Genomic DNA, 49,211 nt, shown 5'->3' on the forward strand with positions numbered 1-49,211 from the left:
GGGCAGACAATAAAGTTTGAAGAAGCATATAGAGCCAGAGTCGTAAACTTTGACTTTGACTGGGGAGAAACAAGCTGGCTTAAAACACCAATGAGTGATTCCATTATTTATGAAATGCATGTAAGAGGCTTCACCATGGATGAATCTTCAGGCATAAAGTGCAGAGGCTCTTTTGCCGGAATCATGGAAAAGGTGGATTATTTGAAGCGCCTTGGAGTTACTGCGTTAGAGCTTATGCCTATTTTCGAATTTGATGAGACAAGAGATAAGCGTATCATCAATGGCAGGACACTACTCGATTATTGGGGATACAATACGGTAAGCTTTTTTGCTCCAAATACAAGCTATGCATCCTCAGAGGAATACAACAGAGAAGGCTTTGAGCTTAAGTCTATGATAAAGCTCCTTAAGGAGAATGGAATAGAGGTCATTCTTGATGTTGTATTTAATCATACAGCTGAAGGCAATAAGGATGGCCCGTTCATATCTTTCAAGGGCTTTGATAATAATATTTATTACATGCTGACTCCCGACGGAGATTATTATAATTTCAGCGGCTGCGGCAATACCCTGAATTGCAATCATCCCATGGTTCAGCAGATGATAGTAGAATGTCTGCACTACTGGGTAGAGGAATATAAGGTAGACGGATTCAGATTTGATCTTGCCAGCATACTTGGAAGAGATCAGAACGGTGCTCCTATGGAAGCGCCGCCACTACTTCAGAGACTGGCATTTGACCCTATTCTCGGCGATGTAAAGCTCATTGCTGAGGCCTGGGATGCAGGCGGAATGTATCAGGTTGGATCATTCCCTTCATGGGGAAGATGGGCTGAGTGGAATGGCAGATACAGAGATAGTATAAGGTCCTTCCTTAAGGGCGAATACTGGGCTGCAGCTGAAGCTGTCAGTCGTATTTGTGGTTCCATGGATATGTATGGCAGAGGCTATGCCGGATACGATTCATCAGTCAATTTTATTACCTGCCATGATGGATTTACTCTTTATGATATGTTTGCCTATAACGAGAAGCACAACGAAGCCAACGGTTGGAATAACTCTGACGGAGCTAATGACAACAGGAGCTGGAACTGTGGCTATGAGGGTGAAACCGATAATCAGGAGATCAACGATCTTCGATTTAAAATGATGCGCAATGCTATCACTGTGCTAATGTGCAGTAGGGGAACACCCATGATTCTTGCCGGTGACGAATTCGGCAATACACAGTTTGGTAACAACAATGCTTATTGTCAGGATAACGAAGTGTCCTGGCTTAATTGGGATCTTCTTAAAAAGAACAGGCAATATTTTGATTTCTACAGGGATATGATTCAGTTTAGAAGAAAACACCCCTGTATACGTAAGGACTTAAAGCCTGCTATGTCAGGACTTCCGCATATAACGGTGTTTACAGATCATCCCTATAATACGGATATTAACGATAGTACTAAGGTTATAAGTATAATGTTCGCCGGATTTATCCTTAGGAAGGGGCATGATGATATCGTTATTATGTCAGTTAACGTTTATTGGGAAGATATTCAGATAACACTTCCTGAACCACCTGAGGGTGCGTACTGGACACTGGTGGTTGATACCGCAGCCGAGGACAAGAGGTATTTCAATAACAGACCAAAACCTCTCCCGGTGCCTAATTGGCGTCTTAAGTCCAGAAGTGTTAGCGTATTTATAGCAGCATATGGAGAAGGTTATGGCAGATGAAAATATTGATGATTTAAAAATAGCCGATCTGGACGCAGCTGATCTGATCCCTTCTGAAGGAAGCGATAGTGCAGAAGAATTACAGGTAGATAATAGCGAGATAAGTGAAAGCTCTGGTGCTGCTGAAATGGAAGCGATAGATCCCGGAGTTTTTGATGAGAGTCTTGGAAGTGAGGAAATTCCTCCGGAACAAAATGAAAATCCTGAACAAGGATTATCAGAACCCGAACTTCAGATCATGGAACCTGAAGCTTCAGGAGAGTCGATTACTGAACCTGTAATGAAAACGCCGGTAAATCCTGAACCTGTGCCCGAACCACAGGTAAAAAAGACTGCGCCTAAACAACAGGGTAACGCGGGGAAACAGAAGCCCCCATCTGATGAAGCAAAATCAGGTAGTGAGGAAGAAAAGAAGGAGCCCGAGAATCTCGTTGTTGAGGGATATGAATTTCTTTCTCCTGAAGATGCAAAGAAAGCGGCTCTTGATAAACAGAAGATAGATATACTTGGAAGGAAGGTTCACTCGACAAAAGTGGCTGACCTTGAAGCTGTCTATGAAAAAGCTATATCAAATAAGATCTTTTCAACACCTGTCGGTTGGTATTATCTTGCAAGATTAAGGGACAGATTGTATGAAGCAGGTGTGAAGGAAGAGGATTTAATCCCCATTCCAATAAACTTAAAAATCACAAAGGTTGATCTTAAGGACGAGTATCATCCAAAACAATACATAATGCCGCCTCCACCTAAGAAGAAAAAGGATGTGAAGGCTGTTTTTGTTGTCCTTGTAGCGATGAATATTATACTGGTTGCATTGGTTGTCGCGTTGTTTGTAATCGCAATCAATTCGGAAACGGATAATATAATCAATTACAAGCAGAATGTTACTAACCGTTTTGCTGAATGGGAAGATTCATTAAAAACTCGTGAGAAAGCCGTAAGAATAAAGGAAAGAGATTTAAGGATACAGGATGACACTCCATATCTTGAAGATATGGGCCTTAGTGAAGATGATCTTTTGAATTTACCGCAAGAATCAGAAGAAAACATTGAATCTGAGTAGAAAAAACACAAAATAAACACAAAAAAGATTCAATATGTTTATGATATCCTGAATTTTCGGTTCAAGATCTCATATGTTGTACCCGGGAGTATAAATATGGAAAAACTTAAAATACTTGTAGTAGATGATGAAGCAAGAATGAGAAAACTCGTAAGAGACTTTCTCGTAAAAAATAATTTTGAAGTTATTGAGGCCGAGGATGGACAGAGAGCACTTGATATTTTCTTTGAAGAAAAAGATATTGCGCTCATAATCCTCGATGTCATGATGCCTAAGATGGATGGCTGGGAGGTATGCCGTGAGGTAAGAGCTTATTCGAAGGTTCCAATCATTATGCTAACAGCAAAGACCGAGGAGAGAGATGAGCTTCAGGGCTTCGAGCTTGGTGTTGACGAATATATTGGTAAACCCTTTAGCCCTAAAATACTTGTGGCAAGAGTTGAAGCAATCCTTAGAAGAACCTCACAGACCACCAGTGACGAAATAATTGAGGCTGGCGGAATAACAATAAACAAGGCGGCTCACAACGTTATTATCGATGGAAAAGAGGTTGAGCTTTCCTTTAAGGAATTTGAGCTACTTACATACTTTATTGAGAATAAGGGTATTGCTCTTTCAAGAGAAAAGATTCTTAACAATGTATGGAACTATGATTATTTTGGCGATGCCAGAACTATCGATACCCATGTTAAAAAGCTCCGTGGAAAGATGGGAGAAAAGGGAGACCTTATAAAAACCATCTGGGGCATGGGATACAAATTTGAAGTCTGATTGTTCAGGATACTCAGATACCTGAAGCCGATCAAACGGTATTAGTAGACAGTCTTGACGAATATAATTTTGATTAAAGTGAGTAACAAAATTGGCAAAAGATAAAGATGGAAAAATAAACCTTTCCCTTAGAACCGAGCTAAATATACTGTTTCTGTTTGTGATGGTCGGGATGATAATTTTCCTCATCATAATAAACAGACTGTTTTTGGAGAGAGTATATCTTTCTCATCAGCTTGATGTGGTAAAAAAGGCATACAGCAGCATTGATGATGCATCAACGGATGGTAGCTTTGCCACTGACGAATATGATATAGAGCTTCAGTCCATTTGCGATATGTATGGAATTGAGCTGATCGTTCTTGATGCAGATTCACAGATGCTTAAGTCATCCTCCGGAGATGCCGATTATATGGCACGTATTCTCTGGGACAATCTTATCGGTGATACGCTTATGAATTCCGAAGCCATGGATAATAAGCGTATACTTGAAAAGAACGAGATGTACACTATTCAGATTGAGACTGATAAAAGGCTCAATACTGAATATCTTGAAATATGGGGAGTAATCGATACAGGATATATTGTAATGGTTAGATGCGCCATTGCAGGCATCCATGAGAGTGTGAGCATATCTAACGGATTCCTGCTTTACATTGGACTTATAGCCATTGTCATTGGTTCAGTCAGCATCCTGTATCTTAGTAACAGAATAACAAAACCTGTTCTTCAGCTTACAAGAATCTCCAATGAGATGAAAAATCTTAATTTTGAGGCGAAGTATCAGTCTGCGGACCAGAGAAAAACCACAAATGAGATTGATATTCTTGGGGATAATATTAACGACCTTTCAGAGGCTCTTGAGAAGACAATCAAGGAGCTGAAGACTGCCAACAACGAGCTGAAGCAGGACATCGAGAAAAAAGAGCAGATAGATGAGATGCGAAGGGAGTTTTTATCGAATGTGTCTCATGAACTTAAGACGCCTATAGCCCTTATCCAGGGGTACGCTGAGGGTCTGGAAGAAGGAATCACGGATGACCCTGAAAGCATGGCGTTTTATTGTGATGTAATAAGAGACGAAGCTTCCAAAATGGACACTCTTGTTAAAAAGCTCCTCACACTGAATCAGCTGGAGTTCGGTAATGATGTCGCACAAATGGAGCGATTTGATATCACCGAAACTATAAAGAATTACGTAAAATCTGCCGATATATTAACGAAGCAGAAAAATGCCAAGGTTCAGATGCAAGATTACCCGCCTATTTATGTATGGGCAGATGAGTTCAAGACAGAAGAAGTCCTGATGAATTATTACAGCAATGCCCTCAATCATATCGGCGGTGAGAACATCATTGAGATCAAGCTGACTCAGCATGAGGATAAGGTCAGAATCTCCGTATTCAACACGGGTGAGCCAATACCTGCTGATAGCATCGACCATATCTGGGAAAAGTTCTACAAGGTCGATAAAGCCAGAACACGTGAATATGGGGGAAGCGGTGTAGGACTATCTATTGTAAAGGCGATAATGGAGTCCATGCATCAGGAATATGGTGTAAACAATTACGACAATGGTGTTGAATTCTGGTTTGAACTCGAAACAAGATAATACCTTATGGAGGCGTTTATGAAAAAACGTGTTTTAAAGGTTTTACTGGTGAGTTTCATATGTGGGCTTATTCTTACAGGCTGTGGAAGTAGCTTTCCTGAAATGACAGAGGAGGAATACGATCAGGTTGTTCAATACTCTGTCGCCCTTTTGATGAAATACTCAAATAACGGAGTTGAGAAGCTATCTTCTCTGAGTGCATTAGAACTTGAAAAACAGATGCGAAGAGATGAAAGAGAAGCAAGAAAAGCAGCCCGTGATGCAGAGACAGCACAGGCAGTGGCGGATTATGCGGAAAGTGTGGAACAAGGTACAGTTGAGGAAGCAGAGGCTGAGCCTATAGATGATAAGAAGGATGAGAGCGAACTTGAAATTGCTGAAAGTGAATCTGTAGACGTTGCTGAAAATCCGCAGACTCCTCCTGAGGAAGAAATTCCGGATAGCAGCGATGAAGGCAAAACAGGTGATGACATAGACGAGCTTTTGGAGAAATATGGAGACGAGCTTGACCAGGGCATCGAGAGTACCGGAGTAGAGACAGAAACAGAGGAACCACAGCAGCCGGATGAGACGCAGACTACTCCTGAAACAACCGATGTAGCACAGGCAGATACTACTGACAGTGCGCCTGTTGCAACCGAAGCTGATGTGGCCGTTGATGGAATGAGGCAGGAGCTTTCAAAAGGAATATTCCTTACATATTCCGGATATAGCGTGGCGGGGTCATATCCAGATAACGATGATATCTTTGTTATAAATGCAGCAGCAGGTAAAAAGCTGCTTATCCTTAATTTCAGACTTGCAAATGTAAGTGGCATGGATGTTTCAGTAGATATGGAAAAGGCAAATCCGCATTTCCAGGTTTTGCTTAATGGTGTAAATGTCGGCTATACGAACGTTACTATGCTCGAAAACGACCTTAGCTCCTATAAGGGCACGATACCTGCCGGAGCTAAGCTAAGCATGGTGCTCATAAAGCAGATGGATGCTGAAAAGGTCAAGAATGTGAGTACTCTGGGTCTTATCGGAGATATGGGAACAGAGACTATACAGTTCAATCTTGAATGATAGAGCAAAAAGAGCCGATCAGGCTCTTTTTGCGTTTTAGAAAGAATGTTTCCAAAAGAAACAAATTGCGAATAATTTATTTCGTAATTATTCACAAATCGTGATATACTTATTTAGTTATAATAATTTATAATAATTGTTATTAATGAGGTGAAAAATGAAACAATTAAATGATTATGTAAGAACAATACCTGATTTTCCTGAACCGGGAATTATGTTTCGTGATATTACAACTGTGGTACAGGATCCTGACGGACTGCAGCTTGCTATAGATGAGATGCAGGAACTTGTTAAGGATGTTGATTTTGATGTTGTTGTAGGCGCAGAGTCCAGAGGCTTTATTTTTGGAACAGCCCTTGCTTACAATCTCAAGAAGGGATTTGTAATGATCCGCAAAAAGGGTAAGCTTCCCTGCGAGACAATATCAGAGGATTATGAGCTTGAGTACGGCACAGCTACACTTGAGATTCATAAGGATGCTATTAAGCCCGGACAGAAGGTTATTATTGTTGATGACCTTATTGCAACAGGTGGTACAGTCAAGGCTATGATCAAGATGATCGAGAGACTTGGAGGAGAGGTTGCAGGTGTTCTTGTTCTTATGGAGCTTAAGGGACTTAAGGGCAGAGAAGCACTTGGTAATTATCAGCTTTATTCAGCACTTTCTTATGAAGGAAAATAATATCTAAACAGACGGAGCAAATGGTATGGGTCAGACAGAATTTGATGACGGAAAAATTGAAGCGATAGACGAATTTCAGTCGCCCGAAGCCCTCTATAAAGGGCTTATTTCCCGTGTGCGCAGATATCACCCTTCAGATGATATTACTTTGATTGAGAAGGCTTACCAGTCTGCGGCAGAAGCTCATAAGGAGCAGCGCCGCAAATCCGGTGAGCCTTATATTATTCATCCTTTGTGTGTGGCAATTATTCTTGCTGATCTCGAAATGGATAAGGAGACAATTGCCGCAGGACTTCTTCATGATGTCGTTGAGGATACAATTTATACCAAGGAACAGGTTGAGGAGCAGTTCGGAGCTGACGTAGCACTTCTTGTTGATGGTGTTACCAAATTGCAGGGACTGGAGCTTTCAGGTGATTATGCGTCCAAGACTCCGGATCAGATGGAGATGCAGGCGCAGAACCTTAGAAAGATGTTCCTTGCCATGGCAAAGGATATACGAGTTATCCTTATAAAGCTTGCGGACAGACTTCACAATATGCGTACACTTAAGCATATGCCTGAGCACAAGCAGCAGAGAATAGCACAGGAGACTCTTGATATTTATAGTCCTATTGCCGGTAGACTCGGTATCAGTAAGATCAAGATCGAGCTCGATGATCTTTCTCTTAAGTATCTTGAGCCTGACATTTACTACGACCTTGTTAAGAGAGTTGCGCAGAGGAAAATTGAGAGAGAAAAATACGTTGATGAGATATGTGCTGAGGTTAGAGAGCACATTGATCAGGCCGGTATTCCCGGTGAAGTAAACGGAAGAGTAAAGCACTTTTTCAGTATCTACAAGAAGATGCACAATCAGGGCAAAACTCTAGAACAGCTCTACGATCTTTTCGCAGTAAGAATTATAGTTAATTCCGTAAAGGATTGTTATGCTGCTCTCGGAGTAATACATGAGATGTATAAGCCGATTCCCGGCAGATTCAAGGACTACATCGCCATGCCCAAGCCCAACATGTATCAGTCTCTTCATACAACTCTTATCGGTGCTTCTGGACAGCCCTTTGAAATCCAGATCAGAACCTATGATATGCATCGTGCCGCTGAATACGGTATCGCTGCTCACTGGAAGTATAAAGAGGCCTCTGATGGTAAGCATGTAGAGGGTCAGGAAGAGGAGAAGCTTACATGGCTTCGCCAGATTCTTGAATGGCAACAGGACATGTCAGACAATCAGGAATTCATGAATCTTCTTAAGAGTGACCTTAATCTATTCTCAGAGGACGTTTACTGCTTTACTCCTAATGGTGAAGTTAAGAACCTGCCTGCAGGTTCAACACCTATAGATTTTGCTTACAGCATTCATAGTGCTGTGGGTAATAAGATGATCGGCGCTAAGGTCAATGGCAAGCTTGTTCCCATTGATTATAGAATTCAGAATGGTGACCGAATTGAGATTCTCACCAGCCAGAATTCAAAGGGACCCAGCAGAGACTGGCTTAGCATTGTTGGAAGTACTTCAACAAAGAACAAGATCAATCAGTGGTTCAGACACGAATTTAAGGAAGAGAACATCAGCAAAGGAAAAGAACTTCTGGTTGAATACTGTAAGTCCAAGGGTATGGATATTTACAGTATCATGAAGCCCGAGTATCAGAACCTTATTGTCAGAAAGTACGGATTCCACAGTTGGGATGCGGTACTTGCTGCAATAGGCCACGGCGGACTTAAGGAAGGTCAGGTTATCAACAAGCTCCTTGAGCTTTATGATAAGGACCATAAGCAGAATATAACTGATGAGGAAGTGCTTGCAGCAGTTGCAGAATCAAGCATTACACCTAGAATCAGCAGCTCAGGCAGCGCAATTATCGTTAAGGGTATTCACGATGTTGCTGTGAGATTTTCAAAATGCTGTAACCCTGTGCCGGGAGATCCGATTGTTGGCTTTGTGACAAGAGGACGTGGCGTTTCTATCCATAGAAAGGACTGTATAAATGTCCGTGCAATGCAGAGCGAGGATAGAACGAGACTTATCGAGGCAAAATGGGAAAGCCATGCACTTGGTGAAAAATACGTTGCGACAATCAATATTTTTGCTAATAACAGATCCGGACTACTTGCCGATGTATCAAGAGCCCTTACTGAGAAGAATGTAGATATTCTTTCCATGAATACCAGAACCAGTAAGCAGGGACTTGCTACTATGGAAACCTCATTCCAGGTATCAAGTAGAGAAGAGCTTGGTGAGATAGTTGATAAGATCAGGAATATTGACAGTGTAATAGATATCGAGAGAACCACAGGCTGATTAAGTGATCACTTGGCGCTACACAGATAGCGCTTAGTGAAATCCTTAATCGAGGTGGTTGCGTCTCGCTTTACAACTCAGATTATAATCGAAAGGTTTTGAAAAATGGGAAATAGGGAAGTAGGAGCTGCGGCAGTTGGATCAATGTGCCTTGGAATGGTACAGACTAACTGCTATTTTGTTTTTAAAGAAGATGGAAAAAATCACAAGGTAAATGAAGCTACGACAAATGAAGATGAATTCACAGAGGTGATTTTCTTTGATCCAGCAGACAGAGGAGATATTATATATGACGAGCTTCATAAGCGTGGATTTAAGGTGGCAGCTATTTATCTTACCCATGCTCATTTTGATCATATAGCAGGCGCAGATAAGCTAAAGGAGCTTTCAGGAGCGAAAATCTATGCTTATGAGAAGGAAAGAAGAGTCTGCGAGGACCCGATATACAATCTTTCAAATGATTTTATTGGAAGAAGTCTTACAATAAAGCCGGATGAATATTTGCATGACGGTGATATGTGCGAAGCTGCAGGCTTGAAGTTTAAGCTCATTGCTACTCCGGGACATACTGAAGGAAGCTGCTGTTATTACTTTGAAGAGGACGGGATTCTTATAAGCGGCGATACTTTGTTTGAGGGTTCAGTGGGACGTACTGATTTCCCCGGAGGGTCCATGAAAACTCTTTATGATTCATGCCATGAGAAGCTTTTTACGCTCCCTGATAAAACCCTTGTATACCCCGGTCATGGTGGAGAAACCACAATAGGCTATGAGAAAATGTATAACAGTTTTCTTTGAGCAATGACTTAAAATCAAGCAATTTCTTGAAGAATTAAGCAGAAAGATAAAGTAAATGATACAGGTTAAGATAAATAAGGATAAATTCAAATACGACATACACTCATTGGTGAAGGCTTTCTATCCCAAAGAAGATGTGAGCGTACTTACTAACGATGAGTATGATGAAAAGGCAAAGCTTAAGAGCACTGATAAAAATGTAGCAGCTGATGATGGAAACGAGCTTTTTACTATAGTGATAAAGCTTGAGGATGAAGTCGGCGAAATTTCTATGCAGATAATCCATAAGGATGGCGATGTGACTAAGGCTCAGACTAAATGCGATAGCACTGATATCGGTAATCCGGAAGCGAAGGAATCAGCAAATCAGAGCGCAAATGGTAATGTATCAACTGGTCAGAACTCCACAAACGGAACTGCTGCATCTCTTTCAACACCTAAGAATGCTCTTAAACAGATGCTTTATCGCGAGCTTGTAAAGGAGATAGGTCATTATCTGCCCTGGGGTTCTCTTACAGGAATAAGACCCACAAGAATTCCGATGCAGATGCTTGAAGCAGGAAAAGAAGAAGCTGAAATCAAGAGCTACATGCAGGATACCTTTTTTGTTTCTGATGAAAAGACAGAGCTTGCCTACAATATAGCCCTTAGAGAGAAGAAAATTCTTGATGATATAGACTATGAAAACGGTTACAGTATTTATCTTGGAATACCGTTTTGCCCTACAACATGCTTGTATTGCTCCTTCACTTCATTTCCTATCGTAACCTGGAAAAAGAAGGTAGATGCTTATATAGATTGTCTTGAAAAGGAAATAGACTATGTTGCAGAGGCTTTTAAGGGAAAGGTTGTAAACTCTGTATATATCGGTGGTGGTACTCCGACAACACTTGAGCCGGATCAGATGAGAAGACTCATAAATTACCTTAGAGATAAAATTGATTTATCAGAGTGCAGAGAGTTCACTGTTGAATCGGGAAGACCTGATTCCATTACGAGAGATAAGCTTCGCGCCATGAAGGAATGCGGCGTTGACAGAATATCGGTAAATCCCCAGACCATGAGCGATGAGACTCTTAAGAGAATCGGAAGACAGCATACTGTTGCTCAGTTCATCGATGCCTTTAACATGGCAAGGGAAGAAGGCTTTGATAACATAAACATGGATATTATCTTAGGACTTCCGGGAGAAACAGAGGAAGACGTAGCTAATACCATGAAGGAAATCGAAAAGCTCGGTCCCGATGACCTGACAGTACACAGCTTATCTGTAAAAAGAGGATCAAGGCTTGCTGAACATATTAGAAACAACGGCTTCTTTGTCGCAGGTGATACCGGACGAATGATGGAGATTGCTAAGGAAGGCGCCGCAAGAATGGGGCTTACACCCTATTATATGTACAGACAGAAGAATATTTCAGGTAATCTTGAGAATACAGGCTATGCACGCGAAGGAAAAGCCGGAATTTATAACATTCTCATGATGGAAGAGGTTCAGTCCATTGTCGCTCTCGGAGCAGGCACTGTATCAAAGCGTGTTTACGGTGACGGCAGAATAGAGAGATGCGACAACGTAAAGGATGTTACTCTTTATATGAATTCCATTGATGAGATGATCGAGAGAAAGAAGAAACTGTTCGAGAATTGATTTTTAGAAATAGTTTGAGGTGCATATGGGAATAGCCTCATGTAAATATGAATATCTTACAGAGAAAGCCAGAGCCATACTTGATAATAAGCGTGGCTATAGAGACAATACGCTCTTTCCGAAGATAGAAGAGCTTGATACGGATATTAGAAATCCTTTGGATGTGGTTTCTACCGAGATTCTCTACTGCGGAAAATATGAGATCTGTGATTTCTTTATAAATCATTACTCTGACTTTTTATCGAGAAGTGATTACAGACTGCTGACAAATCTGGTTAATCAGATTAAGACAACAGGCTTCCCGATTCTTGATGAGGATAAGAGAGAGCAGCTCAGCCGCGTTACATATAAGCTTGTGGGTAATCTCAATCATTGCGTCTGGCTTTGTGCAACGCCGGAAGATATTTACGATTTTTATATAAAGGAATATATTCCCAGGGCTGACAGGCTTCAGCCAGGATACGCAGATAAATGTCCTGATTTTAAGGCAAAGTCAGAGATGTCCTTTGAAGATTATAAAGAAAAATATGTTGAGGAGATTACAATTCCCGAAGAAACAGTCATATTAAGTGACCTTGGGAAAAGCGGGAGTCTTATAGCTTTTTCAAAATAAAGAATACTTCCTGAATTGTCGGGAGGAGCTTTAAATCATAAACAAAAAACATCTGTCATTTAAAGTATCTATGTCGAAGAGATGCTTTTAAATGGCAGATGTTTTTGCTTTAAAGGAAATTATATTGTGGAATATCCAAAACCGTTACAGATAGCGTCTACCTTAACTCCTTCTTTGCAAAGAGGGCAGTTATCATGAGGGTAGCTTGCGTAATCCGGAAGTTCTCTTGTTGAGAAGAGAGATCTTATAGGATAACCCTCAATCTGTGTAGCAACTGAGAAAATAGCTGCTATACCAACAACCTCGCCCTGATAGAATCTGACTGATTCAAGGGCATTTCTAAGCATTCCACCGGTTGTTACGGAGTCGGAGAGGATAAGAACCTTCTTGTCCGTAATCATATGCTTATTATTATCTCTGAACATGATCTGACCGTTTACGTTGTATTCCGGTCCGGTGATGTACATGGTCTTATGAGCATTCTTTGAAATAACCCCGGCCTGTGTAAGTGAATCTGCAAGATATGAGCCTACAACCTCCATACCATTTAAGCAGAGGATTGTATCAATGACATCGGATGCAATATAAAACTCAGAAAGAGATTCGGCAGCTGCTCTGGCTTCCTTCATTCTGGCTTTGGCATCGCAGAAATCAATAAAATAGTTTACGTGGGAATTTGGGGTTACGAAATGCCCCTTTGTGTTTCGAAGAATAACATCTTTATTTCTGGAGTATTCAATCTTGGTATAGCCTTGCATAATTTCTCCTCCTGAATCTGAAAGTGAATCAACAAGCTTCAAATTATGACAATAACTTCTTGAATAATAATATCACAATATAGATAAGTATAAAATGTATTTAAGAATATTTTAATGATTACAGGATTAGGCCAAAACTGTCTTAATAGCATCCTGTCTTTCTGATAAAAAATATCAATATTTTTGTATTGACTTATTAGGAAGACGGGTATATATTAAAATCAACATATGAATAAATGTTCATATGAATGAAAATTAAATATTTAATTCTAACCCAAATAGAGTTAGTAAAGGATATGATTAACAAAAAACACAGATAAATAAAGGAGACGGAACCATGGAAAAGCTTAGCTGCAAGCTGGATGAGCTTCCTGATGAGGAAGAGATGTATGATCTTGCTGAACTGTTTAAGGTGTTCGGCGATTCATCCAGAATTAGAATTCTATTTGCACTGTTTGCATCCGAGTTTTGTGTGAATGATCTTGCTGAGAATCTTGGAATGACGCAATCGGCTGTATCCCATCAGCTTAAGATCTTAAAACTCAATAAACTTGTTAACAGCAGAAGAGATGGTAAGCAGATGTACTACAGTCTCGCAGATGACCATGTGAGAACAATAATCGCAATGGGACGAGAGCATATCGAAGAGAAGTAAGCTACAAAGAATTAAGATGCAAAACTGATAAAAACAAGTTACTAAATAATACAAAATAAAAAAGTAAAAAAGAAAAGAGGATATTACTATGAAAAAGACCTACAAATGTGAAGTTGATTGTGCTAACTGTGCTGCAAAGATGGAGGATGCTATTAAGAAGATTGGTGGTGTTACAAATGCCAGAGTTAATTTCATGACTCAGAAGCTTACTCTTGAAGCTGCAGATGATAAGTATGATGAAATCCTCCAGGCTGCTGTTAAGGCATGCAAGAAGGTAGAGCCCGATTGCGAGATCGAAATCTGATAAATAAAATATAGAGAAATAAGGCAACTATTATGACTAAGAAAATGAAGAAAACCCGAAACAGAATACTTGTTGTACTTGCGGTTTTTGCAGTACTTCTTATCGCTGATCATCTCGGCGCATTTGAGAGTCTGCCGTGGCCTGCAGTTTTCGTGATATACCTGATACCTTATCTGATAATAGGATACGATGTGCTTAGGAAAGCTTTTATCAACATTTCTCATGGACAGGTATTTGATGAAAACTTCCTGATGATGATTGCAACCTTTGGAGCCTTCGGCATCGGAGAATATTCTGAGGCACTGGCAGTAATGCTGTTTTACCAGATTGGAGAGCTTTTCCAGAGCTACGCTGTAGGCAAATCAAGAGCTTCAATCACAGAGCTTATGAGCATAGCACCTGAGTATGCAAACGTTATCTCTGAAAACGGAGATATCGAGGAGAGTGATCCTGAGGATGTTCAGGTTGGAACAATGCTCCTCATTAAGCCCGGTGAGAAAATCCCGATTGACGGAATTGTAAAGGAAGGTGAATCCTTCGTTGATACCTCCGCAATTACCGGAGAGTCAGTTCCTCGCAGAGTAAAAGAGGGTGATGAGATTATAAGCGGCTGTGTGAATAAGGACAACGTTCTTAAAATACAGACAACCAAAGCTTATGAGGATTCAACTGTATCAAGGATTCTCGAGCTTGTTGAAAATGCCAGCAACAAGAAGTCCAGAATGGAGAACTTCATCACAAGATTTGCCAGATACTATACACCTATAGTAACAATCGGTGCGGTATTACTTGCTGTTATTCCTCCGCTTGTTGGACTTATGCCTTTTATGGATTCCATTAAGAGAGCATGTATCTTTCTTATAGTATCCTGTCCCTGCGCACTTGTTATATCAGTACCTCTTGGATTTTTCGGTGGTATCGGTGCAAGCTCCAAGCTTGGAATACTGGTTAAGGGAAGTAACTTCCTTGAAGCAATAGCAGAGGCCAATACTCTTGTACTTGATAAGACAGGAACAATTACTAAGGGTGAATTCAAGGTTTCTGAGATCGTTCCTGCAGATGCTAATATTTCACAGGAAGAAATTATCTGTCTTGCTGCAGGAGCTGAGAAGTTTTCAAATCATCCTATAGCCAGATCCATTAGTGAATACGCGGATGAAAAATATAAAGACCTTCTTGATAAATACACTCTTAGTGATGTAAAAGAAACTCCCGGACACGGCGTGTCTGCTATATATGACGGTGATCAGATTCTCGTTGGAAACGCGGTTCTTCTTAAGGACAACGGTATTGATCTTAAGGAATCAGATAAAACCGGTACAGTTATTTACGTTTCCAAAGCAAAAGTTTTTCTTGGAACAATCATAATATCTGATACAATAAAAGAAGGTGCGGCAGAATCTATTTCTCTTGCAAAGAATGCCGGAGTTTCCAAAGTGGTAATGCTTACCGGAGACAACGAGGAGACAGCTATGGCTGTTGCTTCCAAGGTTGGAATAGATAAGGTATATGCAGAGCTTCTGCCCGCCGATAAGGTTGAAAGAGTTGAGATGCTCCTTAATGACAACGAAAGTGGCAAGGTGGCATTCGTCGGGGATGGTATAAATGATGCGCCTGTTCTCATGAGAGCAGATGTTGGTATAGCGATGGGCAGTATGGGTTCAGATGCTGCTATCGAGGCCGCCGACATAGTTCTTATGGATGATGATATCAGCAAGATCTCCGCAGTAATTCAGATTGCCCGCAAGACACTTAAGATTGTTAAGGAAAACATCGTATTTGCTCTTTTCGTAAAAATACTGATTCTGTTTCTTGGTGCTATGGGATTTGCAACCATGTGGATGGCAGTTTTTGGTGATGTAGGTGTGGCTGTTCTTGCTATTCTGAATTCCATGAGGACCTTGAAATGGTCGAAAGAGGACATGAATGGCAAAGGCAGAGCTTGAAGTAATCCAACTTTTAATGAAACTGATCGGTCATAAGACCGGCGAGCTTAGTAAGGTTACATATACTCCTCAGAAGGTAGCTTTTCCATTAAGCTGTGAAGGGGAGACAAAGCTTTTAAGATCCACCCCTGAGGAACAGGGTGTTGACAGCGGCTTTATTGAGAAGCTCTTTAAGGCTCTCTATGAGAATAACAGCTGTCATATGCACAAGATCATGGCTGTGCGCAATGGCTATGTGATCGGAGAATGTGCTTTTAAACCATTTGAAATGGATTATTGGCATGTTACTCATTCTATGTGCAAAAGCGTGACAGGTATGGCGATTGGCCTTCTTGTTTACGAGGGAAAAATTAAATTAGACGACAAAATTGAAGATATTTTTGGCAAAACTGGACCCCTTCAGTATTTCTTCTCAAAGGGACTGACAGTGAGACACCTTCTCACAATGAGCAGTGGTGTCGAGTTTAATGAGTCAGGTTCAGTATGCTCAAATGACTGGAGGAATCAGTTCCTTGAGTCTCAGACGAAGTTTACTCCCGGGTCTAAGTTTGACTATAATTCAATGAATTCATACATGCTCTCAGCGATTGTAACAGAGATTACAGGCGAGAGCATGTTTGATTATCTAAAACCCAGACTGTTTGAGCCACTTGGTATAAAGCGAGCTTTCTGGGAGAGCTGTCCGCAGAATATAAATAAGGGCGGATGGGGGCTGTATCTCAGATTAGAGGATATGGCTAAGCTTGGACAGCTCTATCTTAATAATGGCGAGTATGACGGAAAACAGATTCTACCTCCTGAATGGGTAAAAGAAGCTACGACAATGCAGCTGCCAACAGGCCTTGTGGAATCTCCCGGATACGGCTTCCAGCTTTGGACCAGTAGTTCAAGACTTGGAGCCTACACTTTCAATGGAATGCTTGGCCAGAATGTCTATATATTTCCGGATATAAATATGATGATAGTTACCAATGCAGGTAATGAGGATCTTTTCCAAAAAGGTAAGATGTCTTCCACAGTGCATAAGCTGATGTCTGAACTTGTAGTTTCCGATGCACCGATTGAGGTAACTGATGAGGTTATTGCAAAGCAGAACAGCTTAAAGGAATTCATTAGAAAATCGGAGGACAGACCGGAGTGCAGAACCTGTATTGCAGGTGGTGGATGGAATAAGAAGAAAAAGAGAAGCATATACGGAATGAGCCCCAAATTCAGATACCTCCTTATGAAGTGTCTTGATGGCGTCACCTATGACATGGATGATAAGGGTGTTGGCTTCATGCCTCTTCTTGTTCAGGTAATGCACAATAATTACACAGGTGGAATAAAATCTATCGGATTTAAGCTTGATGAGAGAACAGGTGCATTTTTCGTTCTGATAAAAGAGGGAGATGTTACCCACGAAATAAAATGCGGTTTTGACGGCTTTAGAGCAATCACCGAGATTGATGAACATGGTGAGATTTATTCTATATCCGCAGTATCCGAGTTTGCCTTGGATGAATATAACAGACCTGTTCTGAGGAATGAATTCTATCTACTTGAGGATTCGACAGCCAGAGTTATGAATATCTATTTCGGAAAAAGAGAACCTCTTGAGCATGATACCAGTTTTGCTTTCGGAAAAGTGAATCCGCCAAAGAACATCGGTATAAGATTTGACGAGATCCCCGGAAGCGGAATGCTCATAGGTATTCTGAATGAGTTTGGACATCTCGATATCTCAAAAGGAATGAGCGGTTTTGTTATAAACAGACTTACCGGTTCCGGAGCAATTGATGCACTTATGCTTGCGATAAAGGATACAGTAAGACCAAAACTCCATGGCACGATACATGACAAAGAATCTGACGTGGAGTATGATGATAATAACAGTTTGCCCGAAGAGGAAAGCGAGGCAAACTCTGAACAATTAGACGCTATTATGGAGGACGATTAATATGGCAAATGAAATTTACGAGAAAGTAAATAGATGTGTGGAAGCGATCAGGAAGGTAACGGATTTTCAGCCAAAGGTAGCTATCACACTCGGCTCCGGACTCGGAAATTATGCAGAGCAGATAGATATAAAATGTGAGATTCCTTATTCAGATTTACCGGGATTCCCTGTATCTACAGTCCCCGGACATGCAGGAAAATTTATTTTCGGATATGTTGGAGATGTGCCCGTTGTATGCATGAAGGGCAGAGTTCATTACTATGAAGGATATCCTATCAGTGATGTTGTTCTTCCTGCAAGAGTTATGAAGTCACTCGGCGCAGAGATTCTTTTCCTTACAAATGCGGCAGGCGGTATCAATTCTACTTTTGACGCAGGAGATCTTATGCTCATCAATGATCATATATCTCTGTTTGTTCCCAATCCGCTGATTGGACCCAATATCGATGAATTCGGAACAAGATTCCCGGATATGAGTGCCGTATATGATAAGGAACTTAGAAAAATCATAAAGGACACCGCTCTTGATAATAAGATTCTCCTTAAGGAGGGCATATATGCACAGTGCACAGGACCTTCCTTCGAGAGTCCCGCTGAGGTTCGTATGCTCGGCATACTTGGAGCAGATGCCGTAGGTATGAGTACAGTAGTTGAGGCAATTGCTGCTCATCATATGGGAATGAGGGTATGCGGTATTTCTTGTGTAAGTAACATGGCTGCAGGTATTACAAATGAGCCGCTGTCACATGAGGATGTGCAGAAGGCTGCAGATAAGACAGGACCTATGTTTGAGAAGCTTGTAACTGCTTGTGTGAAGAAATTCTAAACCCCTCATCCGTCAGCGAAGCTGACGGATGAAGGCAAAAAGTGAAAGCAATAAAGCCTTCCCCCTCTGGGGGAAGGTGGCACGAAGTGCCGGATGAGGGCAAGAAGTGAAAGCAATAAAGCCTTCCCCCTTTAGGGGAAGGTGGCACGAAGTGCCGGATGAGGGCAAAAAGGGGAGAACTATGAGAATAAGATTTTACAACGCACGAATTCTCACTATGAAGGAAAATGCAGAAATCTTCGAGGGAGAGCTATGGACCAGTGATGACAAGATCATCTACTGCGACACGACAGACCAGATAACCGATTACTACAAAGAAAATCCCGAAGTTATGCTTGTATTCGACAGAGAGATAGATTGCAAGGGCAATCTTCTTATGCCGGGCTTTAAAAATGCGCATACACATTCGGGAATGACCCTAATGAGGTCAAGAGCAGATGATCTTCCTCTTGCGGAATGGTTAAATGAGCAGGTTTTCCCTGTTGAAGCAAAGCTTACTGCTGAGGACATTTATTATCTTACTCAGCTCGCCATCTTAGAGTATCTTGATGGCGGTATAACCTCGATTTTCGACATGTATCTCACGCCTGAATCAATTGCGGATGCTTGCAGGGATGCCGGAATGAGATGTGTTCAGGTAGGTGCTGCCAACAATTTCAGTCAGTCAGCTGAGTTTGTTGAGGAGATGTACAACAAGATCAACGGAAAAGATGAGTACAACTCATATATTATTGGCTTCCATGCAGAATACACCTGCTCTAAGGAGCTTCTTCAGAAGTTCTCCGATCTTGCACATAAGTATAAGGCTCCGGTTTTCACACATATAGCAGAGACAGCGCCGGAGGTTGCAGGCTGCAGAGAAAGATATGGTATGAGTCCTCTGCAGTTACTTGATAGCCTTGGAATGTTCGATTACGGCGGTGGCGGATATCACCTTGTTCACACCGATGAGGCTGATATGGACATTCTTAAAAAGCGTGGAATGTATGCTGTTACAAACCCAGGCTCAAATACCAAGCTTGCAAGCGGAATTGCTCCTATAAATGATTATCTGAAGAGAGGAATTCCGGTAGCAATCGGTACAGATGGACCAGGAAGTAACAACTGCCTCAATATGTTCAGAGAGATGTTCCTTGTAACGGGACTTGGTAAGCTTCGTGAAAATGATGCGGCTTGCATTGATGCCATAGAAGTTCTTAAAATGGCTACTGTTAACGGTGCACATGCAATGGGCCTTAAGGATTCCGATTGTCTTGAAGCAGGTAAGCTTGCTGACCTTATCATGATAGATATGAGTCAGCCCAATATGCATCCTGTAAACAATATAGCTAAGAATATCGTCTACAGTGGTAGCAATTCCAATGTAATTCTCACTATGATAGGCGGCGTGATCCGCTATGAAAAGGGTGAGTACAATATCGGAAGAAGCTCGCAGGAAATCTATTCGAAGGTAGAAGAGATAAAAGACAGAATTTATAAAGAATTATAAATGGGGAATTTATGACCGGAATGTATATTCTAGGGATAATAGCATTATTTATTATTGCTATGATTCTTTTGAGAATCAGTAACAGGAAAAATGAAGAAAAACTTTTCAGGAAGAAGTGCGCAGACGAATTTGGTGCTGCGCCTTCATCTCGTATAAAGAAACATAAGGGTGATGTCAGAAGGTTTTTTCAGGCAAAAAAGAAGGACTTCTACATCGACGATATCACCTGGAATGATCTCTCAATGGATGAGGTTTTCGACAGGATTAACTACTGTGAAACTTCCTCCGGTGAGGAATATCTTTATTACATGTTAAGATGTCCCAAAACTAAAGATGATGGTGAGTTTAACTTACTTGATGACAGAATTGATAAACTTACTCAGATTGAGGATGAGAGAATACGATTAAAAGAGGCTCTTCATGGAATCGGGAAAAGCGGTAAGTACTCGATTTACAAGTACCTTCCGCTTATTGACGGTGACAATGCAGGCTCAAATCTTATGCATATCATCATGCTGATTCTTATGGTGGTATCAATTGTTCTTATGACCTTTGGTAACTTTGCGGTTGGCTTTATTCTGCTAATGCTTGTTTTTGCCGTAAATATGGTTACGTATTTCAGGATTAAGGCTAAACTGATGCCATATCTTGTTACCTTTTCTTATGTACTAAGGCTCATGAATGGCGGAAAAATCATCACAGAAACAAACAGTATGGTTTTTTCGGATAAGCTTGAAAAAATAAAGGAATGCAACAGAAAACTGCAGGGCTTTTCAAGAGGCTCCTGGCTCCTTGCGGGAGGCTACAATGCCACGGGAAGCGGCAATCCATTCGACATAATAATGGATTATGTAAGAATGCTAACCCACATTGACATTATCAAATTTAACCTCATGTATAAAAAGCTAAAGGCTGAGCTGGGGAGTGTCTATGAACTCACAAAGCTTATTGGCTTTATAGATTCTGTTCTGTCTATTTGCTATTTCAGAGCATCACTACAGGAGTACTGTGTACCGCAGCTGGCGGAGTATATAAGAGTATATAAGATTGAAAACGGAAGACATCCTCTTATGAAGGATCCCGTTCCTAACTCCTTTGAAGCAAAAAAAGGATACCTTATTACAGGCTCTAATGCCTCCGGTAAATCTACATTCCTTAAGATGTGTGCCATAAACAGCATATTGGCACAGTCAATTCACACCTGCACCTGTAAAGCTTATACAGCTTCATACTTTAGAATATTTACTTCTATGGCACTTAGGGATGACCTGGGGCTTGGTGACAGCTATTACATGGTTGAAATCAAGTCCTTGAAAAGAATTCTCGATGCAGCATCCGTTAAGGAAGTGCCGGTTCTGTGCTTTATAGATGAGGTTCTTAGAGGAACAAATACAGTAGAACGTATAGCAGCTTCATCAAAGATTCTTTCTCATTTTGCGGATGAAAAGAGTACGGTTTTATGCTTTGCCGCAACACATGACGGTGAGCTCTCCGAGATACTCGGAAAAATGTATGATGTACATCATTTTGAAGGTGATATGAATAACGGAGATGTGAGCTTTGACTATAAACTTAAGTCAGGGCCAGCTACAAAGAGAAATGCCATCAGTCTTCTTGAGTCCATAGGATACGATTCAAATATTGTATCAGAGGCGGAAGCAATGGCGAAAAGATTTGAAGAAACAGGTGTATGGCACCTGTGATAAAGAGGTATAAATGAAGGTTAAGATATTTTCAGACGGTTCCGCGAGAGGTAACCCGGACGGACCCGGCGGATACGGCACGATAATTCAATATGTAGATAAAAATGGTAACCTCCATGAAAAGGAGATTAGTGCCGGCTATGATAAGACCACTAACAACAGAATGGAGCTTATGGGCGCTATTATGGGGCTTGAGGCTTTAAACAGACCCTGCGAGGTAGAGCTTTTCTCGGATTCCAAATATGTGATCAGTGCCTTTAATGAAAACTGGGTAGCGGGCTGGCTTAAAAAGAACTGGAAAAAGTCCGATGGAAAGCCTGTTAAAAATGTTGAACTTTGGAAGAGACTTCTTGAAGCAAAGGAGAGACATCAGGTTACCTGGAACTGGGTGAAGGGACATGACGGACACCCTGAGAATGAAAGGTGTGACAACCTAGCGACTACTGCTGCCGACCAGTCAGCTGAACTTCTTTTACATGATGATGGCGGCGATTTAAGGTGATAATTAAGGCTGCAGGTTTTAAAAAGCAATAATTGTTAGTAATAAAGCACATTCTGATTTGAAAAATAATACAGATGTGATATCATTTTTAAGGTTGAAAATTATTAAGTTTTATCAAATGTTCGGGGAGAACCCTGAGCGGAATGGAGTGTATTATGAAATTCTTCTTAGATACTGCTAACGTTGAGGACATTAAAAAAGCAAATGACATGGGTGTTATCTGCGGTGTTACAACCAACCCTTCTCTTATCGCAAAAGAGGGCAGAGATTTCAATCAGGTTGTTGCAGAGATCGCTTCAATCGTAGACGGCCCCATCAGTGGTGAGGTTAAGGCTACAACAGTAGATGCTGAGGGTATGATCAAGGAAGGTCGCGAGATCGCTAAGATCCACAAGAACATGGTAGTTAAGATCCCTATGACAGAAGAGGGACTTAAGGCTTGCCATACACTTGCTGCTGAGGGCATCAAGATCAACATGACTCTTATCTTCACAGCTAACCAGGCACTTCTTGCTGCAAGAGCAGGTGCTGCATTTGTAAGTCCTTTCCTTGGAAGACTTGATGATATAAGCACAAGAGGTACAGACCTCATTTCAGAAGTTGCACAGATCTTTGATGTTCACGGTATTGATACAGAGATCATCGCTGCATCTGTTCGTCATCCTATGCACGTTACAGATTGCGCACTTGCAGGTGCACACATCGCTACAGTACCTTACAGCGTAATCGCACAGATGGTTAACCATCCTCTTACAACAGCCGGAATTGAGAAGTTCCAGAAGGATTACAAGGCTGTTTTCGGAGAGTAATAACAAGCACTTTTTTTAAGAACACCTCATTATGAGGTGTTCTTTTTTTACATTTTTTTAATTGAGAATTAATGGTTTTGTTTCTACCACTTTGTTAACATAAAGTAGAAGAATACTGAAAAGGACTGGTATTAGTATGGCAAAAAGTGCAGAGGGGCTTCCAAGAGACCTATACCAGAGAGAGGACTTTATAAATATTGTCAATCTCAAAGCCGGAAAGGGTGAACTTGCGGCTTCTTTTTGCTGTGTATACTTTGTTGTTAAAGGCTTCAGGTCATATTATATGAATAACGGCTTTGACGAAGGCTACCAGGTTCTTATATTTCTTAAAAACAAAATTCTTAATTCTTTCCCAGTAGATATAGCCTGCAAAATGGATGACGGAGAATTTGCTGTCATTACGGATATAGATGAAGTAGAGACCTTTATCACAAGAATTCAAAAGGATTTTAACGAAGTATATATCCATACCGAAATGGATCTTCATGCAGGTATTTTTACTATATCAGAAGCTGAAAGAACAGCTGATCAGATTCTGGAAAAGGCAATTATTGCCTGCGAAACCGGTGAAGCTGTAGCTGAGGGTATTTTCAAGTACAACAAGGAAAATGTCGATAGCAAGGTGCTCATGAAGCATTATGTTGTTCATCATATAGATGAAGCCATTGCTAATAATGAAATTGATATATACTATCAGCCTACTTTCCATACGCTTTCGGGAACAGTGTGCGGCAATGAAGCTCTGGCAAGATGGCATTCAAGTGAATACGGAATGATTTTGCCTTCTGATTTTGTACCGGTTTTAAAGCATTCCAAAAAGATCGCTATTTTAGACAAATTCGTCATGAAGAAGGTCTGTGCTGATCAAAATACAATTGTTGGTCTGGGCATGGAGCCTTTACCTGCATCTATAAATCTTACAGCACTTGATTTTGCACTTATTGATGTTGTAGAGATTCTTGAGACCGAGCTTGCTAAATATAATCTTCCGAAGAAACTTATACGTATCGAAATAAGTGAGCCTGAAATAACAAACGATAGAAAAGGCATAAAATTTGAGCTTACCAGATTACGTGAGCATGGTTTTGATGTTATATTTGATGATTTTGGCAGCGAATACTCATCACTGCATATCTTAAATGATATGCCTTTTAGTGCTGTGAAGATAAACAGTAGCTTCCTCTCAGGATTTAAGGATGATATAAAGCCAAGAGTTATGATGAAGAATATCATAAATATGGCAAAAGAGCTGGGTATCCACACAGTAATGGGAAGTGTTGAGGATGAGGACATTCTTGAATTTTTGAAGGAAGCCGGATGCGAGCAGACTCAGGGACATCTTTATAGTGAAGCTATGAAAATGTGGGAAAAGCCTCTTGAAGAATTCCCTTATAAATTGGAATCCCACGAAGAATCTGATTTTTATGATGAGATTGGCAGGGTTAATGTTCTTTCACAGGCACCTATACAGGATATTACAAACTATGATGAAGAGGCTTCTTTAAGTAAGAACCGTGCAATTGCAATATTTGAATTTGATGGATCAACATTTAATATACTAATGAGTAATGATGGCTTTTACGAGATTTTCAAACCATTGTTATCAGATGAAGCAAACACTATTTATGATCTTTTTAATAATCCAAGGATTATCTTCTCAAAGGATATGAAGAGACTCGCGTCTCAGTGCGTCAAGGATGATGAAGTTCATGCCATGGAGTTTGTTACTTCAAACGGTTTCAACAGAATTATGCTAAAGAAGATTGTCAGAAATGATAAGCTCCGCAAAACAGGAATTCTTGCAACTGCAGAAGTGATGACGGAAAATGATGCTACTACCAGAGTAATGCAGCTTAATTCCTACATGAAATTCCTCTACATGATCTATAATCGTGTGGACATTGTATCGGTAGCTGAAGACTCTTTTGAGACTGTTTATGAAAATCATGCAAGATACAATCAGAAGATGAAAAAAGGCAGCTTTACCGAAGCTATCAGAAAGTTTGCAGAAGAAGCAATCTATAACGAAGACAGAGAAGACTTCATGGAGTTTTATAATATAAAAACTCTTGATGAAAAGGTAAACGAGTACGGCCTTACACATCTTACTGACTACTTCAGAACTAAGGATATTAATGGTGCATATGACTGGCTTATGTATCTGATCATTCCAATAATATCTGAGGGCAATAGGATGTTCATCCTGTGCTCTAGATGCCTTGATGCTGAGCGTATGAGAAAGCTTCCTGATATAAGTCAGAGCGGTTCAGAGTATTACGACATGCCAAGTGATCCCACATTCCTTCTCCTTGCTAGTGATGCATTTACGGAGACATTGGGATATGGTTCCTTCGAACAATTCATAAGAAATACATTCTACCTTGAGGCTAATCTTACTGAAGATAAGACCGTTTATATGCACCTTGGACAGACCGGACTTATTTCAGACTTTGGCGAAACAGGATATATTCAGCTTCCCTTTGGAGAAGTTACGAAGGGCATGGTATTTACCCAGGTTGAGTCCGATGATCAGAATAAGATGTATGAATTCTACAATAGAGACAGACTACTTGCGGACTATGAAAACGGCAAGATTTCAGGCAGAATAGACTACCTTGAAAAAGCCGGATCAAGTGATAAACCGAGATATCAAAATGCCTGCTATCAGCTTCGGAAAAAGAGGCAGGATGATAATGTATATATTTATTTGCTCAAATACGATATAGATACCTTTAAGCGTACAAACGAGACTATCAGGAATCTTGCAGAGAGAGATACACTGACAGGACTCTTTAACAGAATGACTATAGGACGAGTATATGATGCATTTGTTTCCGATAAGGAGACAAAGAGCCTTGCTATGATTCTTCTCGATCTTGATTACTTTAAGCAGATAAATGATAACTATGGCCATCACTGCGGTGATAAGGTTCTTCAGGATGCAGCAAACAAAATGTCCAATGACCTTGGAAATGAAGTATATTCTGCAAGAATCGGAGGAGATGAATTCCTTGTTATTATCAGGAACCGAACCGATAAAGATGTCAGCAAAACACTGAAAATATTCTCGGAAACTGAAAAAACAGTGGAATACAATGGACAAAAAGTAAAATATACAATGTCTGTAGGATATGCTGTATACCCGAAAGACGGAAAAGCGTATAATGATTTATATAGAAACGCAGATAAAGCTCTATACTATGTTAAGGAAAACGGCAAGAATAATTTTGCCAAGTACAAGGAGTAGGCTATTCTTGCCAGTGATTTCATTCAAAATTCGGAGGTAGAAAAAATGTCTGGGAAGTATAATATCTGTCTTGATATCGGTGGTACAAAAATCCTCGGTGCTATTTTCAATGAGAAGAAGGAAATAGTTTACAGGCTTAAGAAAAAGACCAAAGAAGCAGGAGATGACGCTGCCAATGTTGAGAAAATGATCATCAGCGTTGTCGAGGATATGATCAAGGATTCAGATATCAAGAAGAAGGATTTTAATGCCATTGCTGCGGGAGCTCCCGGAGTTATCGATCAGGGTGCTGGAATAATCCTTACTTCACCGAATCTTCCGTGGACAAATTATGATATAAAGTCCTCCATTGAAAAGAAATTCGACATTCCTTTTTTCATCGGGAACGACGTTAACGTTGGCGTTCTTGGAGAATGGAAATATGGCGTTGCCAAGGGCTACAAAAATGTAGTTGGTTTCTTTGTCGGAACAGGAATGGGCGGAGGTCTCATTCTTGATGGCAAGATGTTTACCGGAAACAAATATAAAGCTGCAGAGTACGGACACATGATCCTTGATCCCGAAGGACCACTTTGCGGATGCGGACAGAGAGGATGTCTTGAGGCTTTTTCAAGTAAGAAGGGCATGAGCGCATATATCATGCAGCAGACCGCGAGAGGCCGTAAAAACATGCTCGCGGACACTATCGAAAATGGTGTATTTAAGAGTAAGAATCTCAAAAAAGCAATTGCGGCAAAGGATCCTGTAACACTCGAAGCTGTTGACAGAGCCTGCCACTACCTTGCAGTAGCAACCGGTAACATGATAAACACTATAAGCCCTGACATTGTAGTTTATGGCGGTGGTGTAATGGAGGCTGTTGGAGATTTCTTTATGGAGAAAATCCTTGCAGAGGTAGATCGCTATTGCATGCCTTCAATAAGAAGCACAGTAGAACTTAAGAAAGCAGCACTTGGAGATGATTCCAATATCTATGGTGCGCTTGCAATGATAGAAGATCAGAAATAAGAAAACGAATATTTGAATCGGTATCTTAACTAAAACTTTTTCACATGAGGGGGAAAATCTATGAGGAAGAAATTAGTCAAGGTTCTATCAACTTTAGTAATGTCGGCAGCAATTGTTTGTTCCGGCATTATACCATCCGCAGTAACAGGCGGCGCCGATGCAGTAAAGGCTGAGTCCAAAACTGTTTATGCATCAGATGTAGATGCTGATTATGCGCAAACAAATGGATGCGGAGTACTTAACGGTGTTCTTAGTAACATTAAGCATGGAGAAAAAGCCCGCTTTAACAAGGTTAAGATCGGTGCTTCAGGAGAAAAGCTCCATAGCATAACCTTTAATTATGCAAAGCCATCCACTGATACTGTGACTGTCCAGATCAATCTTGACAGTGAAGATGGTATAATTCTGGGCTCCTGGCAGCTCAATGAGAAAACTGACAGCGTTACAGATTTTACTACACAGAAATTCACAACCTTCAATAAAAATGACATCAATGGAACGCATGACCTTTATCTTAAGTTTTCATGCACTAATACCATTGATGGAGACATAGTGCAGCTTAAGAGCTTTACTATTACTAGTGGTGATGGTGAGAATGAGGCAGAGCATGAGGCAATAAACAATGCTCACTGGGAAGACCAGTACATGAACAAGTCTAATAAGAAAAAGCCTCATTATTATCCTAATATCTACCTCAGAACTTCATATGTGGTTTTCAGTGATGAAAATGATGCATATAACGACAAGGTAATATTCGGAGATCCCTATGCAATTAAAAATTACAAATCTCCGGTAAGGACGGTCAGCGGTATAAGCTACAACTACAATACTAATACACTTACGCTTACCAACTGTAATTATCCTGACAACTTTATCCAGTGCAGGAATATGGGTTCTACCTTCAAGATTAAGCTTGTTGGCAAGAATACACTGAGAGCACTTGCTGTATCAGGTGCCAATTGGCCGACACCTCTTCACCTTACGGGAAGCGGATCCATTGTTCTTAATCCAAACAAGGCATATCACCTTGGCCCCGGTTTTAACCAGTCAGTTCTTTACCTTGATGGATGGCATAAGGAAAAGTTCATCATCGACAAGAAAACAAAAGTAACAGCTTACGGATATGGCAAAACTTCTCCGGTAATCCTAAGCTATGGTGAAGGCAGACCGGCACTTAAAAAGGCAGTAAAGATAACCCTTGGGAAAAACAAAAAGCTAAACGGCAAATTCGTTAATGGATCGAAGGACAGAATCAAGAACGAATATAAGTTTAACAAGAAGAAATTTGTAAAGAAATAAAATGCATATTTGATTACACGCAGGACCTGTGAAATCGCATAGGTCCTGCGGTATTTTTATCAAAAAACGCATAGTAACTTGTTCTTAAAAAGATGTACTGTATAATAAAACGTGGAAAATACAATAATAATTATTGGACAGGAGATATGATGAAAGTTAATGTTAAGAAATTAAGCGACACAGCAACCATGCCGACAAGGGGAAGCCTTGCAGCTGCCGGCTATGATCTTTACGCTAATGTAAGTGAGGAAACCAAAATCGCACCTCACACTACAGCTAAGATTGGAACAGGACTTGCCATGGAAATACCCGATGGCTACTTCGGCGGTATCTATGCACGAAGCGGCATCGCAACAAAGGAAGGACTTCGCCCTGCAAACTGCGTAGGAGTAGTTGACTCAGACTACCGCGGCGAGATTATCGTAGCAGTTCACAACGATTCAGATCTTGAGCGCGTTATCACACCTGCAGAACGAATCGCCCAGATCATCATCCAGCCCTACCTCTCAGTAGAATTTGAAGAGGCAGATACACTCGCAGAATCAGAGCGTGGCGCAGGCGGCTTTGGTTCCACCGGCAAGAACTAATTACATAATATAATCTGTTTTGAGTTTACATGCTGTTCCATTTAAACGGATATTTAATGTATAAATAATAGGTATAATCCTTTAATTACAATATTCTTAACGCTAATACGCTCATTTTGTGATAGAATATTATGAAGAATTGAATAGCTTTGGCGTCAAAATCGGGTCTCGGGTTCAATGAGATGAATATATGCAATACTTTGCGAGATTTGAACCATGAAGCTAAGACCAAGCAATCATGAGTGCCTTTGCACGAAATGATTGATGCTTTGGGCTTAGCGGAATGCCCGGTTCAACACGAGCAAATATTACATATATTTATCGGAGTGGAACCAGAGGCCCGATTTTGACTCACATCATAAATGCGGAGGGATTTTATGAATAGTAAGCTTTATAAACTTATGAATTGGCCGGAGATTGAGGAGATAATTTACTCGGATGGTGATGATCCTCATCGAATTCTTGGAGCACATAAAGTTGGATCCAGCCTTCTTATTCAGACCTTTTATCCTATGGCTGAAGAAATAGAAGTAGTACCTCTTAGCGGCACCAAGAAATACAAAATGGAACTTGCTGATGAAGCAGGCTTCTATGCAGTACTTGTTCCTTATAAAGAAAACTTCAAGTATAAATACCGCATAAAGCTTGAAAACGGTGATGTGAAGGAAATGTTTGATCCCTATAACTATGAGGGACGCATGGACCGTGAGGACTTCATCAAATTCAACAGTGGAATCCACTACACAATTCATGAAAAGTTTGGTTCTCATCCCATGGAAATTGATGGCGTTAAGGGAACAGCCTTTGCCGTATGGGCTCCTGACGCTGCAAGAGTTAGTGTAATAGGTGACTTTAACGACTGGGACGGAAGAGTAAACCAGATGCGCCGTGTTGATCACGATGGCATTTTTGAGATATTCATTCCCGGCGCACTTGCAGGTGACGGATACCAGTATGAGATTAAGACCAAGGGCGGAGTTTGCTTTAAAAGACCTGACCCCTATGGATACGCATTTAAGGATAAGAACAGCGAAACCACTAAGATCACAGAAATCGAAGATATCAAGTGGACAGATGATGCTTTCATAAAAAATCGCACCAAGTTTAACAGGGATTCAGATCCCCTTTCTATCTGCGAGCTTTCTCTCGATAGCTTTGCTTCAAGACATCAGAATCATATTCCTGATTTTGAGGAGCTTGCAAAGGAAATAGTTGAATATGTAAAGGATCATGGATTTAATACCATAGAGCTTAAGCCTGTCATGGATCATATTCCGGGACATCTCTTCCATATAACCGGATTTTTCTCAATTCAGACCAAGTATGGTGATCCTGCTGGATTTAAGAAATTTGTGAATATCATGCATGAAGCAGGAATCAGGGTAATAATGGACTTTGTGACCACATTTTTCCCGAAGCTCCAGTGCGGCCTTAATTCTTTTGATGGACAGGCTCTGTATGAATATGCTGATCCGAGAATGGGCGTTCATCCCAGGACCGGAGACCTGATCTTTGACTTTGGAAGAAAACAGGTAACTAATTTCCTGCTTGCAAATGCTATTTTCTGGGTTGATACATATCATCTTGATGGCCTTAGAGTAGCTGATATAGCTAAAATTCTTTACCTTGACTATGACAGAAAGCCCGGACAGTGGGTTCCAAATATGTATGGCGGAAATGAAAACCTTGAGGCTAAGGATTTCCTCTGCAACTTTAACTCTGTATTAAAGACAAAGTTCCCCGGACTCCTTACACTTACCAAGGAGACCTCATGCTGGCCGAGAGTAACTGGTGAGCTTGATGATGGCGGACTTGGCTTTGATTACAAGTGGAACAATGGCTGGACTAAGGACTTCATTGATTATATTCAAAATGATCCGCTCTTTAGATCAGGGAATCACAATGAGCTTACCTTCTCACTTGTTTACTGCTACACAGAGAGATTTGTGCTTGCGTTTACACACGAGGAGATAGGAAGAGGTCTTGAGGGACTTTATGATCTTATGCCCGGTGATTCTGCACAGAAGATGGCAGGTGTGCGTCTTGCAATATCCTACCTGATGGCTCATCCCGGTAAGAAGATGCTTTATATGGATCCTAATGAGCTTAGCATAGACAATGCTGTTTTCCTTGAGAACATGATTCATTCCTTGAATGAAATTTATTATAAGAGCCCTGCACTGTATCAGATCGATACCAATGACAGCGGCTTTGAGTGGATCAATAGCATGGCTGCTGAGGAGTGCATGATGTCCTTCATGAGAAAGGGCGAGTCAGACAACGATATGCTTATTGTTGTTGTTAATATGGCAGGCGTAGACAGAACCTTTGAGGTAGGTGTTCCTGCAGATGGTAAGTACTATGAGATATTCAACTCAGATGATACCTGCTATGGTGGAAGTGGAATCGTTAATCCCGGAAGAATTGAAGCCGGCTTTGGCGAAGTTGACGGAAGACCTTATTCAATACCTGTTAAGCTTGCATCCTCATCCCTTGCTATTTTCTCATATACTGCTTATACAACGCAGGAGAAGAAGATCAGAAAGATCCGCGAAGAGGAAGCAAACAACAAGATGCAGGAGCGCGAGAAGACCTTAAGAGAGCTTAAGAATCGCCAGGAGAAGGAAGAGGTTGAGCTTCTTAAAGAGCTTCATGAGCGCTATGAAAAAGAGCTTGCCGCTCAGGAGGAGGCTATTGAAAAGAAATACGAGCAGATTGAGGAAGAGCGTATTTCAAGCATAGTTTCAGAGGCTGCGCTTAAGTCTATTTCAGGCAAAAAGAAGACACAGACAGCTAAGAAGACTACAGCTAAAAAGCCTGCTGCAAAGAAAACTGCCACAAAGAAGGCAGCTACAAAAAAGACTACAAATAGTAAAACGGATAAGAAGGAAGATAAGAAATAATGAACTACAGATTACCTCTATTACTTGCAACTGCTACTGCTGAAAATGCTATTGAAACGATAGCTGAGGTAACAGGAAACGAAAACTTAAAACCGGGAGTTATTGAGAAATACGTAAGAGAACTCCCGGATAAGGCTTTCGCCCTATTGGTGAAGGCTGTACTTTTAATCGTGACTTTGGTGATAATGTGGCAGGTTATAAGAATCGTGACAAGCATTATCGATAAGTCCTTAAAGAAAACAAAGGTAGAAGATGCCACAGCAAAATTCATAGTAAAGTTTATTAAGGTTTCGATGGAAATATTCCTGATATTTTCTCTCGCAGCCGGCTTTGGAATTGATACTGCAGGTATCGTAGCACTACTTGGATCTGCCGGTGTAGCTATTGGTCTCGCAATCCAGGGAACCCTTTCGAATTTTGCCGGAGGAATACTTATCCTTTTGGCAAAGCCCTTCAAGGTCGGTGACTACATAATAGTAGGAGGACTTGGAATTGAAGGATCTGTTACAGAGATTTCTCTAATAAATACCAGGATGCTCACTGCCGATTACAGAAAGGTTGTTGTACCAAACGGTAGCCTTGCTTCCGCAACTATTACCAATAACAATGGAAACACCATGAGAATTCTTGATACCATGGTTGGTATTTCTTACTCTGCCGATATCGATAAGGCAAGGGAAGTTGCAATTAAAGTAATGGATGCAAATGAGTACATATCTGATAAGTTTGAAAAGTCGGTTTATGTAGATGAGCTTGCTGACAGCAGTGTTAACCTGAGGATAAGAGGATGGGTTAAGCCCACCGATTATGTAAAGGCAAGGTGGTCAATGAACGAAGCCGTTAAAAAGGCGTTCGACAAAGAAGGTGTTGAGATACCATTCCCACAGCTCGATGTTCACATGAGAGAAGCTCAGTAAATTGACTAAAAAATGATTACAAAAAAGAAAAGGAGCTTGCTTATATAGCAGGCTCCTTTTTGGAAGAGCTGGAAAAGGGACTTGAACCCTCGACCTACTGATTACGAATCAGTTGCGCTACCGACTGCGCTATTCCAGCAAAATATTAGTCACAAAGGAAATTATACATATTCAATGATAAATTTACAAGATTAAATTCGCTCTTTTTACTTTGACTAAAGATATTATAAATAATTCTTGTTTTCACTTTATTACTGTGATATGGTAAAAAATAAATTGTTGAATGAATGCATAAGGAGAACAATATGGCTCAGTTGTGGGGTGGAAGATTTGAAGGAGAAATAAATGAGCTTGCATGGAAATTCAATGCTTCCATTTATTTCGATAAACGCCTGATAAAGCAGGACGTACAGGGAAGTAAAGCTCATGTTACAATGCTTGCCAAGCAGGGCATCATTTCAGAAGAGGAAGCTGATTCAATAAGAAACGGCCTTGATGAAATTCTTAAGGATGTTCAGGAAGGTAAGCTTGAGATAACAGATAAATATGAAGATATTCATAGCTTTCTTGAAGCAAATCTAATTGACAGAATAGGTGATGCCGGTAAGAAGATGCATACCGGAAGATCAAGAAATGACCAGGTGGCTCTTGATATGAGACTTTATATCAGAGAGGAAGTTAAGAGCACAGCGGAAGCGCTCTACGATATTCTTGATACCTTGAATAAGATCATGAAGGATAATCTTCATACTTATATGCCCGGCTTTACACATCTTCAGAAGGCACAGCCGGTGACACTTGCTCATCATCTCGGAGCATATTTTGAAATGTTTTATAGAGATGCACATCGACTTATGGATGTCTTTACCAGATTGAATTTTTGCCCGCTTGGAAGTGGAGCTCTCGCAGGAACAACATATCCTCTTGATAGAGAATACACCGCTGAGCTTTTAAACTTTACAGGTCCTACTGCGAACAGTATGGATTCAGTATCTGACAGAGATTATCTCATCGAATTTTTATCATCATTATCAATTATTATGATGCACCTTTCCAGATTTTCTGAAGAGGTTATTATCTGGAACTCTAACGAGTACAATTTTGTGACAATAGATGATGCCTACTCAACCGGTAGTAGTATCATGCCTCAGAAAAAGAATCCTGATATTGCAGAGCTTGTAAGAGGTAAGACCGGACGAGTTTATGGAGCGCTTAATTCTCTTCTGGTGACAATGAAGGGAATTCCGCTTGCATATGATAAGGATATGCAGGAGGATAAGGAAGTCAGCTTTGATGCCATCGATACAGTTAAGAGCTGCCTTGTTCTTTTCACGGATATGCTAAGAACCATGAAGTTCAATAAAGAGCAGATGGAAAAGAGCGCAATAAGAGGCTTTACCGATGCCACTGACGCGGCAGATTATCTTGTTAATAAGGGTGTACCATTTAGGGATGCTCATGGTATTATAGGAAGAATAGTTTTACATTGCCTTGAAAAGGAATGTGGAATTTCTGATCTTTCAATTGAAGAGCTCAAGGAATTTGCCCCGCAGTTCGAAGAGGATATATATGATGCAATAAGTCTTAAGACCTGTGTTGAGAAGAGACTTACTGTCGGAGCACCCGGACCTAAAGCTATGGAGAAGGCTGTTGCCAGAAATGAAAAGAGATTGAATGCTTACTGGACAGGTATGGATAGCTTTAAGACCGAATAATCATATTTTTGTTATGTAATAATTTTTATATAAAGTTAAAGAGGAGATTGAAAAAATGAGCGAGAAGTTAAGAGTAGCAGTTCTTGGTGCAACAGGTATGGTTGGTCAGAGATTTATCACAATTCTTGATAACCACCCCTGGTTTGAGGTAGCTGTTGTAGCAGCTAGTCCCAGAAGCGCAGGCAAAACCTATGAGGAATCCGTAGGTGACAGATGGAAGATGGAAGTTCCCATGCCTGAAGCTGTAAAGAAGCTTGTTATCAAGGACGTAACTAATGTAGAAGAGGTTGTTAAGGACGTTGATTTTGTTCTTTCAGCTGTAAATATGTCTAAGGATGAGATTAAGGCAATTGAGGAAGAGTACGCTAAGACTGAGACTCCTGTTGTTTCTAATAACAGTGCTCACAGATGGACTCCTGATGTTCCTATGATTATTCCGGAAGTAAACCCTGAGCATGCAGATGTTATTGAATTCCAGAAGAAGAGACTTGGTACAACCAAGGGCTTTATCGCTGTTAAGCCTAACTGCTCAATCCAGAGCTATGCTCCGGCTCTTTCAGCCTGGAAGGAATTTGATCCCTATGAAGTAGTAGCTACAACTTATCAGGCTATCTCAGGCGCCGGCAAAAACTTTAAAGAATGGCCCGAAATGGAAGGAAATATCATTCCATTCATCTCCGGTGAGGAAGAAAAGAGTGAAAAAGAGCCTTTAAGAATTTGGGGAAAGATTGAAAATGGCGTGATTGTTCCTGCTTCAAGCCCGATTATTACATGTCAGTGTATAAGAGTTCCAGTTTTGTATGGACATACGGCCGCAGCTTTTGTAAAATTTAAGAAGAAAGCTACAAAAGAAGAACTTATTAATTGTCTTGTGAATTTTAAAGGCAAGCCTCAGGAGCTTGGTCTCCCCAGTGCACCTAAGCAGTTTATTCAGTATCTCGAGGAGGATAACCGCCCTCAGATAGCTCTTGATGTTAACTACGAAGGAGGTATGGGAGTAAGCATCGGAAGACTTCGTGAGGATACAGTATATGACTGGAAGTTCGTTGGGCTTTCACACAATACTTTAAGAGGAGCTGCAGGTGGTGCTGTAGAATGCGCTGAACTCCTTAAGGCACTTGGATATATCAACAAGAAGTAACGTTACTTAATAATCATTTATCTAAGATAAGGAAAATTGTATGGAAAAAACAAAGAGTCAGGAATTGGAAGTGCTTAATGGTTATTACAACAGTGGGGCCAATCAGATTGTTATTGTTTATGGCCATGTAAGTACCGGAAGTCAAACTGTAATCAGCGAATTTAATAAGGGCAAACAAATTATATTCTATTCTGCATGCTCTGCTTCTGAGAGATTGCAACAGAATCTTATTGCAGATCATATCAGGAAAAGAGGCTACGAGATTTCAGAGTATCCTACATACAAAGAAATCTTTGAATCTGTTGAGCAGATGTCCAAGGATAGTGGTAAGCCTCTTGTGCTTATGATCGATCGTTTTGAGAATATAATAAAGTCTTCTCCCGATTTTATTCGTGATATCAGTCCTATTGTATATAGAGAAGGACATCCTCAGATCATGATTGTTCTTCTTGGCTTAAATGCCGCATGGATTGAAAATACCATGGTTGAGAAGATCGGCTCGCAGGCTTCTAACATTTCCGGTTTCCTTAAGATCAAGCCTTATTCATTCCAGGAAATGAAGGTGAGAATGCCTAATATGTCGAATAGGGATATCATCTCCACATATGCTATCTTTGGTGGTAAAGGTCAGCTTTGGGAATATTTTGACCAAAACAAGAGCTTTAAACAGAATGTGTGTGAAAAATTCCTTGATTCTAATAATAGCGTACTACTTCGTGCAACAATAAATCAGCTTGAGGAGAATCTTCGTGAAACGGCTGTTTATAACACGATTCTGTATGGACTTGCTAATGGCAAGAATAAGCTTAATGATATCCATCATGCTACCGGATTTTCCAGAGCTAAGATAATGGTTTATTTAAAGAGCCTTATCGAGCTTGGAATGGTAGAGAAGGTTTACTCATTTGCAACAACGGGACATGAGAATGTGCAGAAGGGTGTTTATAGAATCTGCGATCCGCTTCCGCATTTCTTTTATAGATTCTTTTATGCGAATCTTACAGAAATAATATCAATGAATGCAGATGATTATTATGAGAAATTTGTTGCACCTTCACTTTCTGAATTTGTTGAGACTGCCTATAAGCTTATCTGCAGAGAATATGTTATGAAGCTTTCAGAGTATCGTAAGCTCCCCTTCTTAATAGAGGACGAGGGTGAGTGGGTTGGTAAAATAGACTCACTGGATATTGTTGCTCAGAGCGAATCCGGAGATACTCTTGTCGGAGTCTGCAAATGGGATTCCGTGATGGATGCATCTTCGATAGATGCTGTGAGAAGCTGCTGCAAGAGAGCAAGAATTAATCCTGATTATTATTATCTGTTCTCAGCAGTAGGCTTTGATGAAGGCCTGATAAAGCTTGCAAATGAAGAGGCTTCCATCAGACTTATTGGATTGGATGAAATGATGAATGACTAAAAGCGTTTTTATTGCCGAAAAGCCCAGTGTTGCCAGGGCTTTCGGCGCTGCACTAAAATATAATTTTTCTAATAAAGACGGATATATGGAATCCGAAGAGGCCATCGTCACTTGGTGTGTTGGACACCTGGTGACGATGAGTTATCCTGAGGTATATGATGAGAAGATGGCCAAATGGTCACTTAACACAATTCCATTTATTCCGTCTCAATTTAAGTACGAAATTATTCCGCAAAGTTCAAAGCAGTTCAATATCGTCAAGGGACTGCTGAACAGAGAAGATGTGGATACAATATATATATGTACCGACTCGGGACGTGAAGGTGAATATATTTACAGACTCGTTGATCAGGAAGCTCATGTTACAGGGAAGGCCAAGAAACGAGTCTGGATTGATTCACAGACAGAAGAAGAAATACTTCGTGGTATCCGCGAAGCCAAGGATGACAGCGAGTACGACAATATAGGAGCGGCTGCTTATCTGAGAGCTAAAGAAGATTACCTTATGGGTATCAATTTTTCAAGAGCACTCACTCTTAGGTATGGATACTCAATAAAGACATTTCTTGGACTGGATAAATGCGTTGTGGCCGTCGGCCGTGTTATGACCTGTGTTCTTGGAATAGTGGTAGACAGAGAAAGAGAAATCCGTAATTTTGTAAAGACACCTTTTTACAGAGTTATGGGTGATTTTTCTGTTAACGACAAAACTATTACGGCTGAGTGGCGTGTAACTGAAAAGAGCAAATATAACGGTTCCTTTGAGCTCTATAGCGAAAAAGGATTTAAGGAAGAAAAGTCGGCAAAGGCACTGATCGATTCCTTTGGACAGCTACCTGCTGTGGGCGAGCTTGTAAACCTTGAAAAAAAGAAGGAAACAAAGAATCCTCCGCTTTTATACAACCTTGCCGAGCTTCAAAATGATTGTTCGAAGTTCTTCAAGATTGATCCTAATCAGACACTTGCTATAGCGCAGGAGCTTTACGAGAAAAAGCTTACAACATATCCCAGAACGGATGCCAGAGTTTTGAGTACGGCGATTTCCAAGGAAATCGATAAGAATATTAGAGGGCTTACTTCATACGAGCCTGCTGCGATTTTTGCTAAATCAATATTGCAGCATGAATCCTATAAAGGAATTGCAAAGACAAGATATGTTAATGATAAGGCTATCACAGACCACTATGCTATTATCCCCACAGGACAGGGCTTATCTTCATTGAACTCACTTAGCCCGACAGCAGCTAAGGTTTATGAGATAATAGTAAGAAGATTCCTGGCTGTATTTTATCCTGCCGCACAGTATTCCAAGATCAAGATGGAAATAGCTGTGAATTCGCCGGCTAATCAGTCTGTTGAGAGCTTTTTTGCAGGCTTTAAGCTTCTTGCGTCAAAAGGATATCTTCATGTAATGGACTATTCTTTCTTCAAAAAGAAGGAAGAGAAGGAGCCTGATGAGAAGAATGATAATGATGCAGAGGATGCCGCAGCTGATGAAGGCTTGTTTGAGGTATTGTCAAAGCTAAAGAAGGGCGATAAGCTTAATCTTATAAACGCGGCTATTAAGGAAGGTGAGACAACACCTCCCAAGAGATACAATTCAGGAACTCTCATCCTTACCATGGAAAACGCAGGACAGTTTATCGAGGATGAAGAATTAAGATCCCAGATCAAGGGCTCGGGAATCGGCACAAGTGCAACCCGTGCAGGAATACTTGATAAGCTTGTTAAAAACAAATATCTTGAGCTCAACAAGAAGACACAGATAATCACACCCACACAAATGGGTGAAATGATCTATGATACTGTTTTTGTATCAATGAAGCCTATGCTTAATCCCTCGCTTACGGCAAGTTGGGAGAAGGGACTTACCCAGGTTGAGCAGGGCGAAATATCCGAAGACGAATACATGAAAAAGCTTTCGGATTTCATCACAAGACGCACCAACTACGTCAAAGAAAACGATATGAGATCCCATATGCAGAGATTTTATGCAGCTTCCGCGCAGTATTACAAAAAAGCCCCTGCGAAGGTGAGAAAAACTTCGGATAACAAGAAGTCAATAAAAAAGCAGGGTACAGCTAAATAAAAGCAGCTTCTACAAGAAAGTTGCAACCATATATAAGCCTTCTCTCTCCGGGAGGCGCACGACGTCCGGGGGACGTCGGCTTTGCGCGGACCGAAGCGGAGCGAAGACGGTGTCAACGAAGCTGACGGATGAGGGTTAGAAAGGAACCAAAATGCAAGAATACACAATAGAAAACTTATACGATTTAAACGAAACCATCGCTGCCGACATCTTCAAGGGCGTAACTTACCCTTGGGAAGTGCTCCCTAAGATAAAGGAGTTCATCTTAGAGCTTGGAAAAACTCTGCCCGAAGACAAATTCGAGAAGGTGGGCGATGATATCTGGATCGCAAAGAGTGTAAAATTCTTATCAAGACAGAATAACTACATCGCAGGTCCCTGCATTATTGACGAGGATGCAGAGATTCGCCCCGGCGCATTCATCAGAGGAAGCGTTATCGTAGGAAAGGGCGCTGTTGTAGGTAATTCCACAGAACTTAAGAATGTCATTCTCTTTAACAAGGTTCAGGTGCCTCATTACAATTATGTGGGTGATTCTATCCTTGGCTTTAAATCTCACATGGGAGCAGGCTCTATTACTTCAAATGTGAAATCCGATAAGAAGCTTGTTGTTGTAAAGAACGGCAAGGATGATCAGGTAGAGACCGGTCTTAAAAAGATGGGTGCCATGCTCGGGGACAACGTAGAAGTAGGCTGTGGCAGCATCTTAAACCCGGGCACAGTGATCGGAAGAGAGAGCAATATTTATCCGCTTTCTTCTGTAAGAGGCTGCGTTCCCGCTAAGCATATATTCAAGGATAACGACAACGTAGTTCCGAAAACTGAGTAAAATGCGGGTTCTTTGCAAAGATATTTTTGTAACAATAATTGACTACAAACCGTTAACGGTATTATAATCAAGAAAGTTTATTTAATATTTTTGCGAGGAGGGAATGAAAATGGCACAGATTAAGACTAAGATTGAGCTTCAGTATGCTGACAAAAGTATCTCTTCTGAGGATCTCATTGAGAGAGCAAAAGCAGCTTATGAGGCTGAATACGGAGTAAAGGGTGCAAAGAATCTTGAGCTTTACGTTAAGCCTGAAGAGAATAAGGCATATTACGTAGTTAATAACAAGATGACAGGCAGCATCGATCTTTAATATTTATTAAAACCTATAGGGCCTCAGGCACATGCCTGAGGCCTTTAAAATGTGTGGGTGGCTAGGAACGGTTTTGCAATATACCTTTCCTAGCCACTCCTCCTACATTGAAATTAATCTATGCAGGTAGAGAGTGATAGGTTTTAGAAGTGATTTGTCGTGAGGAAGATTTAGATTATGAATTTTGAATTATCATATGAGAAGGATTTTGGAAAGTTAAAAGAGTGTAAGTTATTTCTCTTGGATATGGATGGGACGCTTTACCTTGGAGATGAGGTGTTTGATGGAGCGGTGGATTTTATCAACACGTTATCTGAGCTTGGTAAGAGATATATTTATCTGACTAATAATTCTTCAAGGTCCGGGATGGATTATGTTGAGAGGTTGAGGCGTCTTGGTTTTTCCTGTGAGAAGGAGAATGTTTATACTTCGGGGATGGCGACAGCTGAGTATCTTAAGAAGAATTATGGCGAGAGATATATTTATGTGGTTGGGACTAAGACCTTCTACAATGAGCTGAAAATTGCCGGATTGAAGGTGTTTAATGCCGGTGATTATGACGGGGCAGAAGTTGCAGGTATCGATAATACAGATATGCTTGATGAAGCTGAAAATCTTCCTGTAGTTTGTGTCGGTTTTGATACAGAGCTTGTCTACAGGGATCTTGATCTGGCGGTTCATTTTCTTAGAAAGGATTCTCCTTTTATTGCTGCTAATCCTGACTGGGTATGCCCTATGCCTGCAGGGGAGGTGCTTCCTGACTGCGGTAGCATTTGTGCGCTTCTGACTGCATCAACAGGGAAGGAGCCTGTTTATATTGGAAAGCCAAATAGGAATATGGTTGATATCATTTCATCCATGACCGGAATTCCGAATGAAAATATTTGCTGTGTTGGTGACAGAACTTACACTGATATAGCTGTCGCACAGAATGCAGGTGCGGCTTCAGTATGTGTTTTATCGGGAGAATGCGACGAAATAGAGATAGCTGAAATGGATAGACTTCCGGATTATACAATGTCAAATGTTGCGGAACTCGCAGAGATTTTAAAAGGTCTTTAAAGCAATAATTGCATTGTTAAAATTCTCTATGAGAAGTATAATAAAAAGAGTTATGTAGTAAATTTTTAACACTAATTGGGGCGGTAATTTTTATGGATATTGGAGGATTGTTAAATGAGCTGTTGTTAGAGGATAAAGTGCTTATACACTTTGACTTTATGAACGGCTTTTTTGATATTAATAAGTCAATTGTTGTGACATGGGGAGTAATCGCGGTTCTTGCAGTTTTCCTTCTTTGGCTAACCAGTAATATGAAGGTTCATGACATTAGTAACAAGCAGCTTGTTGCCGAGATGATAGTCGATGGACTAAGGGGTATAACCGGAGGAATGCTTGGCGAGGAAGCGGTCAGATACAGAGATTATATGGCGGTTGTTCTTGTATTTATCGGAGCATCGAACCTTGTTGGATTATTCGGACTAACTCCCGCGACAATGGATCTTAATGTGACGCTGGGACTTGCACTTATGAGTATTGTTCTGGTAGAGGTTGCCGGAATTAAGTTTAAGGGCTTTGGAAAATGGATGAAGTCTTTTGCACAGCCTATGTGGGTAGTTGCTCCTATGAATATCCTGGAGCTCGGAATCAGACCTCTGTCACTCTGTATGCGACTTTTTGGTAATGTTATTGGTGCTACAGTAATTATGGAACTCCTCAAAATGGCAGTTCCTGTAATTATACCGGCGGCATTTAGTGTTTACTTTGATATATTTGATGGTCTTATTCAGGCATACGTATTTGTATTCCTAACATCTTTGTATATCAAGGAAGCGGTCGAGTAATCACTATAAAATAAATTCTAGGAGGTAAACTTATGTTAGCACTTGGAGCTGCTATAGCAGCATTCACCGGAATTGGAGCAGGTATTGGTATCGGTATCGCGACAGCGAAGGCTGTTGACGCCGTAGCACGTCAGCCTGAGGCTGATGGTAAGATCATGAAGCTCCTGCTTCTTGGTTGTGCACTTGCTGAGGCAACTGCTATTTACGGTTTCGTTGTATCTATTATGATACTGTTTGCGTCCAAATGATATTTAGGGAGGAGTAATTGCAGTGTTAAATATCAGCATTATGAATGTAGTATGGACGGTGATCAATCTATTGATCCTCTATATTGTGTTCAAGTTATTTTTGTTTAAGAGAGTTGATGCAATCTTGCTTAAGAGGCGTGAAGAGATTGAACACACCAAGGCTGAGGCTCAAAGAAAAGAGAGAGAAGCCGAGGAGCTTAAAGAGAGTTATGCTAAAAAGCTTCAGGGCGCAGGCAAAGAGTGCGAAGATCTTGTCGCTCAATCCAAGAAGGATGGATATGACGAATATGATCGCATTATTAATGATGCCAAGGCTAAGGCTGAACAAATCATCATTGAGGCTAAGCACAATGCTCAGATAGAGGCTCAGAGGGAGAAGGATGCATATGTATCTGAACTCACTGACCTTGTTGTACATGCCGCTAATAAGATTGCAGTTTCAAAACATGACGAAGAGTCTGATAAAGAGCTCTACAATAAATTCATTTTTGAAGCTATTGAGAAAAGTGAATAAATAAAACTCGAGGAGTTATATTTATGATAAACGAAAACAAGGCAAAGCTTCGTTATTCGTCAGTTCCGCCCCTTGATCATCAGGCGGAGCAGATAAAGAAGGCTCTTGCAAAAAAGTTCAATAATCCGAATCTTGAACTTGAAATAGTACATGATCCTAAGGTTGGTGGCGGTTTCATTGTCAGCTACGGCAATTTCGAATATGACTGGAGTGATGAGGGACGTACCAGGCAGCTAAAGGAACTTATTGAGCTTACTAAAAAAAGACAGAATACCAGTGCAGAAAACCTTGTATCTATTATCAGAGACAGGGTTAATAACTTTGATCTTAAGGCAGAGGGTAAGGAAGTCGGAAGAACGATCTGGGTTGGTGACGGTATTGCCAACGTAGTAGGAATTGATCATGCTTTTTACGGTGAGATCGTTCGCTTTGAAGACGGAACCAAGGGTATGGTCCAGGATATCAGAGATGACCATATTGGTGTAATTCTCTTTGGCGGTGATGAAGGAATCAGACAGGGTAGCAGATGAGTCAGAACTTATAAACAGGCAGGTATCCCTGTTGGTGAATCCTTTGTAGGAAGAGTTATCGACGCACTTGGTAATCCCATTGACGGCGGAGATGAGATAAAAACTGATGTCTACAGACCCGTTGAGGAGCCTGCTCCCGGAATCGTTGAGAGACGTTCTGTTAACGAGCCTATGGAAACAGGAATCCTTTCCATTGATACCATGTTCCCTATAGGAAGAGGACAGCGTGAGCTCATCATCGGTGACAGACAGACTGGTAAGACTTCAATTGCAATGGATGCTATCTTAAACCAGAAGGGAAAAGATGTAATCTGCGTTTATGTTGCAATTGGACAGAAGGCTAGCACCATTGCCAAGCTTATTAATACACTTAGAGAATCAGGCGCTATGGAGTACACAATCATAGTTGCATCAACTGCAGCTGACAGTGCTCCTCTTCAGTACATCGCGCCTTATGCCGGAACAGCTATGGCTGAATATTTTATGCTTATGGGTAAGGATGTTCTTATCGTATATGATGACCTTTCCAAGCATGCAGTAGCATACAGAGCACTTTCTCTGTTGCTTGAGAGATCACCCGGAAGAGAAGCTTATCCCGGTGACGTATTTTATCTGCATTCAAGACTTCTTGAGAGATCCAGTAAGCTTTCAAGTGAGCTTGGTGGCGGATCGATCACTGCGCTTCCTATCATTGAAACTCAGGCAGGTGATGTTTCTGCTTATATTCCCACCAATGTTATTTCAATTACTGATGGACAGATTTTCCTTGAATCGGATCTGTTCTTTGAGGGTATGAGACCTGCGGTTAACGTAGGACTTTCTGTATCCCGTGTAGGTAGTGCGGCTCAGACCAAGGCTATGAAAAAGGCTGCGGGAAGTATTCGTATCGACCTTGCACAGTATAGAGAGATGGCTGTTTTCACACAGTTTGCATCTGACCTTGATGAAACCACCAAGGATCAGCTGCGTCATGGAAGTGTCCTTATGGAACTCCTTAAACAGCCACTTGGTAAGCCATATGCTATGCATGAACAGGTAATTCTTCTTGTATGCGCAAATGGCAAGAAGCTTGATTACGTTCCCGTTAATCAGGTTAGAGAATATAAAGATAATCTGCTTAAATTCTTTGCTGAGAATAAACAGGATATTATTGAAGACCTCACTAAAACTCAGGATCTTTCTGACAGCACCAAGAGAGCGATACTTGAAGCTGCTGATGAGTTTGAGAAAATCAATAACGAGAAATTAAAGGCAGAGCTCAAGAAGAAGAGAAAGACATTAAATCTTAATTAAGGTGATTTTCAGTGGCAAATATAAAAGAAATTCGCGATAGAATCGGAAGTATTCGCGACACAATGAAAATTACAAATGCGATGTATATGATATCCTCTAACAAGCTGAGGAAGGCCAGAAAGCTTCTTACAGACACAGAGCCTTATTTCTATGCGCTTCAGGCTATGATAGCCAGGGTATCAAGACATATACCTGATGACGTGGATGATATTTTCCTTAGAACTACGGATGATATCCCTTATATGGCCAGAGCTAAGGGATATCTGATCCTTACATCTGATAAGGGCCTTGCAGGCGCTTTCAATCATAACGTAGTAAGGGCGGCAGAGAAGCATATTCGAGAGAACAATCAGCTTGTGAATTATAAGCTTTATGTTGTCGGCGAATTCGGAAGACATTACTTTGCAAGTGTTGGACTTAATGCTGAGGAGAATTTCAGATATACTGCACAGAATCCCACACTCGACAGAGCCAGAGATATAACATCCATCATTCTAGAAGATTACGAGAATGGTAAAATAGACGAGGTTTATGTTGTTTATACATCCATGAAGAATTCCATTACAAGTGAAGTTAAGCTTGAAAAGATTCTTCCTCTGGATATTATCGAGAATGCGAGAAACCGCTACAGGATTATAGATGCTTACAATGAGGAATTCATTTTTGATCCCAGTCCCAAAGCGATTCTTGATAATATTGTTCCTAATTTCATAAATGGTTTTATTTACGGTGCTTTAGTTGAGACCTTCTGCTCTGAACAGAACTCGCGAATGATGGCCATGGATAATGCTAATAAGAATGCTACATCCATGATCGGTGAACTGACAAAGCAATACAACAGGCAGAGGCAGGCTGCGATAACCCAGGAAATAACAGAGGTTGCCAGTGGTGCAAAGGCATTAAAACGAGCTAAAGCAGCAAAACAGAGAAAACAATCTTCATGATAATAAGAGGACAAATTAGTGAGTAGTGAAGGAAAAATCCTGCAGGTTATGGGACCTGTAGTAGATGTATTATTTGAAAATGGTAATCTCCCCTATATCAGTGATGCTCTTAAGGTTAAGATCGGTGAGAAAAAGGGCGTCATGGAGGTTGCTCAGCACATTGGTGATAATGTGGTAAGATGCATCATGCTGACAGCCAGCGAGGGACTTGCAAAGGATATGCCTGTATATCAGACAGGCGGCTCAATAAGCGTACCTGTAGGTAATAAGAATCTCGGAAGACTTTTCAATGTTCTGGGAGATACCATCGACGGTGGCCCTAATCTTGATGGTGAGAAGCATTGGTCTATTCACAGAGAACCGCCAAAGCTTGAGGATATGAGTCCTGTTGCGGAGATACTTGAAACAGGTATAAAGGTAATCGATCTTCTTGCTCCCTATGCCAAGGGTGGTAAGATCGGTCTTTTCGGCGGTGCCGGTGTAGGTAAGACCGTGCTTATTCAGGAGCTTATTCAGAATATCGCAACGGAGCACGGCGGCTATTCAATTTTCACAGGTGTCGGAGAACGTTCCCGTGAGGGTAATGATCTTTGGACAGAGATGAAGGAATCCGGAGTTCTTGAGAAAACCGCTCTTGTTTTCGGACAGATGAACGAGCCTCCGGGAGCACGTATGCGTGTCGCTGAAACAGGTCTTACTATGGCTGAATATTTCAGAGACAGAGAGAGACAGGACGTACTTCTTTTCATTGATAATATTTTCAGATTTGTACAGGCAGGTTCTGAGGTTTCATCACTTTTGGGACGTATGCCTTCAGCGGTTGGATATCAGCCCACACTTGCAACTGATCTCGGTCAGCTTCAGGAGCGAATTGCTTCAACAAAGAGTGGTTCTGTAACATCAGTACAGGCTGTTTATGTGCCTGCCGATGACCTTACCGATCCCGCTCCCGCAACAACCTTCGCTCACCTTGATGCTACAACCGTTCTTTCACGTAAAATTGTAGAACAGGGTATTTATCCTGCTGTTGATCCTCTTGAATCAAGCAGCCGTATCCTTGAGGAGGATGTAGTAGGAAAAGAGCACTATAGAGTTGCTACCAAGGTTCAGGAGATGCTGCAGAAATATAAAGAGCTGCAGGATATCATTGCAATTCTTGGTATGGATGAGCTTGGAGAAGAGGATAAGCTTACGGTTTATCGTGCCCGTAAGATCCAAAGATTCCTTTCACAGCCCTTCCACGTAGCTGAGAACTTTACAGGTGTAAAGGGCGTTTATGTACCTCTTAAGGAGACAATTAAGGGATTCAGAATGATCATTGACGGTAAGATGGATGATTATCCTGAGGCAGCATTCTTTAATGTTGGTACTATTGAAGAGGTTAAGGAAAAGGCTAAAAAGCTTGAAGCAAAAGAGGCATAACAGGCCGGAGGGTTAATTAGATTTGAGTGCTGATAGAAAGACCTTTCGTTTACAGGTCATGTCAATAAACGGAGTGTTCTACGATGACAGGGCATCAGAGATAATCCTGCCCTGCATTGATGGACAATATGCTATTCTTGCGGACCATGAGGAATTGGTTCTTGCGATATATAATGGCAAGATGATAATAAGAGATTCTATTGGTGACAAGATAGAGGCAGTTGTCGGTGTCGGTTCCGCACAGATAGCAAATAACAGAGTTATAGTGCTTGTTGACACTGCTGAGAAGCCGGAAGACATTGATAGAAGAAGAGCTCAGAGAGCGCTTGAAAGAGCCGAGGAAGAGATGAGACAGAACAATTCCATCAAGGAGTACTACCAGGCTCAGGCAGCAATGGCAAGAGCTCTTAGCAGACTTAAACATTCTGCGGACTATGGCATAGACTGAGGTGAATAATTTGACAAATATAAAAAGCGAAACCGCTCATAATTACACATTTGATGCAATAAAGGCTGTTTCATGTTTATTCATCATTTTAATACACTGCAAATTCCCCGGTAAACTCGGGGATTTATGTGAAGCATTGGCTCGTTTTGGCGTGCCAATGTTTTTTGCTATTGCGGGATATTATCTTGTAAAAACGGGAGAGGATTCAGTTCCCGAAATACGAGCTAACATGGTAAGGAAGCTTAAAAAGACATTGGTAATAACATTAAGCGTATGGCTTGCCTATACGGTTTATTCATTTATATATGCAATGACTGTAAATTATGGAGTAAAGGCATGGTTTACGGAAAAATTCAATTTGTTTGAGTTTTCAAGGCTGATACTTTTTAATTCGGGCAAGTTCATATATGACTTCACCTATGCCTTTGATCATCTTTGGTATCTGTTTGCTCTTGTTTATGTCTATGGGCTTGTGTTTATTTTTGCGCCACTCCTTAAAAAAGGAGCCAAGCCGATTTCAATAATATTATTCGCGTTTTTATTCTTTGGAAATTTTCTTAAGCTTTATTATCCCATAAGACCCTTTGGTATTAACATCTCAGTCTGGTATGTGATGAGAAACTGGCTGTTTGTCGGTGTTCCATATACTCTTTTGGGCTATTGGATAAAAGAGGACAAGGCTGCGCTTCTTATTCAGAAGCCGCCGACTATGGGAATGCTTTTATTGATTACAGGCTTGTTTTCAACCTTTGCTGAATATAGGCATTTTGGAACATTGGAGATATATTTTGGCTCGCACCTTATTGTAATAGGACTGTTATTGTTTGGTAATGCTGCGGATATAAATCCTAATTACCTGCGAAGGTTCTTTAAGGCTGATAGCGATTTAAAACAGGATGTGATGATAAATAAGATACTTTCCTGCCTATCATTTACAGGAGATAAGCTTTCATCCAATATTTATTATTTTCATGTAATGCTGATCTCGCTGTTTGGATGGTTTGTAGACAGGATAAATCCGGGTGCATATGGAAGTGTTTTATTTATGACAATACGACCTTTGATCATAATAACCATTACAATATTAATCTCTTTTCTTTTTTATAAGGTTAAATTAATCACTTTTAAAAACGGAGATAATCTGAGAAAATAACATCTATGTGCGCCGGCACACAGTTTTTATGCGGAGAAAAGAGTGAAAAATAAGTAGCGGATGAAACCGACTTAAATTAGAGGGACGAGATTTCCCGTCTCTCTGACAGGTTGATCATATAGGAAATCATT

General features: G+C 40.8%; 40 protein-coding genes, 1 tRNA gene and 1 pseudogene (1 of these 42 cut by a window edge). 40 read left to right on the forward strand and 2 right to left on the reverse strand.

Annotated features, from left to right (window positions below):
* The 10 genes from glgX to G586_RS0105645 form a co-directional block, all read left to right on the forward strand.
* Positions 1 to 1,725, forward strand: partial view of a glycogen debranching protein GlgX gene (glgX, locus tag G586_RS0105600; protein ID WP_026526946.1) — the 3' portion only. 447 nt of this gene lie to the left of the window's left edge; 1,725 of the gene's 2,172 nt are visible here — the last part of the coding sequence; its start codon lies beyond the left edge, outside the window; the stop codon is at positions 1,723 to 1,725.
* Complete coding sequence (locus tag G586_RS0105605) at positions 1,715 to 2,788, forward strand: hypothetical protein (RefSeq protein WP_026526947.1); 1,074 nt, start codon at positions 1,715 to 1,717, stop codon at positions 2,786 to 2,788. Before glgX ends, G586_RS0105605 begins: the two co-directional genes overlap by 11 nt.
* Before the next feature lie 96 nt (positions 2,789 to 2,884).
* Positions 2,885 to 3,559 carry a response regulator transcription factor gene (locus tag G586_RS0105610; protein ID WP_026526948.1) on the forward strand — a complete coding sequence of 225 codons (675 nt, stop codon included), beginning with the start codon at positions 2,885 to 2,887 and terminating at the stop codon, positions 3,557 to 3,559.
* A 91-nt stretch (positions 3,560 to 3,650) separates the two neighbouring features.
* A complete protein-coding gene (locus G586_RS0105615; RefSeq protein WP_026526949.1) occupies positions 3,651 to 5,171 on the forward strand; it encodes a sensor histidine kinase in 1,521 nt (506 codons plus the stop codon).
* An 18-nt stretch (positions 5,172 to 5,189) separates the two neighbouring features.
* The gene (locus G586_RS0105620; RefSeq protein ID WP_026526950.1) at positions 5,190 to 6,239 is read left to right on the forward strand and encodes a hypothetical protein; all 1,050 of its coding nucleotides are present in this window, start codon (positions 5,190 to 5,192) and stop codon (positions 6,237 to 6,239) included.
* A 157-nt stretch (positions 6,240 to 6,396) separates the two neighbouring features.
* On the forward strand, positions 6,397 to 6,921 hold the full coding sequence (locus G586_RS0105625) for an adenine phosphoribosyltransferase (RefSeq protein ID WP_026526951.1): 525 nt from the start codon (positions 6,397 to 6,399) through the stop codon (positions 6,919 to 6,921).
* Between the two features lie 25 nt (positions 6,922 to 6,946).
* Positions 6,947 to 9,226, forward strand: coding sequence for a RelA/SpoT family protein (locus tag G586_RS0105630; RefSeq protein WP_026526952.1), 2,280 nt, complete (start codon positions 6,947 to 6,949; stop codon positions 9,224 to 9,226).
* A 105-nt stretch (positions 9,227 to 9,331) separates the two neighbouring features.
* Complete coding sequence (locus tag G586_RS0105635; protein WP_026526953.1) at positions 9,332 to 10,024, forward strand: MBL fold metallo-hydrolase; 693 nt, start codon at positions 9,332 to 9,334, stop codon at positions 10,022 to 10,024.
* Between the two features lie 55 nt (positions 10,025 to 10,079).
* Positions 10,080 to 11,672, forward strand: a complete 1,593-nt coding sequence (gene hemZ / locus G586_RS0105640) for a coproporphyrinogen dehydrogenase HemZ (protein ID WP_026526954.1) — start codon at positions 10,080 to 10,082, stop codon at positions 11,670 to 11,672.
* Between the two features lie 25 nt (positions 11,673 to 11,697).
* Positions 11,698 to 12,285 carry a hypothetical protein gene (locus G586_RS0105645; RefSeq protein WP_026526955.1) on the forward strand — a complete coding sequence of 196 codons (588 nt, stop codon included), beginning with the start codon at positions 11,698 to 11,700 and terminating at the stop codon, positions 12,283 to 12,285.
* Between the two features lie 119 nt (positions 12,286 to 12,404).
* Here the strand turns inward: G586_RS0105645 and G586_RS0105650 are convergent, their stop codons facing one another.
* Positions 12,405 to 13,043: a hypothetical protein gene (locus G586_RS0105650; RefSeq protein ID WP_026526956.1), complete on the reverse strand. Its 639-nt coding sequence runs from the start codon at positions 13,041 to 13,043 to the stop codon at positions 12,405 to 12,407.
* A 337-nt stretch (positions 13,044 to 13,380) separates the two neighbouring features.
* On the opposite strand from G586_RS0105650, the gene G586_RS0105655 reads away from it, so the two are divergent.
* From G586_RS0105655 to G586_RS0105725, 15 genes are all read left to right on the forward strand, one after another.
* Positions 13,381 to 13,698 (forward strand): ArsR/SmtB family transcription factor, encoded by a 318-nt coding sequence (locus G586_RS0105655; protein WP_051204584.1) that lies wholly within the window; start codon positions 13,381 to 13,383, stop codon positions 13,696 to 13,698.
* A gap of 88 nt (positions 13,699 to 13,786) precedes the next feature.
* On the forward strand, positions 13,787 to 14,002 hold the full coding sequence (locus tag G586_RS0105660) for a cation transporter (RefSeq protein ID WP_026526958.1): 216 nt from the start codon (positions 13,787 to 13,789) through the stop codon (positions 14,000 to 14,002).
* A 32-nt stretch (positions 14,003 to 14,034) separates the two neighbouring features.
* Positions 14,035 to 15,948 (forward strand): heavy metal translocating P-type ATPase, encoded by a 1,914-nt coding sequence (locus G586_RS0105665; protein ID WP_026526959.1) that lies wholly within the window; start codon positions 14,035 to 14,037, stop codon positions 15,946 to 15,948.
* On the forward strand, positions 15,929 to 17,887 hold the full coding sequence (locus tag G586_RS21890) for a serine hydrolase domain-containing protein (RefSeq protein ID WP_051204586.1): 1,959 nt from the start codon (positions 15,929 to 15,931) through the stop codon (positions 17,885 to 17,887). Before G586_RS0105665 ends, G586_RS21890 begins: the two co-directional genes overlap by 20 nt.
* Before the next feature lies 1 nt (position 17,888).
* A complete protein-coding gene (locus G586_RS0105675) occupies positions 17,889 to 18,713 on the forward strand; it encodes a purine-nucleoside phosphorylase (protein WP_026526960.1) in 825 nt (274 codons plus the stop codon).
* A gap of 181 nt (positions 18,714 to 18,894) precedes the next feature.
* Positions 18,895 to 20,202, forward strand: a complete 1,308-nt coding sequence (locus tag G586_RS0105680; RefSeq protein WP_026526961.1) for an amidohydrolase family protein — start codon at positions 18,895 to 18,897, stop codon at positions 20,200 to 20,202.
* Positions 20,203 to 20,213: 11 nt separating this feature from the next.
* Positions 20,214 to 21,905 (forward strand): MutS-related protein, encoded by a 1,692-nt coding sequence (locus G586_RS0105685; RefSeq protein WP_026526962.1) that lies wholly within the window; start codon positions 20,214 to 20,216, stop codon positions 21,903 to 21,905.
* Between the two features lie 13 nt (positions 21,906 to 21,918).
* Positions 21,919 to 22,407 (forward strand): ribonuclease HI, encoded by a 489-nt coding sequence (gene rnhA / locus G586_RS0105690; protein WP_026526963.1) that lies wholly within the window; start codon positions 21,919 to 21,921, stop codon positions 22,405 to 22,407.
* A gap of 155 nt (positions 22,408 to 22,562) precedes the next feature.
* Positions 22,563 to 23,216, forward strand: a complete 654-nt coding sequence (fsa, locus tag G586_RS0105695; protein ID WP_026526964.1) for a fructose-6-phosphate aldolase — start codon at positions 22,563 to 22,565, stop codon at positions 23,214 to 23,216.
* Between the two features lie 136 nt (positions 23,217 to 23,352).
* Positions 23,353 to 26,463 carry a bifunctional diguanylate cyclase/phosphodiesterase gene (locus G586_RS0105700; protein WP_026526965.1) on the forward strand — a complete coding sequence of 1,037 codons (3,111 nt, stop codon included), beginning with the start codon at positions 23,353 to 23,355 and terminating at the stop codon, positions 26,461 to 26,463.
* A 45-nt stretch (positions 26,464 to 26,508) separates the two neighbouring features.
* Complete coding sequence (locus G586_RS0105705) at positions 26,509 to 27,471, forward strand: ROK family protein (protein ID WP_035772578.1); 963 nt, start codon at positions 26,509 to 26,511, stop codon at positions 27,469 to 27,471.
* Positions 27,472 to 27,531: 60 nt separating this feature from the next.
* On the forward strand, positions 27,532 to 28,770 hold the full coding sequence (locus G586_RS0105710; RefSeq protein WP_026526967.1) for a carbohydrate-binding protein: 1,239 nt from the start codon (positions 27,532 to 27,534) through the stop codon (positions 28,768 to 28,770).
* A 149-nt stretch (positions 28,771 to 28,919) separates the two neighbouring features.
* On the forward strand, positions 28,920 to 29,357 hold the full coding sequence (gene dut, locus G586_RS0105715) for a dUTP diphosphatase (RefSeq protein WP_026526968.1): 438 nt from the start codon (positions 28,920 to 28,922) through the stop codon (positions 29,355 to 29,357).
* Between the two features lie 377 nt (positions 29,358 to 29,734).
* Positions 29,735 to 32,260, forward strand: a complete 2,526-nt coding sequence (glgB, locus tag G586_RS21895; protein WP_035772580.1) for a 1,4-alpha-glucan branching protein GlgB — start codon at positions 29,735 to 29,737, stop codon at positions 32,258 to 32,260.
* Positions 32,260 to 33,177: a mechanosensitive ion channel family protein gene (locus tag G586_RS0105725; protein WP_035772582.1), complete on the forward strand. Its 918-nt coding sequence runs from the start codon at positions 32,260 to 32,262 to the stop codon at positions 33,175 to 33,177. Before glgB ends, G586_RS0105725 begins: the two co-directional genes overlap by 1 nt.
* A 66-nt stretch (positions 33,178 to 33,243) precedes the next feature.
* Here G586_RS0105725 and G586_RS0105730 read toward each other — a convergent pair.
* Positions 33,244 to 33,316: transfer RNA gene (locus tag G586_RS0105730), tRNA-Thr, on the reverse strand.
* 166 nt (positions 33,317 to 33,482) lie between these two features.
* Here G586_RS0105730 and argH point away from each other — a divergent pair.
* The 15 genes and pseudogenes from argH to G586_RS0105805 all read left to right on the forward strand — a co-directional run bounded on the left by argH (position 33,483) and on the right by G586_RS0105805 (position 49,080).
* A complete protein-coding gene (argH, locus tag G586_RS0105735) occupies positions 33,483 to 34,892 on the forward strand; it encodes an argininosuccinate lyase (RefSeq protein ID WP_026526970.1) in 1,410 nt (469 codons plus the stop codon).
* Positions 34,893 to 34,947: 55 nt separating this feature from the next.
* Positions 34,948 to 36,033 (forward strand): aspartate-semialdehyde dehydrogenase, encoded by a 1,086-nt coding sequence (asd, locus tag G586_RS0105740; RefSeq protein ID WP_026526971.1) that lies wholly within the window; start codon positions 34,948 to 34,950, stop codon positions 36,031 to 36,033.
* A gap of 40 nt (positions 36,034 to 36,073) precedes the next feature.
* Positions 36,074 to 37,453, forward strand: coding sequence for an ATP-binding protein (locus G586_RS0105745; protein ID WP_026526972.1), 1,380 nt, complete (start codon positions 36,074 to 36,076; stop codon positions 37,451 to 37,453).
* The gene (locus tag G586_RS0105750) at positions 37,446 to 39,542 is read left to right on the forward strand and encodes a DNA topoisomerase (protein WP_026526973.1); all 2,097 of its coding nucleotides are present in this window, start codon (positions 37,446 to 37,448) and stop codon (positions 39,540 to 39,542) included. The genes G586_RS0105745 and G586_RS0105750 overlap by 8 nt, the downstream gene beginning before the upstream one ends.
* Positions 39,543 to 39,693: 151 nt before the next feature.
* A complete protein-coding gene (locus tag G586_RS0105755; RefSeq protein ID WP_026526974.1) occupies positions 39,694 to 40,371 on the forward strand; it encodes a UDP-N-acetylglucosamine pyrophosphorylase in 678 nt (225 codons plus the stop codon).
* A gap of 109 nt (positions 40,372 to 40,480) precedes the next feature.
* A complete protein-coding gene (locus G586_RS21900) occupies positions 40,481 to 40,684 on the forward strand; it encodes a DUF6465 family protein (RefSeq protein ID WP_049944826.1) in 204 nt (67 codons plus the stop codon).
* A 177-nt stretch (positions 40,685 to 40,861) separates the two neighbouring features.
* Complete coding sequence (locus G586_RS0105765) at positions 40,862 to 41,746, forward strand: HAD-IIA family hydrolase (RefSeq protein ID WP_026526975.1); 885 nt, start codon at positions 40,862 to 40,864, stop codon at positions 41,744 to 41,746.
* A 98-nt stretch (positions 41,747 to 41,844) separates the two neighbouring features.
* Positions 41,845 to 42,528, forward strand: a complete 684-nt coding sequence (locus tag G586_RS0105770) for a F0F1 ATP synthase subunit A (RefSeq protein WP_442852454.1) — start codon at positions 41,845 to 41,847, stop codon at positions 42,526 to 42,528.
* A 32-nt stretch (positions 42,529 to 42,560) separates the two neighbouring features.
* A complete protein-coding gene (gene atpE / locus G586_RS0105775; RefSeq protein WP_035772587.1) occupies positions 42,561 to 42,776 on the forward strand; it encodes an ATP synthase F0 subunit C in 216 nt (71 codons plus the stop codon).
* A 40-nt stretch (positions 42,777 to 42,816) separates the two neighbouring features.
* A complete protein-coding gene (locus tag G586_RS0105780; RefSeq protein WP_026526978.1) occupies positions 42,817 to 43,290 on the forward strand; it encodes an ATP synthase F0 subunit B in 474 nt (157 codons plus the stop codon).
* A gap of 23 nt (positions 43,291 to 43,313) precedes the next feature.
* Positions 43,314 to 45,113: pseudogene (gene atpA, locus G586_RS21905) on the forward strand (F0F1 ATP synthase subunit alpha).
* An 11-nt stretch (positions 45,114 to 45,124) separates the two neighbouring features.
* On the forward strand, positions 45,125 to 46,057 hold the full coding sequence (atpG, locus tag G586_RS0105790) for an ATP synthase F1 subunit gamma (protein ID WP_026526979.1): 933 nt from the start codon (positions 45,125 to 45,127) through the stop codon (positions 46,055 to 46,057).
* Positions 46,058 to 46,075: 18 nt separating this feature from the next.
* Positions 46,076 to 47,479 (forward strand): F0F1 ATP synthase subunit beta, encoded by a 1,404-nt coding sequence (gene atpD / locus G586_RS0105795; protein WP_026526980.1) that lies wholly within the window; start codon positions 46,076 to 46,078, stop codon positions 47,477 to 47,479.
* A gap of 22 nt (positions 47,480 to 47,501) precedes the next feature.
* Positions 47,502 to 47,927, forward strand: a complete 426-nt coding sequence (gene atpC / locus G586_RS0105800) for an ATP synthase F1 subunit epsilon (protein WP_026526981.1) — start codon at positions 47,502 to 47,504, stop codon at positions 47,925 to 47,927.
* 1 nt (position 47,928) lies between these two features.
* Positions 47,929 to 49,080, forward strand: a complete 1,152-nt coding sequence (locus tag G586_RS0105805) for an acyltransferase family protein (protein ID WP_081674227.1) — start codon at positions 47,929 to 47,931, stop codon at positions 49,078 to 49,080.
* Positions 49,081 to 49,211 lie beyond the last annotated feature (131 nt).

The organism is Butyrivibrio sp. VCD2006 (assembly GCF_000423925.1).
Classification (GTDB): domain Bacteria; phylum Bacillota; class Clostridia; order Lachnospirales; family Lachnospiraceae; genus Butyrivibrio.

Coding starts and splice junctions, on each gene's coding strand:
- G586_RS0105605 (WP_026526947.1), top strand. CDS start 1,715: ATGGCAGATGAAAATATTGATGATTTAAAAATAGCCGATCTGGACGCA.
- G586_RS0105610 (WP_026526948.1), top strand. CDS start 2,885: ATGGAAAAACTTAAAATACTTGTAGTAGATGATGAAGCAAGAATGAGA.
- G586_RS0105620 (WP_026526950.1), top strand. CDS start 5,190: ATGAAAAAACGTGTTTTAAAGGTTTTACTGGTGAGTTTCATATGTGGG.
- G586_RS0105625 (WP_026526951.1), top strand. CDS start 6,397: ATGAAACAATTAAATGATTATGTAAGAACAATACCTGATTTTCCTGAA.
- G586_RS0105630 (WP_026526952.1), top strand. CDS start 6,947: ATGGGTCAGACAGAATTTGATGACGGAAAAATTGAAGCGATAGACGAA.
- G586_RS0105635 (WP_026526953.1), top strand. CDS start 9,332: ATGGGAAATAGGGAAGTAGGAGCTGCGGCAGTTGGATCAATGTGCCTT.
- hemZ (WP_026526954.1), top strand. CDS start 10,080: ATGATACAGGTTAAGATAAATAAGGATAAATTCAAATACGACATACAC.
- G586_RS0105645 (WP_026526955.1), top strand. CDS start 11,698: ATGGGAATAGCCTCATGTAAATATGAATATCTTACAGAGAAAGCCAGA.
- G586_RS0105650 (WP_026526956.1), bottom strand. CDS start 13,043: ATGCAAGGCTATACCAAGATTGAATACTCCAGAAATAAAGATGTTATT.
- G586_RS0105655 (WP_051204584.1), top strand. CDS start 13,381: ATGGAAAAGCTTAGCTGCAAGCTGGATGAGCTTCCTGATGAGGAAGAG.
- G586_RS0105660 (WP_026526958.1), top strand. CDS start 13,787: ATGAAAAAGACCTACAAATGTGAAGTTGATTGTGCTAACTGTGCTGCA.
- G586_RS0105665 (WP_026526959.1), top strand. CDS start 14,035: ATGACTAAGAAAATGAAGAAAACCCGAAACAGAATACTTGTTGTACTT.
- G586_RS21890 (WP_051204586.1), top strand. CDS start 15,929: ATGGCAAAGGCAGAGCTTGAAGTAATCCAACTTTTAATGAAACTGATC.
- G586_RS0105675 (WP_026526960.1), top strand. CDS start 17,889: ATGGCAAATGAAATTTACGAGAAAGTAAATAGATGTGTGGAAGCGATC.
- G586_RS0105680 (WP_026526961.1), top strand. CDS start 18,895: ATGAGAATAAGATTTTACAACGCACGAATTCTCACTATGAAGGAAAAT.
- G586_RS0105685 (WP_026526962.1), top strand. CDS start 20,214: ATGACCGGAATGTATATTCTAGGGATAATAGCATTATTTATTATTGCT.
- rnhA (WP_026526963.1), top strand. CDS start 21,919: ATGAAGGTTAAGATATTTTCAGACGGTTCCGCGAGAGGTAACCCGGAC.
- fsa (WP_026526964.1), top strand. CDS start 22,563: ATGAAATTCTTCTTAGATACTGCTAACGTTGAGGACATTAAAAAAGCA.
- G586_RS0105700 (WP_026526965.1), top strand. CDS start 23,353: ATGGCAAAAAGTGCAGAGGGGCTTCCAAGAGACCTATACCAGAGAGAG.
- G586_RS0105705 (WP_035772578.1), top strand. CDS start 26,509: ATGTCTGGGAAGTATAATATCTGTCTTGATATCGGTGGTACAAAAATC.
- G586_RS0105710 (WP_026526967.1), top strand. CDS start 27,532: ATGAGGAAGAAATTAGTCAAGGTTCTATCAACTTTAGTAATGTCGGCA.
- dut (WP_026526968.1), top strand. CDS start 28,920: ATGAAAGTTAATGTTAAGAAATTAAGCGACACAGCAACCATGCCGACA.
- glgB (WP_035772580.1), top strand. CDS start 29,735: ATGAATAGTAAGCTTTATAAACTTATGAATTGGCCGGAGATTGAGGAG.
- G586_RS0105725 (WP_035772582.1), top strand. CDS start 32,260: ATGAACTACAGATTACCTCTATTACTTGCAACTGCTACTGCTGAAAAT.
- argH (WP_026526970.1), top strand. CDS start 33,483: ATGGCTCAGTTGTGGGGTGGAAGATTTGAAGGAGAAATAAATGAGCTT.
- asd (WP_026526971.1), top strand. CDS start 34,948: ATGAGCGAGAAGTTAAGAGTAGCAGTTCTTGGTGCAACAGGTATGGTT.
- G586_RS0105745 (WP_026526972.1), top strand. CDS start 36,074: ATGGAAAAAACAAAGAGTCAGGAATTGGAAGTGCTTAATGGTTATTAC.
- G586_RS0105750 (WP_026526973.1), top strand. CDS start 37,446: ATGACTAAAAGCGTTTTTATTGCCGAAAAGCCCAGTGTTGCCAGGGCT.
- G586_RS0105755 (WP_026526974.1), top strand. CDS start 39,694: ATGCAAGAATACACAATAGAAAACTTATACGATTTAAACGAAACCATC.
- G586_RS21900 (WP_049944826.1), top strand. CDS start 40,481: ATGGCACAGATTAAGACTAAGATTGAGCTTCAGTATGCTGACAAAAGT.
- G586_RS0105765 (WP_026526975.1), top strand. CDS start 40,862: ATGAATTTTGAATTATCATATGAGAAGGATTTTGGAAAGTTAAAAGAG.
- atpE (WP_035772587.1), top strand. CDS start 42,561: ATGTTAGCACTTGGAGCTGCTATAGCAGCATTCACCGGAATTGGAGCA.
- G586_RS0105780 (WP_026526978.1), top strand. CDS start 42,817: ATGAATGTAGTATGGACGGTGATCAATCTATTGATCCTCTATATTGTG.